This is a genomic window from Fischerella major NIES-592 (assembly GCF_001904645.1).
In the GTDB taxonomy this organism is placed as follows: Bacteria; Cyanobacteriota; Cyanobacteriia; order Cyanobacteriales; family Nostocaceae; genus Fischerella; species Fischerella thermalis.
The window spans coordinates 1-57,671 of record NZ_MRCA01000015.1 but is presented as its reverse complement, the minus strand read 5'-3'; the positions used below and the strand labels follow the sequence as shown (position 1 = coordinate 57,671).

Below are 57,671 nucleotides of genomic sequence, written 5' to 3'. Positions count from 1 at the left end.
TTGTAGTTAACACAATTGTTAATTACCAACGGATCATTGGCTACAATTGCCTGGGCTTCTGCCATAGAGGCAGCTTCAAACACCATCATCCCGCCTCCCATATTTGCCCAGTAGCCAGTTTTAGCGTTGTGTCCTTTAGCGATCAAATCTTTTACGTAAGCTTTGTGAGCGGGTATATATTGGTCAAAGACCGATTTATCAACTTTACCTTCCTCAATCTTGACGAAAATCGGCATGTACTTGTCACTTCCCATTACAAAAACTAGGGGGGTAAGGGTGTAAGGGTGCGGGGTGTAGGGAAAAACTGTTTTTGAGTAGCACTCTTAGTAGCCATGAAATCAACATTCTGGGCATTATGCGGTCTGAAAAATCTGTTTGGCTGTCAAATTTAACTCTGGAAATGTTGGTGATTGAATACGGTCATCACCTCGAAACTTCCTAACTAGATACTCACCTTCATCTAAACAACAAATTAAGATTGTTGGTTGTTTTGGTTTCCCAATGAATTCCCTACCACCTAAACCAGCGTAATCAACAATCCAGTATTCAGCAATTCCCATTTCTTCATAATCAGCGTATTTTTTGTAATAATCATCACGCCAGTTGCTACTAACAACTTCAACAACTAGAGGAATTGATGCGCCCTGAGTAATAATTGATTCTTTTTTCCAGATTGGTTCATTTGTGAGATTAGTTTGGTTTACTATTAGCACATCTGGCGAATAACCTGATTCATTTGGAAGTGGTTTGACAAATGCTGTTTTTGGTATGAAATAGGGAAGATTTAATCGGTCTAATTCTACACTTAGTTTTCTGACCAAAAATCCTGTAACCTCCTCATGTTCGCCAACCGGTAATGGCATTTCAACAATCACTCCATTGTGTAGTTCATAGCGTCTTTGTGGGTTTTCTGGATACCAGGCTGCAAATTCTTCAACAGTTATTGTTTTTGGTAGTGCTTGAGTCATTTTTCACCTCAGACTTTTTGAATTTGACCTTTGGAGAAGGGAGGTTGAAAGGTTCATCGAAGTAACGTTATATTGTTGACTGACACTCTATTAAGTATAAATAGAGTAATTATCTGATAACTGATAACAGATAAACTCCGTTGCAAAAATCACAAAATCTTTTTTTTATTGCCCTGCTCCCACCACTGGAAATTCAGGATTATGCTAACCAAATCAAGCAGCACTTTGCCCTCCATTATGCTAGTCGTCACGCCCAAAAATCTCCGCCTCACATTACCTTACAACCACCTTTTGAATGGTCTGATCAAAACCTACCAGTATTAGAAGTATGTTTGCAGGAATTTGCCAGCAGCCAAAATCCCATACCAATTACCTTGAGTGGATATGGTGCTTTTGTTCCCCGCGTCATCTATATTAATGTGGTGAGAAGTCCAGAACTGTTGGCTTTGCAAGCAAATTTAATGACACACCTAGTCAATCAACTGGGAATTGTTGATAAAGTATCTCAAACTCGACCATTTGCGCCTCACATGACGGTGGCATTTAAAGATTTAACACGGCAGAATTTTAGAGCTGCTTGGTCTGAGTTTGAAAAGCGTGAGTTATATTTTGAATTTACAGCAAATAATTTGACGTTACTGCGACACGACGGTAAGCAGTGGAATGTGAAAGCAGAGTTTCCATTTGTGATTGGCGATCGCTAGTTGAAACGCAAAGGGACGCAAAGTTAGCGCAGAGGTACGCAGAGTTTTTCTGGTGGGAATTCGCGAGGAATTAATGAAATGTTTTACTTACCAAACTTCTGTTAAATCTAAGATAAATCCTGGTAGTACATTTTCACCTGATACATTACTGGGATGATCTAATACTTCTATCTCTTTTTCTTGTCTGTAGATTTCAACTTTGCTGTTTTTTCGGTCAATCAACCATCCTAATTTGGCTCCGTTTTCCATATATTCTTTCATCTTGTCGCGCAAAGTTTCTATACTGTCGGAAGGCGATCGCAATTCAACGACAAAATCTGGACATATGGGTGCAAAACTTTCTTGTTCTTCTTTTGTCAGTTTTTCCCAGCGTTCTAATTTTATCCAAGCAGCATCAGGAGAGCGATCGGCCCCGTTTGGTAAATGAAATCCTGTAGAGGAGTCAAATACCACTCCTAGTTTAGTCTGACGGTTCCATAACCAAACTTGCCCTACAATATCTGTGTTTCGTTTTCCAGTATCGCTTCCTGTAGGGGGCATAAGTATTAATTCTCCTGTGGCTGTTCTTTCTAGTCTGAGTTCATGGTTAACGGCGGCGAGTTCCTTGAACTGTTCATGAGTGATTTTAAAGGCTTGGGGAATGGCAATAGTAAGGTTAACCATAGGGAAAGCCTCACGCTTCAAGTGATATATAGTAATCCTATTTTATTTGTGAAAGTTGGGTTTATATACACCTTATTCGATAAGTCCGGCTTCTAAGCTTTCACAAATGAGTCATCTTTAAACTGCGATCGCACTCACTTCCACAAAACAGCGATCGCTATTTTGCTTTGCTTAAATACTAGCGATTGCGTTACATCTCACGTCTATATTCTTCTAACAATTGCGGAATATAATCATACCCATCCACACCAATTACAGAAATAATTTTGGGGCGATTTTGCTGCAATGCGTTTTGAAAAGCTTCTACCCCAAGTTGACCTTGTAATATTGTTAGTAATCTTGCTACTTTTCGCCATTCCTGGGAAGCTATCTGGTTTAACAAATACATTCCTAAGCAACCTGTGTAAATTGCTCTGGCAAAGTTAGCTGAGTTATAATTCGCTTCACCTAAATTAGCTAAATTCAATCCTTGGAGATATAAATCACCGGATATTTGCGCTGTTTTAAAGCCTTCTTCTAAATTTTTAATGGCGTTTTGGGAATCGCCAATTACCAAATAAGCAACACCTAAACTACTTAAACACAAAGCTTTACTTTGGACATCACCTAATTGTTCTGATAGTTTTAAACCTTGTTGCAAATAATTAATTGGCATTTCATAGGTTTCTGGTTCTATTTGCTCTTGTTGTTGAGCCTGCATGACTTCGCTGTAACCCAAGTTTACCAAGGCATAGGCTTCTCCTATCCTATCTCCTGTTTGCCGACTCATGATTAATGCTCTTTGACTGTAATCTATTGCCTCTGCATACTTTTGCTCTTGCACACAAGTACGGCTAAGATGATTGAGATTAGCTATTTCACAGGGGCGATCGGCTGCATGACGAGCAATCTCCAAAGCCTGTTGATGAAAGTTGATGGAACTGTCGTATTGTCCCAACGCTCGTTGGGAATAGCCTAAAATTGTTAATATCCGGGCTTTTTCTTGGGTTCCTTCGACTCTTCGCAATGGTTCATCCAGGTAATTTAGGGTATCACGCAAGTAACTACCAGAAAAGGAAGCGAAGATGCCACCATACAAGGGAAAATACTGAGCTTGACTAAATAAACGTAAAATTTGTAACATCACCTGCAAAGCTGCATTACTGTAGGTGATATCTTGACTAAAACCAATTGCCAGCTGACTCCAAATAACTGCAAAGGTCAAATATGTAGAAATAGAAAGCTTGGAACCAGCTTTAACATTGTAAGGTTGTTGGTCAAACCAGTGAACTAATCCCCGTTGCAGGTATTGTAAGATGAGTGTAATTTCCACCCAGTCTCTCAGGCTGACTTGACGCTGCTGCCTAGCAAATTCAATCGCAGATTGTTCTTTTGCCAAGGCGCGAAACAGTGCATGGGGTAACTCACTCTGTACTTGTTTTGCCCAAGTTGCCCAAGGGCCACTTTCTTCTGGTATACCACCAAACCCCAAAGCTTCACGGTTTTGCTCGTACATCCAGCTAACTAAATGGTCTTGTAGTCGCTGCCAAGATGCAACACCACGGGTAATACCCTCGGAAATTTGCTGTAAATCAGAATCTGCTTGGGCAAACTGTTGTAAAGCTTTTGATAATTGCTGAAGCTGTTGTAAATTAAGGCGATATTTGCTGTTTGGATCAGTGACGCGTAAAAAGGTAGCTAGTCGTTCCTCGGATGAGGCTGTGGTAATTTCTTTAACTGCGGTAGCAGTGGCTTCTGTGGCTTTGTTTTGTTCCTGCACCCGTTGCCATTGACTTTGGATTGTTTTTATGGATCTCAGACTACGGGTAGCTTTAGCTTTTTTGAGTTCGTCTTTTTCGTTGTCTACTTGCTGCTGAATACTATTAAAGCGATCGCTCAATGCCAATTCAAAAATTTCCCCCGTTCCAGCCGTGACACCATGGAGCAACATTTGATACACTTGCTCCACAGAACTGATCTTGCCCTTGAGGGTAGTTTCAATAATTTCATCGACTAAAGCCAGGTAGCGATCGCGAACAGACACAGACTCAGACACCTTCCAAACCAAGACACACTACGTCAATTCTAATTGTTGTCTTAACCTGGATGCAGAACGAAAAAGGGTTAACAACACGAAACACATCGTTAAAATGTTAAAATATTAAGAAATATTAAACAATCCTACCAGTACACTCATGCAATGCGTTGTGAATCGCCGCGCTCAGTTTTCGGCCAGTCATCGCTATTGGTTGCCAGAACTGAGTAAAGCTGAGAATTTAAAAAAATTTGGTGCTTGCTCTCGCTTTCCGGGACATGGACACAACTATATCTTATTTGTCTCCCTGATTGGGGAACTAGATAAATATGGCATGGTGTTAAACTTGTCTGATGTCAAACACGTAATTAAGCAAGAAGTAACTAGCCAACTAGACTTTTCCTATCTCAACGATGTGTGGGCAGAATTTCAACAAACTCTACCTACCACAGAAAATATTGCAAGGGTGATTTGGCAACGGCTAGCACCCCATTTACCTCTAGTCCGTGTGCAGCTATTTGAAAATCCTGAACTTTGGGCAGACTATATGGGAAACGGAATGGAAGCTTATCTCAGTGTTAGTACTCACTTTAGCGCCGCTCATAGGCTAGCGCATCCAGATCTGAGTGATCAAGATAACTTCGAGATTTATGGTAAATGTGCCCGTCCTAATGGTCACGGACACAACTACCATTTAGAAGTGACAGTAAAAGGGGAAATAGATCCACGCACTGGCATGATTGTGGATTTAGGTGCATTGAATCAAGTCATAGAAAATTATGTGGTTGAGCCATTTGATCACACTTTCTTGAACAAAGATATCTCCTATTTTTCAGAAGTTGTGCCTACTGCTGAAAACATAGCACTTTACATTAGTAATTTATTGCGATCGCCTATTCAGAAATTGGGAGCAAAACTTTATAAAGTCAAACTAATTGAAAGTCCGAATAATTCTTGTGAAATTTACTGCACAGACACAGAATCCAACTCTGTTAATGTTGCAGCCAATCAGCCAGTTTTGGCACGTATTTAGCTTAATTTATGTTCATATTCAAGCCTTTAGTCTTTAAACAGCCCTTGCAAGGTGAGTAAAATCTAATTGTCTACTCCCGATTTCAAGCAAATCTTACTTTGTGTCTTTGTGTCTTGGTGGTGAAAAGAATTATTTTTGAAACACAAAGACACTAAGACACTAAGAAAACTTGTTTTTTGGATTGTATCACCAAAGGGCTAGTTCCTAAATACGCAAGCGCTAAAGCGCTTACTACGAACCTGATTTCGTAAGTAGCGATAAATTTTCCAGGCTATTAGTCCAAAAGTGAAATTGAGTAAGAGGCGACTAAATATAAACCAGAGAATCGTAGGCTCAAAAAGCTGTGCTGGAGTCGCAGAACTCAAATTTCTGAGCAACAGAAATAACCCAAAAATTGCATTACCACCCAATATAAGTGCAAACATCACCAAGCCCCTCTGCCAAAAACGGTGCTGTGGTGTATAACCACTAATTAAAGTAATGGGTGGAATTCTTTGTACTTTTCGCAGCAACTGTTCTAGTCGCCAAAACATCCACAACAAAAAGGGAAATAAACCATAGCTGAGGAAGGACAATGGTTGTGGATAACGCCAAGCGCTTGATAAAACATTAACTAGAGCATGACAAATCACAGAATTGAACCAAGCTTTAGCAACCCTGGGGTGATATCGAGGTAAAGATAATGCTAAGGCATAACCCCAAGGTGCAGAGAACATAGCGTGGACTGGTGTGCTGAGCGATCGCTCTAAAATTGATGCTGTATTATGGACAAAGTAAATCCAGTTTTCTTCGGCGGTGAATCCCAAAGCAAGGGCTATGGTAAAGAGAAAGACTGTGGTGGGGCGTAAGCGATATTGACGACGCTGAAAATACCAACTCAAAGCAACTACTACTATTAATTTACAACCTTCTTCTATTGGCCCTACCTCTAGTAACTGGCGCAAAGCAACACCCACAAGAGTAGTGCGAGTTTGTCGCCAGAATGGAAACGAGTTGACTTGTGTTTCTACAAGCCACTCTAAACTAAGGGCAACAAAACCAGATATTGCCCCAGCTACAAAAAATAACAGCAGTCGCAGCAGGGATGGGCTATTGGCAAAGCGCCAATAATAGTAAACCAGAAGCAACAGGGGAGGTACGACTGCCCACGGTACTAGAGATAAATCAACCACTCACCTGAGCAATAATAGTGCGATGACGAGGACTGTTGCGAGTGATGGTAGGAGTTTGGAAACCTGCTTCTACTATTGCTTGTTCAATATCCAAAGTGAAGTATTCATCTAAATACGGCTCAGTGCTTTTGAGCAGCGTCAGAATATAGGGAGGCATTTTTTTATAAGCTTCCGCTTGAGGATTCATATCCATGATTGCCAAATATCCACCGGGACGTAGTAAACGTCTTGCTTCAGCAAAAATCTGCCGAGTTGCTGACTGGGGTAATTCGTGACACACCAAGAAAATTGAGACTAAATCAAAAGAAGCGTCTGGTAAGTTGGTTGATTCAGCCGCTGCGTGAATCCAGTTGATGTGGCGTTGCTGCTGTTGGGAACGGTAGTTAGCAACAGCTAAAAAGTAGGGAGATAAGTCTACGCCAGTGATTTGGGCTTGGGGGTACAGTTCTTGTAGGGCAAAAGTACTCATACCCACACTACACCCTAAGTCGAGGATATCTTGCGGTGGGGTGGTAATTTGTTGTTTGAGGAGATCATGGTAACTCTGACGCAGCTGAGCATCACCTTTAGCTCCTGCACCAGCCCAGATAGTAGCGTGGACGGCGTAAGCAGCAACTTCTACTTCTAGGGCTGCATCCCAGCTGAGATTACCTTTGTCGTAGGCGTGAAATGAGGTGAGGTAGTAGTCTGGGTATTTGAGTTGGGGATTTTGTACTTTTGCTAGTTCGCTTTCCCAGTTGTGCGATCGCAGTGCCTGTACTTGTTTTCTCCAAGGCACTCCAATTTTCTCTGCCCGTTTTATCATCATTTGCCGGGCTTGATGTTTGGCAAGGTTGTACACTGGCTTGATTGCCAGTACTCCGTTTACCAAGCGCGTAGCAAGTCCTGGAGTGTTATTTACAGCCGTATTCATCAGTAATGTTGCTTAAGTTATCTGCTTTTTGTTGTAATCAGGAAGGAGCCTGTTTATTTGAAATGATAAACCCCAAGGTGAGTCAAACTCTTAATTGCAAAGAATTTTCTTATTCATGAAGTACAACAAGAAATATAAATCAGCCTTTATTTATAGCGATTTTAAATCGGATGCAATACATACCTCACCCCCAGCCCCTCTCCTTGCTAAGGAGAGGGGTGCCCGATAGGGCGGGGTGAGGTTCTGTAGTTGACGCAACTGAGAAGCACTACAGGCGTTGCACAATGTAGGGATGAAGTAATGTAGACGCGCAAGCGGCTTCCCGCAGGGTACCGCAAAGACGCAAAGTACGCGAAGAAATAAACTAGAAAGAAAATCATCCTGTAAATATGTGAAGCCTTTATTTAAATATTGGAAATATCTGATACGATAACCACCCCAACCCTATCTGTAAGATTTTCTCCCTGAATGTATTCCATCACCATGCACCATAGTTGCCCTTCCTGAAATACATCGTTAGCGATCGCACTGAGCTTGTTTACACTAAAAAATATTTGTGCAAGAGGTTTAATTCGTTAGCCGACATTTAAACTTCATCGCCGAGTATTTTAATTTCATTAGAGAGTCTTACAACCTCGTCGTTAAGTATTTAAAACTCGTCAACGAGTGTTTCCAATTGCGTCTTTGAGTATTTGAGCTTGATGAACGAGTCTGAGAATCTCACCTTTGAGTATTTGAGCTTCGTAAGCGAGGATGAGAAATTCATTAACGAGTCATTAATTCTCGTGAGTGAGTTTCCAAACTTCGTCGTTGAGTGTTAAAGCTTCATCAGTCAGTATCAAAACTTGCTCAACGAGTATTTAATTAGGACTTACGCATAATTTACGAACCCTTGGTGTTCTTGGCGTCTTGGCGGTTAGATAAATTAAGCTTTTTGGCTATTTTTGCGTAGTCCTGTTAATTTCAAAAACACCTAATCTGGAACTAGGGATAAACAATAAAAGTACAACCCATCTCAATTATTCACTCATATCATGTCCGACTAATTGCTTACGATATAAAGCTTGGGCATTGGGCATTGAGCGTGGGAAAATCGTCAGTATCTTAATTACCAATTACCAACAAGGACGGATAATATCAGTGTTCAAACGGAAATGATATCAAAGGCTTCACTGTCACCAGCTTCTCGCCTTCATCCACTGTCACCCTTGCTAAGCCAAACTGCTCAATTACCCAAGCATTCGTTGTCAAGTGGGTACTAACTTCTGCCACATGATACTCACTTTTTTCCGACGCCAAAGCAGCTGGTAACAATAATTGATCTGCAAGATGTTCATCCACAACTGCACCAGTTTGATGAAACTTCAGTAGTTCCTCACAAGCCATCTGAGCAACTTTTTCTGCTGGTAAACCCAAACGCCCCAAAGCACTAAACCCAGCCAAACTATTTTCATACTCCGCAGTCAAAAATAAACCTGTTCCAGGTGCAACGCCTTTTTCTCTTACAGGCTTGATTGCATGTTTAAATCCTGCTTCTGTTAATAAATTTTCGGCACGGCTAGCCATACGCTGAGGAATGTGAGAAGGTAATTCTGTGGCGATCGCTAACCCCCGTACCTGCTGCAAATCACCACGTTCTCCCAAATGTACCCCAGCAAGTTTTCTACCACCACTCACCAGTAACTCCACCACACCTCCGCCTTGGGGATACCAACCCCAAGAGTTTAACTTTACCTCTACTTCCACACCCATCTGTTTGAGTGTGGGCAGATACACTTGCTCAATGTACGTCATCGGTGGACTAAAGGGGACGTGCGTACCTCCTTTTAGTGTGACTTGCGAATCACCAGTTGCTAACGCCAGGGGTAACAAAATAGTCTGTAAAACCAAAGTGATAGCACCTGCGGAACCACCTTGGCGCGCTTGAGTGACGTCAAAGGTGTAATTTCCTGCTTTCACCGCCCCACCAGGAATAAATTCCAGCATCATCGAACCCAAAGTATCACCCCGTACTTCCGCATCACAAATTGTCGCAGTCGCACGAACTCCTGTTAAATGTTGCGCGGCTAACCCCGGATTTTTGCGTCCAGCGCGGATATTGTAAATGCTAATTGGATTACCTGTAATAGCGGCTAAACTTAGGGAGGTGCGAAGAACTTGTCCCCCACCTTCGCCGTAAGAACCATCTATGTGAATCATGATCAGGTGGTTAGTGGTTAGTTGTTAGTGGTTAGTTGTTCACTACTCCTCACACTTTCCCAATTTCTCTACTCTTACCAGGATTCATCAACCCATAGGGATCTACCATTTTCTTAAACTTCAACTGTTCTGGATCGATAACTTTTCTGCCACCATCTTCAATAATGTAGGTGTGGGGATTGGCAATAAATATCCCTTGTTCTTCGTGATGGCGGATGATTTCGTTCAGGCGTTCTTCGGTGGTGTAGCGTACAAGTTGTAAGGCGGCGGGAATTGCTGCACCGTTGACACGAATGAATTCCAAATGCATCATGACTTCATCCCCATAGTAACGATACATATACTCCACAAGTTCCAGGTTTTTGTCGGTGGGGAAGATACTTTGCAAATAGGTGATGGAACTATCAACGCTGCGGGCGTGGAGAGTGGTGTGATTCCAGGTGAATTCTAATAAATTCACACCTTTTCCGGGTTCTTGTACTTTTTGATAAGTAATCTTGCCACCATGTTGCTGCACTAATCCAGGCAATAACTCTAAGCTCGGTTCCGCAATTAATAATAAAGCGGCGTGAGTACCATCAGGAATGTATTGCCGCAACGGCGTAAAGTATTGGGGGATAGGGGATGCAAACACAGCAATTTCTTTTTTAATCATGCCATCAGCATCAGCGAGGGCTTGCCCAAATCTGGCTGCTGCCATAAATTCTGCAAAGGTAATAATTACTTCTGCCCAAGGATAAGCCGGACCAAGGGGGATTTCAACTTCAGTGATAATACCGTTAATACCCCAGGCATGATTGACTTTTTGTACATCGTCACCCCGTAGTTCAATAAAGCGCGGTTCATCTTCTAAGGTAACGACTTTCAGTGCTAAAAGATTACCGCGATCGCCTAAAAGTCCATATTGGATGGAACCAATTCCCCCACTACCACCAGCCACAAAACCGGCAATCGTGGCTGTGCGGTAGGTAGAGGGTACCATCCGCATTTCCCAACCAATTTCCCGTGCTTTTTTATCCAGTGCTGCTAATTTTACCCCTGCTTCAACCCGCGCTACTCCTGGTTTGATCCAGCAAATCTCCTGCATCCGCGTCATATCAAGGATGACGCCACCGTGTAGCGGTACGCATTGCCCATAATTTCCTGTTCCTGCACCCCGTACAGTTATAGGAACTCGGTATTTTACACAAGTAGCTGCTATTTTTAATACTTCTTGTTCGTTAGCTGGTCGTAAGACTATATCTCCAACTTTTCCCGCTAGTTTGGAAGCAAGAACCGGACTAAAACTATGATAATCCTGGGATAATTTTGCTACTTGAGAGGAATCTGTAATCACTTCGATTCCTGGTAGGGAATTAATTAGGGCTTCTATATCGTAGGGTTTTATATATGTTGTCATGGTTGCAATAAGGATACCAATGGCATAAAGTCAAAAGAATTATTTATAAATTTTATATATAGCAATCCTATCTGCAAAAGCGAAAATTGGGAAAGCTAGATCCCCGACTTGTTTGAGAAGTCGGGGATCTTGTTGTTTACGAATGATTTAGGAATGTTATGTATATTTATGTGTTTGCTAAAATAAATATATATTATCTAAAACACTACAGCACAAGAAAATAAGATATTACCATCTAAATTAATTAGCTTTTTATCAAGGTAGTAAAATTTTTTTACAGTAATTTCAAAGGGAACAAGGCACACCCCATGGATAAACTGGCTTTAAACATTTTTTCATGGCTACTGATTGTTATTGACACAAGTGAAGTTCCCACAGGTATCAATAACAAATAATCCATACTAAATATTATTTGCACCAATTAAGACTTTATATCAAGTCCAGTTAATTGCTTAGGAGATCGTGTTTTGTTGTTGGCAATTGGTTGGCAAGATTGTTTCAAATCTATTACCCTTCGGGTTCGCTACTTTGCCATCTCGGCATAAGCCAAGACGGCAAGTAGTCTCACCAATTACCAATTACCGACACCTAACACAAGTGTTTAAGCGGACATGATATTAAATATTATTTCTTGGTCTTGGGTTGCATTTCATACAAAATATTATTTTACTTTTGTGTTTTAGCTTAACCGAAATGTACATTCAAGAATTAATTTTTGATTTACCAGAGAGTAGGGTTGAATTTCTAAGGCACGATTAAAAGCTGCGATCGCTTTGGCGTACTCTCCTAAAGCTGCATAGCTTAAACCCATACCATGCAGTGCGCCAAAATGAACTGGGTTAATCTGAATAGCCATTAGACAATCAGCCAAAGATTTTTCATACTGACTAGTAGTGTAGTAAAGAAAAGCACGACGATTCCAAGCTTCAGCAAAGTCTGGTTGTTCATTAATTAACTCTGTCAAGACTGCTTCTGCTTTGGCAATTTGCCCCGAATCTAGTAACTTTTGACTGCGTTCAATCATTTCTAGTCCATAAATTCCCTTTTGCTGATACCAGATGCGCCAAAGTTTTTTTGTTGCCTGTTCGCGAACTGTTTCATCAGAATTTTTCAAGTCTTCAAGTAAGGAATTGACAAATAAAGAATCCATGAATTTGACGTGAGAGATAGTATCCTTGGATCAAATTTCGCACAAAATGTTCTCAAAATTAACTTCTTAATCGACTTTTAAAATTCACCTTATAAATTGCAAGTTAAAGCAATAAATGTTTTGTTTGTTGTAGCCTGTAATACGATCTAGTCTTTAATTCCGTATCAATGGATAACTATTTTACAGAACATGTGGTCATCAACTATTGACGTTTGCCTGTTAACTGGTGACTAATAAGAAATATCCCAAGACAAAATAAATGACTATGCCAAAACAAAACAGCGTTTCCAGGCATATAGTTCTAACTTCTCATCCTAGTCGCTTTGGTCCCAAACCAATTCCTATCAAGTGGGGAGCAAGCGATCCGATGGAACGGGGTCCGGTGATTGCCACTTTGACAAAGCAAGCACACCGTAATGTGATTGGCACTCATTCTGGCAGTTATGCGGTTTATCGTGCCTTAGCAGTGGCAAGTGGTGCATTACAGTCAGATCACAGGGCAGATCTCACCAATACTTCCCCTGTTGAGCATATCGGGCCGCATCTGAGTTGGTTTGACCCTGACAAAATTGTTTCCCTCGATCCTTTTGGGGCAATTGTGGGTGAAGTGTTTGCGCCTTACTACGAGCAAGGGTATGACATTCGCCCTACTATTGCCATCACCAAGGCTCACATCAACATGCCCGAATTATCAGAAGCTGTGGCAAAAGGGCGTTTGGCAATCGATGGCAAGATCATGAAACTAGGCGGCGATTTGGTTGTCACCAAAGCTGCGATTGAACCTGTTTGGTATTTACCAGGAATAGCCAAACGCTTTCAAATCAGTGAGGGTGAATTACGACGTGCTTTATTTGAACAAACTGGAGGCATGTTTCCGGAACTAGTCACACGGACTGATTTAGAGGTATTTTTACCACCAATTGGCGGTGTGACAGTTTATATTGTTGGGAATGTAGCAGCAATTACCGACCCCAATAAACCTTTAGCAGTACGGGTACATGATGAATGCAACGGTTCTGATGTCTTCGGCTCAGATATTTGCACCTGTCGCCCCTATCTGGTACATGGCATAGAAGTTTGTGTGCAAACCGCCCAGGAAGGTGGTGTTGGGATCATAGTTTACTGCCGCAAAGAAGGACGTGCTTTGGGAGAAGTAACAAAATTCTTGGTTTACAACGCCCGCAAACGGCAAGAAGGTGGCGATCGTGCTGATGCCTACTTTGCTCGTACCGAATGTGTCGCGGGTGTCCAGGACATGCGCTTTCAAGAATTAATGCCAGATGTTTTGCATTGGTTGGGAGTTACCCGCATTGATCGCATGGTGTCAATGAGCAACATGAAATACAACGCCATCACCGCAGCTGGAATCGAAATTGTGGAACGCATACCCCTTCCTGAAGAGTTGGTTCCCCAAGATGCCCGTGTCGAAATTGAAGCGAAAAAAGCTGCTGGTTATTACACTACAGGCAAGGTGTTGGAAGTCGATGATTTAGCGGAGGTTAAGGGTCGTTCTTTGACGGATTAATCAATGGTAATTGGTCATGATTAATGGGTAATGGGAAAACTATTACCAATTACCTATTACCCAATACCAAAATTTGGGGTGTATCGGCTGGAGGAAGTTAGGAACATGGAAATAACCGCCAAGGCGCAAAGAACGCCAAGGAGCGAAACTGAGGTGGTTGCTTATCTGCGATCGCCGATTGCGATTCGGGAGCGTTGTGAACAAATATTTACGATGGCTGTTGCAGGCAAGTCCCATCATTTTGCTTGCGATTTGGATCAATTGGGACAAGTGGCAGATTATGTGATTGCAGTCATGCGGCAGCAGTATCCCGATTTACAGATCCCGTTTCATAGCCGTTGGCGACATTTTGAAGCTGGAGGCGTACCACGTTTGGCTCTTTTGGATCAGAAGTTAGCCGAGATGACGCCAATCCAGAAAGCTGCTGCTAAGTTTGATTTAGCAATCATTAGTGTATTATTGGATGCTGGTGCTGGCGATCGCTGGCATTTTTATGAAAAAGAAACTCAAATGGGCTTTCAGCGTTCTGAAGGCTTGGCGGTAGCTAGTTACCATATGTTTTGTCAAGGGCTTTTTGCCAGCGATCCCCATCACCCTTTACAAGCAGATGCCCAAAAATTACAGCAGTTAACAGAAAAAGAATTGGCCGATGGATTTGGTGCAACCACAGAAAATCCGTTAGTGGGAATTGCAGGGCGATCGCAATTATTGCAAAAATTAGGTCACCTCCTGCTAGCTTCGCCCCAAATATTTGGAGAACAAAATCCCCGTCCTGGAAATCTGGTAAATTATCTTTTGAAGAAAGAAAAAAATAATCAGCTAGCAGCTGCAACTGTGTTAAGTGCTGTTTTAGAAGGACTAAGTGACATTTGGCCCGGACGCTTAGAAATTGCTGGATCAAACCTGGGAGATGTCTGGTTTCATCCAGTCGTCAGTGATGATGGTTTGGTTCCATTTCACAAACTATCTCAGTGGCTGAGTTATTCTCTGCTTGAACCTCTCCAAGAATTGGGTATAGAAATAATAAACTTAGATGCCCTGACTGGATTACCAGAATATCGCAATGGTGGCTTATGTCTAGACTTGGGATTGCTCAAGGCCAAACATCCAGATATTTTTTCTCGGACTCAGTCAGTAGCATCCGAAGTTATCGTTGAATGGCGCGCCTTGACTGTGATTCTTCTAGATCAAATCGCTGCTACAGTGCGAAAAAAGTTAGGCATGAGTAATGAAGAATTACCATTAGTGAAAATTTTGCAGGGAGGAACCTGGACAGCTGGGCGAAAAATAGCTGCCCAACTCCGGACAGGTGGTATCCCTCCCATACAGATAGAAAGTGATGGCACAGTATTTTAGCTAGTTGGTAGTTGGTGGTTAGTGGTTGGTGTTTTTATTTATTTACTTCTTACTCCTCACACTCCTCACACTCCCCCCACTGCCCCTAATCGCCAGAGGGAACCGGTGAGTTCCCCATTGCCCCCGATCCCCAATCCCCAATCCCCAATCCCCGATCACTAACATGGGAAATCAAGTAATACTAATTAAGCATCCATTAATTCAGCACAAACTGACGCTCATGCGTAAGGCTGAAACTAGTACGGCAAAGTTTCGCTTTCTCCTCAAAGAAATTAGTATGTTGTTGGCATATGAGGTAACGCGAGACTTACAGCTCAAATGTGAACTAATTCAAACACCCTTAGCACCGATGAATGCCCCTGTTCTGGCTTCAGACAAAAAGCTAGTAATTATTTCTATTCAACGGGCTGGACAGGGAATTTTGGACGGAATGCTAGAGCTGATACCATCAGCACGAGTGGGACATATTGGTTTATACCGCGATCCCAAAACTTTGATTCCTGTCGAGTATTATTTTAAAGTTCCCCACGACATCAACAAGCGAGATGTGGTGATAGTCGATCCCATGCTGGCAACTGGTAATTCTGCTGTCGCCGCCGTAGAAAGACTCAAATCAACTAATCCGCAATCAATCAAGTTTGTTTGCTTACTTGCTGCACCAGAAGGAATCGAACATTTCACTCAGATACACCCTGATGTACCTATATACACTGCGGCTATAGATGAAAAGTTGGATGAGCATGGCTACATCATTCCCGGATTAGGAGATGCTGGGGATAGATTATTTGGAACTAAGTGAGCTAGTAACTAGCAATTTTTGCCGTTTACTATTTTTACTAAGGCAGAAGGAAAAAAATCAGCACTAATCCTTCCTGCCTTATAATACCTACTTCGACAAGTTAATACGCATTTATCAACATCATTATGTATTCACTCTCTTTCCAAATACACGGGAGATTGCTGATTTAATATATTTATTTTTATACAAAAATACTGCATATATGCTTATTTTATGGTTCTTGTGATGAATATTTGGATACCATCGCAATCTATATATCACAAATGCTACGGTATTAAATGTTGTGCAATGTAAAACCACAGGGTGTTCACATTTACCAAAATTATTAATACTTCTTATGTATTTAAATATGAAAATCTTCCGAATGTTTTCCTGATTACAATTTCAGGAAAATTATTGACACTATAAAATCTCTCGCAAAACTTATACCATTTTGGATTTTGCGAAAAGTTTGTAGACCCTTTGCGGCTTTCCGTTAGGGTGCGCCAACTTCCAGCGTTAGCGTAAGCTCTGAAAGCGATCGCGAGGCTCAAAGCTTTTCAAGACAGATTTTGGATTGTGAAATATTTATTGAATAGCGTTTACGATTTCCATCTGTCATAATCATTTTTCAAACTGGTATCACTTTTGCAAGAGATTAATAAAAGTAAATATTTCAAGGGCAAGTTATCTGTCCTTTTGCTCCAGACTTGTGAAATAAATCTGAAGCAAAATAAATATTATCTACGCAAAATCTAGACAAAGATTTTGATATTTATTTTGGTGTTTGGGCTTTTCTAATATAGGAAATTAATATGTCTGCACCTACTATTGGACAATTAGAGAGAGAAATTTCCAATCGTATTCGTTCTCTGTATAATGTTGAACTTGGTTTACGTCCTACAAAAATTAATTGCCATTTTTTTCACGGAGAATTAGCAATTACCCTCGAAAATTCTGTAACTAAAGTTGAGCAAATTTTAATGAAATCTGGTTCTGATATTCTGGCTGAGCAAGTAAGAATCGATATAGACAGAATCATGGTTCCGCAGATTCAAGATTTGATTGAGGAAGTGATTGATAAACCTGTATTAGACTTAATTAGCCATACAAATTTAACAACTGGACGTACGGGAATAATTGTTTTTATCGAAAATTTACCTGAGGTTCGCAATCCTCAAGCTATTCCTAAAGCTCGTAAAAAAAAATGTCGCTGGTTGGAATAGCAGTGCATTTTAAAAATTACGAGCTTGCCAGCTTATTCATTGCCATTAGCCATTAGTCACATATTTAGTTAACTTAAATCTTGCACCTTACTCACCCTTACTCCGTGTCCGTATTGGAATAAATTCCAAGGCTAATAGCTAAAGTCAGCTAAAACTGACTCAAAGAACAATTTATTAAGCTTCAGCTTACTTCGGTTAAAAGCCCTTGAAATTTATTTCTTGGCGAGCTAACAAGCAGGTGCAAGATACTAGTTAAAAGAGTGTAATAGGCTAAGATGGCGACGAAGACAAAATTGTATTTGATGGAAATTAAAGGGTTTGGCAATGCAATCAACAGCTCCCGTCTGGAGAAGGGGATTGAAATCTTCTGCACTGCTTCCAGATGTTAGCCCAATAATTGGTATTTGATTGGTTTCTGGATTACGCTTGAGATAATAGATCACTTGGATACTGCTCAAGTCAGGCAGAACCATATCTAAAAATATTAAATCTGGTTTATGAGTTTGTGCCATGATTAAAGCTCTTACCCCTTGTTTGGCACACATGCATGAAAATTCTAGTTTCTTAAGATAACTATTGAGAATTTCTAATTCATGTAGATTTGGTTCTACAACCAAAATTAATGGCTTCCCATGCATAAACATTAAAAATCCTCACACATCTAGTCAGTATTTGGGAAAAATCTTCGGTAATGAGTGATTTTTCTCAACAGATGTACGAGGTTTCCTCCAGGCGGCTTATGCTACTATGTGCGGTCTGAAACGGATGAACTCGTGCGTGACTGACTAGGTTGGGTATCTGCGCTGCTATTCAGGATAGAACACCACAAGCTAGTGGCAACACCAAGCTGATATGTTGCTAGTAAATGTACGTATAGTCAAGAGCTTGTTGACAAATCTTTATCTTGGAAATCGGGAATTAGGGAAAAGGGAGTAATAAATAACTAATGTAGAGACGTGCCATGGCACGTCTGGTACAACCACTGACAATTGACTATTAGTTACGGTGCATATGCTTTTCTAACAGCATCTTGGCTCTTGGTTTGTAAATTAGATGAAACAACGACTCAGCGTAACGTAGTAACTCCTCGCGTTGTTCCTTGGAGATGTAGTTCCAGAAGCTGTAGATTTTTGCTAAAGATAGTAGGCGATTGGTATGGATTTTCCAAGTATAGTTGCTGTAGACACGCTCTTGGCTGCGCTGGGAAATTTCGTTCCAGTAGTTGGGGTTTTGGTCACACTTAGAAATGAATTTTAAAATGATCTCTGCCATTTCTGTGTGGTCGGTGGGGTTAATGTAGAATCCATTGATCTGATCTTGGATGATTTCCAAAGGGCCACCAAAGCGAGTCGCAAAGGTAGGTAGCCCACTAATCATTGCTTCTAGAATTGTTAAACCAAAAGCTTCAAATAAGGCTGGTTGGACAAAAATTCCTTGACGATCGCCTATCACCCGATAAACTTCACCAGAGTCATCCTTAGATAAACGCACGCCTAACCACCTAATTTTGCCGTGCAAATTGTACTGGTCGATGATTTGGTAAAGTTTCTCAATTTCGCTAATTTCTTCGTGATCAGTAGAATCTTCACTCTTGAGTTTACCTGCGATGAGGATGAGATTGCAGCGTTCTTGTAGTTCTTTGCTTTTACCAAAGCATTCTGCTAAACCAGTGAGATTTTTAATCCTGTCTAATCGCGCCATAGAAAATAGGGGGCGCTTGCTGGGATCTGCTAATTTACCAAAAACTTGGGTTGCATCTTCGAGGGTAAACAAGAGGTTTTCCAAACGTGAGCGATCGCTTAAATTTCGCTCCTCTATCCTAGAGTAAGGAAAATAGACATCTTCATTCACACCAGGGGGAACAATATTAAACTTGGGACTAAATAACTCAATGCCGCTCAGCACATGGTATAAATCCGGCATAGTAAAAGATTGATAAGACTCGTACTGACCAACACTATCTTGTGTGCCAACAATTTCTTGGTAAGTGCTGCTAACAATGAAATTTGCCCCATTCATAGCAATTAAATCTGCTGTGAATTGCAAAGAAAAGTGGTACTTATCCTCTAGGTCTTGCCAATAAAGATTACTGAAGAGATACTTAGATTTTTCTAGGGCGTGGGCAATAATACATTGGGTAACATTCATCCGTCGTGCTAGCAAAAATGCTACCAAATTGCCGTCAGAATAGTTGCCAACAATCAAATCAGGTTTACCTTGCAACTGTTCAAGTAACTCTTGTTCAGCATCAATGGCAAAGGTTTCTAAGTAAGGCCAAATTTCAAATCGAGAAATCCAATTTTGCGTCAGTTGGGGATTATATTCTCGAAAAGGTACGCGCAAAATCCAAGCATTATCAGTATCATAAATTTTCTCTAGCCTCTGATTACAGGTAGTATCCTCACTATTGGGGATCAAGCGTGTCAGGACAATTACTTTTGGTTCAATGTTAAGTACATCCAATCCTGATAGTTTGATGTTGTCTTGGATTTGTTTTTCTAGCCCTTTTACTTGGTCGAGAATATAAACTACCTGTCCACCTGTATCTGGTCTTCCTAGTACCCCTTCCTGTCCAAACCAACCGTGAGGAGAAACCAAAAGAATACGGAAAATCATCGGTATGCGAGAAATAAAATCTTCTAGTACTTGATGATCTGGTGAATCTATCAACTGATCCAACATTTCCAGAGTTTCCTGTACTCGATGGGCGGTGTTTCCCCAACCAGGTTCAAAACCAAGATTTTGTAATTCAGTGCAGAAATTTTTGTAAGCTGTATCAGCAGGATACTTTCCTAGTAAAATTAATGCCCGCTTCACACAGTTAGATAACTGCTGTTGTGTTTGGATACGTTCATTAATCAGCAGTTGAGCATCATTGTAGCGGTGCAGACGCAGAAAATTAAACAAAGCATCTTGCCACTGACGATCGTCATCAAACAGCTTGCTAGATAGGTAGCGATTGAGAAAAGCTACACCTTTGCCAATATTTTTAGGATCGCGGATTACAGGCGAATAGTCATAAAAGGGTTGAAAATCTATTTTCAGGACTTCACCCTCTTGGGGGTGATAGCGGTTAACTAAGCGATCGCGCAAATTTAATAGCTCTTGAATGCTAATCGGCTCTACCGTGAAATCTTCTAACAACCGATAAGCCTGTTGAGTGGCAATTTGAGGACGGACAACTAAACAAAGACTCTCGGTATCCAAAATTATTTCTTGAGTAAAATAAACCAATTTACTCAAATTAGAACTGTGGTAAAGATGGTCATAATTTTCCTGTTTTTGGCAGTAATCATGAAATGAATTTAAAATTTCATTGCGTAGCAAATACTTTTTTTCTAACTGACGCAACAAATTTACAAACTGCTCTAAATTATTTTTCTCATCACCTTTGAGAATCTCTTGGATTAAATCAAACATTTACGAACCTCCTCTTCACCTGGTCTGGAACTTAATGAGTTAATTTCGATTTTGGTAACAAAACTTGAGGTTAATAATGGAATACATTCCATCAGATTTAACCCCAATCTTGACTAACAGTAAAATTGTTTTTTCTAGCCTATGGGTAGCGTCTATTGTGTGGTGTGGTGCGCAGCTAAGCTGCCACATCAAAATAAACATTATTTACAGCAAAAACTAACCTTTTATGGGTAAAAAGGCTAAGCTTTTCCTTTGACTTTTGGCAGTAATGCTATATATCCCAAGTTAAATCCCTGCCTGAAAGTCATATCAACAGTAAGTTATTTTTTACTTCCTGTTTAGAAAATTGTCATCGAATCACCCAGGTTTTAACTGTAAATAAATAAGTAAGAAAAGAATGTTAAATGCACTCAAAAAAATAGAAAAAATTGTTTGTAGTAAAAAATTACTTTTTAGACGATTTTAAGGTTTTTTTAGCCTTCTACTACAAACTTTATTTGAATTTTACCAGCTAACTTAAGCTGATAATGAATTTTCAAACAACTAATGTTTTTAACCGAAATTTGTGACAATATTTTATTTGTCAACAAAATTTAACAATAACATTCGTATAGTCAACGGTTAATGGTTAGTAGTTAGTGGTTGATTGTTGATTGTTGATTGTTGATTGTTGATTGTTGTAGAGACGTGCCATGGCACGTCTCTACAATGGTTAGTAGTTGTTTACTACCCCTCACACTCCTCACACCCCACCCTTACGGGAAGCCCTCCGGGTACTCTTCGAGAAGCCGGGCTTCGCCCGTCTACGGGGGTTCGCAATCGTGACGGGAAGCGGAGCCAGTGCGGTGGACGGGTCTCCCGGCATAAAGCACCTGGCGTCCAAGACTGCGACCCCCTCACCGCTACCGCGTCTACACACTCCTCACACCCCTCACACCCTCCCTCATGATCAAAAAGGATTGGCAATAATGGAAAAGTGCAAACCGTTTTCCTGCCATGAATCCTTATCCTCAAAACCAATTGAGATTAAAGGAAGGCCCCAATCAAGGCGAGCGGTAAGATTGTCTTGGAGTTGTAAGCGTAGACCTAATCCTACAGATACTAAAGTATTGCTATCGAGTTCAACTTGAAAGTCCGATCTGCCGGAATCATTCCAACCATTGGCAAAATCCACAAAAGGAGCTATCTGCAAAAAGTTGTTGCGCCCTGAGAAGCGAATGATCGGTACTCGCACTTCCGCAGATAGAAAAATGCCGTTATCTGTCAATAAAGCATCCTGACGATAGCCCCGGACGCTATCTAAACCCCCAATACCAATTTGTTCAAAAGGAATGAGTGGTCTATCTGCTAGTTGTAGATCACCGCGTAGCAGCAACAAAGTGTCGCGAGCTAATAAGCGCACCCACTGAGCTTGTCCTCTCCAAGCGACAAAACGAGTATCAGGGAAGGTTTCGTTGATAGTGGCATCAAAAAGATCAAGTCCGACACTGAATTGAGAACGCATCGCAAATACCTGCTGGCTATCACGAGAAACCCACTCTTGAAAAAAGCGCACAGCAGTTACCCGTGTTCTTCCCTCTGCGTCTGTACCTGTCCCAGGAAAAGGAACTTCCCCATCCAAAAAGGTGGCTTTGCTGCGGCGGTGACTTGTTGTGATACCTAAAGCAAATTCTTGAGTCGGTTTTTGTAGTAGAGGCTGACGCAGCGTTAGTTCGTAGTAACTGGAGTTGGACTGAATATCAAGGACATCAAAGGGTCTTTCTATAACAGTGTTGTTAGAGAAACCGTAGCTCAGCGACAAAGTACGATTGCGGGGGTTGAGGGGCAGAGTATAATTTATATCAAAGGCATTACTACCATCGGTATTGGCGTATACGGCGCTAATGCTATCGCCCCATCCAGACAGATTAGCTTCGCTTATTTGTATTTGTCGACGAAAACTGCCGACAGCAGGCGATCGCCCATTATCCAAAATCAACTGTACGTTAAAACTATCGGCTTCCTTGACTTGTACTTCTAGTAAGCTTTGTTCAGGGCGAGTTCCTGCTGACAGTTCTGCTGATAAGTTTGCAATTAAGGGATTGAGTTGCAATAATTGCAATGCTTCTAATAAGCGATCGCGGTTTAGGGGTGGCTTTGTGGCAATGGCAAGGCGACTTTGCAAATATTTAGGGTTAAGTCTGTAGGTACCTGTTACTTTTATCTCTTCTAGTCCCCCCTCAACTACCCTAATTTCCACTACACCATTCTGCAATTTTTGTGGCGGGATATAAGCTCCAGATGTAATGTATCCTTGATCTACATAAAATTGAGTAATTTTTGAACGAAGCTGAAATAGTTCTGCAAAGGTAATTGGACGATTAGCGTAAGGTTCAGTAATTTTATCAAAGTCTTCAGGACTAAAAACAGTACTGCCTGTGACTTGAAATTTTTTCACAACGATAGTTTGAGGAACTTCACCGCTTGGGGTTGCTTCTGGAGTCGGAGTTGTCGTACCTGGAGGTTGCAGTAATTCTTCTGGAGGCGGTAGAGGTTGTGGTGGTGACGGTTCCGGTAATGGCTGAGTTGAGGGCGGCTTGTTATTCAAAGGAGGAATGTTTGACAGGGCTGGTGCTTGAACAATCCTTATTGCCTTGGATAAAAGGCTAAAGCTTGGGGTTTCAAAATCCAACTCCGCATCGGTAGATTTTGTTTTTTTAACCTCATCTTGAAAGGTGACAGATGTATTGAGGCTTGGAACTGCTTGCAGGTTGGATGTTTGCGTTTTTTTTATTTCTTCTGCTTTCAATGGTTCGATTGTCGTTGTAATCATTATTACAACCAGGCTCAACCAATGCCAGTATTCGCAGATATTCGTTTTGAAGTAAAGTTTACCGGACATGGTAAGAGCCAGATGACAACCTTGAGCAGAGTAATTAAACGTAGATACTTGGATAACTAGAAAACATTAATTTTTGACTAGCTGTTTTCCCTAGATATCGACGGTTAATCCTTGCCTTATAAAAATAAGAAAACATTTTGAGTGCCAAAACACAACTATTTATTTCAGTTTTGTATTTATGGTATTGTTTGCTTGATATTGATTTTATTGGGGTTGATTATTATTCTTTTCTGATTAACTTGGGTATTTGTATAAATAAATACTTTAATTTTAATAAAACTTTGGTGAAAACAATGATCGCCTGATTTTGATTCAACAAAACAGACAGGCGATCGCTAGAAAGAACTAATTTTCGGTAGCTATATACTAGTAGTTAGCTACCAAGATAGTGACAAACCAAAGCTTTTTAGTCTATTAAACCTGCTTCTCTGGCGCGAATTTGAGTTATTATTCTGATATTTTTACCTTGATTTTTTAATTCATGACAATCAATGCCTAAAGCTTCTTGAAGTTTATCCCAGTAGTGACGCACCATGCGTTCTGATACACGGATATTTTCAGCAATAGCTTTATCTTGTAACCCTTCTTGAAAAGCTAGATTTAATAGTCTTAAGCACTCTGGTTTGATGTCTAATTCCGAGTAGATAGACTGAATATCTTTAATATGAGTTAATCCTTGCAATGCCCAACTAACTCTCATGAGCATTTCTTGACTGGAGAGACTTTTATCAGCAATTGTAAAGCCTCCTTGGTGTGTATCGATTGCAGATTTGATCCGCACTAGTTTTTTTACGTGTTCACTTTGAACTACGATATTAAGCTTAGGATAGTTATCGAGTAATTCCCTGAGTAATTGTATACCCGTACAAACTCGTGCTGTTACTCCCTGTTTTTCTGGCAGAAAAATATCCATGATAACTAAATCAGGTTCTAGCAACGAAATTTGATTTAAAACATTTTCGGTAGTGTTAGCAGTAACTATTTTTGCATCTGGATATTGGGAGTATAGTAACCTAAGTACTCCACTCAAGCATATTTCATGACCATCAATTAAAAATATTTTCAGTGTAGCGTGTGTTAAATTTTTATTCATGCTGTATTACTCACATTTCAGTACTTTTCGGAATTGAATTCTTTTCTGCTACATCACCGCAGAAATTATGAAATCAGTAATTACTGGAGTATAAACAAGCAAAAAGTTTGATAGCTCTCATTAAGTCGAAAAACCAAAACAGCAAAAATTAAGCTCAGTTTTTGAGCAACAGGATGAACCTAGACTTTCAAAACACGTCTAGTTGCTGTCTGCGTACTAATACTTCTCTATTCCATGAGTATTTTACGGATTTTGTTACAAAGTGTAACATTTATATCTATTAAAGAATATTCAATATATTAAACCGAAAAATATGAAAGCGATTGCACCTCCTAGTCAAAAATTTAATATCTGTTACTAGGTAAAAATATTAAATCTACTGTTTCACCTACTACTAAACCCAAGCCAGCTAATAAAGTTAATAACAATAATGCATCTCGTTTGCTAAACCCAGCAAAACGTAGCTCTATTTCTGCTAGAACAGTAGTTGCTAGTGGCGTAATTATAAAAGTAAAAAATATCGGTAAAAATGCTACTAAAATCACCGACGAACCTAAAGCAAGGACAACAATTAAAACTTGAGAACCATAATTCAATAAGCGGTTCAACCAAGATATACTCCGCCCCACTAAAGTTAATACCAAAGCAACCACTAATACTCCTACGAGCCAAACAATATGATGAACAGATAAGTACCATCCTAAAAAAGCATAAGCCAGCCAATGTAAAACTAAAGGTGTCCAAGGAAACTGATTAAAAGTTTCAATATTCATAACCTAATTGTTCATATAAATTTACCTTTCTCATATAGGTGGGTAAAGTGTCGTTAGAAGATGAACAACAAATTAAATGTTATACATAATATTTATACTAATGCATATTCCATCAGAGAGATGCTGATTAAATATTTAAGCAATTTAGAAAAATTATTGTCTAAGTAACTTTTAAAATCGAGTATCAAAATAACCTAGTTTTTGTTGCTGAGATATCATTGTAACAAGTTTCGCAGTATATCTCTTTCTGTAAAGAATATCTAAGTAATTCAGTTGACTGATATTATTAATAGACACAATTATAAATTGACCAAAAATTGTGGCGGCTTGAATCGAATAGCTCGTTCGATAGCTGCCTGCGATCGCTGCTGAAATATATGTCGTCATTTATTCAAAAAAAAACGAATTCGCCCACAAGTACTGACACCTCTCCTATTCAAGAAACACATCATTACCAAATAGTCATTGTTGGTGGTGGTGCTGCCGGCATTACTGTAGCATCTCAGTTGTGTGCCAAAAATAGTAAACTCGACATTGCTATCCTGGAGCCTAAAGCTCAACACTATTATCAACCTGCTTGGACTTTGGTTGGAGGAGGTGAATACAGCATAAACGATACAGTCAAGCCACAAGCAAGTTGTATTCCCAAAGGTGTAACTTGGATTCAAGACTACGCTACCGAACTAAACCCTGACGAAAATGCCGTAATTACCCGTTCTGGTAAACAAATTTACTATGATTACTTGGTATTGTGTCCTGGTATTCAAATTGACTGGCATTTAATAGAAGGTTTGCAAGAAGCACTGGGTAAGGGAGGAGTGTGCAGTAATTATGCATTTGAATATGCTCCCTATACTTGGGAAGTGATCCGGAGTTTTCAGGGAGGAAATGCTTTGTTTACCTTCCCAGGGACACCAATTAAATGTGGTGGCGCTCCTCAAAAAATTATGTATATGGCTGATGATGCTTTTCAACGACAAGGCGTTAGCAAGAAAACAAACGTCATGTTTTGCTCTGCAGTGGGTGCAATTTTTCCTGTTCCTGCCTATGCAGAACGATTACTTAAGGTAGTTGATCGCCGCCATATTCAAGTTAAATTTAAACACAATCTCAAGGCAATTCGGGCAGCAGCCAAAGAAGCGGTATTTGATGTCACGACAGATGAAGGTACACAGCAAGTAACCATTCCCTATGACATGATCCATGTTACCCCGCCAATGAGCGCTCCAGATTTTATCAAAACTAGCAAACTGGCTGCAAGTACAGGTTGGGTAGATGTAGATAAACAGACATTGCAGCACAATCAATATCCTAATGTCTTTAGTTTAGGAGATGCGTCTTCCCTACCGACTTCTAAAACTGCTGCTGCTATTCGTCGCCAGGCTCCTGTTTTGGTTGAAAATCTTTTGGCATTGATCAACTCTACCTCAATGACAGGAAGCTACAACGGCTATACTTGCTGTCCATTAATTACTGGATATGGCAAAGTAATCATGGCAGAGTTTGACTACAATAACCAACCGATATCTACTTTCCCAATAGATCCCAGAGAGGAACGTTATAGTATGTGGTTGGTGAAGCGTCATGTTTTACCTTGGGTTTACTGGAATCGCATGTTAAAAGGTAAGCAGTTTGAAGGCGATGTGTTGAAGTTGAAGGGGTGGAAACAACCGACTAATGATCTGTCTCATTAGTTCTGATAGGTTGCAAGATCCCCGACTTTTTGAAAAAGTCGGGGAACTGACGATCATAAGTGTTTTTTAAACACAACTTAGTATAAGTCAAAATAAATTTCAATCTTCTTTAGCTATCAGGTGAAATGTCAAAATATTAAGTCAAAAACTGTTTAAAAACTAGCATAAAAACATTATTTATTATCTAATAAATTAATCTTGATATTGATGATAACTTTTCTATATAATCTTGTTAAGTTAATGAATAATCAGGTTGCATTTTCTTTAGAGAATTCTGTTTTGTACAGATATTTAATTGCACATCTGTACAGCAATTAGGAGATTTTTATTCAATTTTTATCTCCACATTCTCCTAGCAACCGCTACAGGGCAAGTTAAATGCATATCTTTACTTAAGAGGTAGCAAGATGCGTCGATTGTGGTTGATAAATTTAAGCATTGTAGTTACTTTTGTGGCTTTAGAAGTAATAGGTAAGAGTACTTTCAATCAGACAGCATTAGGTGTCAACAAAAATAACAAACCACTTTTAATTACACAAAATTATAGTCGTACGCGAATTATGCCTCTTGGCGACTCTATTACTGGAGGAGAGGGGGTTCAAAACAGCTATCGTCGCTTACTTTGGTTTTACTTACTCAATGCAGGTTATAGTATCGATTTTGTTGGCTCACTCCAAGTTAATTGTGGCAGACGTCCTTCTTTGCCTGATTTTGATTTAGACAATGAAGGTCATTGTGGTTGGCGGGCTGATCAGATACTTGCTAGGATTGACGAATGGGCAAGCAAAACTCGACCAGATGTAGTGCTAATTCATCTAGGCACAAATGATCTTGGCAGCGGAGAAACCCCAGAGAGTACAATCGAGGATATACGCGGAATCATTCAAAAGCTTCGATACTATAATCCATATGTAAAGATACTGTTGGCTGAAATTATTCCCTCCTGTGGTAGTCTGGAGCGCAAAGCATTATTTAATGCACAGATCCCAACTCTTGCCAACCAAACCAACACATATCAATCACCTGTTATGGTTGTGGATCAATATAGTGGTTTCAATCTCTCTGATACTTTCGATGGGTGTCATCCTAATGATACTGGTGAATGGAAAATAGCTAACCGTTGGTTAGAGGCTCTCAAAAAGGTGCTTTAGTTCACAAAAAGTCGGCGGGAAGTTACCGGAGTGTGGCTGGGATGGAAGTTATATAGCCCGCCAACTTGAATAATTGGTAATTGGTGATTGAGCTTTTTAATTATGTTTGACTCAAATATATAAATACCGTTTGAAATAAACCGACAATAAAACCTAAAATTCCACCTAAGGTAACAATTGCCTGTAATTCATTTTTGACAATTCCCTCAATAGCAGCTTCTAAATCAGCAGGTGATGTTGACTTAACACGGTCAATAATTACCTGATCAATTGATAAAATTGGAATTGCTTGAGCAACTATAGCTTCCAAATCTCTTTCCAAATATCGCTCTAAGATTAATGCTAATTCCAGACTTACAACTTCTAAAGAACTATTAACAACAGCAGAATTGCTCAGGCGATTAACTAATAATACAGCAATATTTTCCCAATTAACCGAGTCACTAAATCCTTGTAAAAATTCACTACCACGTGTTTGCAGGTATTGACGCACGCTATCGCGGGTAGTTTTTCTTAGTTGTCTGACTGTACCTACAGGTAAGTTTTGTAACATTATCTCTTGCAATAATTTTTTAATGCGATCGCGTACTTGTAATTCTTGAATCAACTCCTGCAAACGTTGATTGGTTGCTTCTTTTTCATCTAAACAGTAAGTCCGCAAGCGGGTTAAGCTATTACGTAAACCAAATAAATTTGCTACTACCCAATAAGTACCACTGGTTTTTTCTCGAAAGCTTTCATCTATAGTTTGAATTGTGCGATCGGTCAAAAAATTAATAATCGCTTGTCGGATGACATCCGGTGGTAAGACAACTTCTAATAACCAATCAGCCAGGCGAGAGGCTTGTTCTTCACTTAGTTGAAATTCTAGTAACACTTGATCAAAAATTTGATTAATCTGTGCTTCTAAAAAATCTTCCCGTCGTGCCAAAACCTTTAACAGACGAGGTAGCGATTCACCTAACAAATCCCGCAAAATATTTGCCACAATTTTGGCAGTTTTTTGCTCACGATCTGCTTTTACCTGATCAATTGCCATTTGCAGCAACCAGAAAATTGCTGATTGCACACGTTCTGTTTGTAGGAGTCGCCGCGCCAGATTCTGTAATTCTTCTGGTGTCAACAGCGACCTCATGATCGTATCAGAGATATTTTTGGCAAGACGTTCCTGGTTCCGGGGAATAAGTCCAGGAGTAAAGGGAATTCTCCGTCCACCTATGTAAATTGCTCGGTAAGGACGAAATAACATTTTGATGGCTATATCGTTGGTGAAATAGCCAATTACCCCACCCAAGATGGGGGGAGACACATACAGCCAAAGATGAGACCAATCCACAGGATTTCGTATTTGGTAATTGGTATTTGGTAATTGGTATTTGGTAATTAGTAATAGTCTTACCCATTACCCATTACCCATTACCCATTCTCCAATCTAATATCTAAAATTTGGTGACTACCAGCACTCCCATCATATCGTTCGCGATGGGGTAGTGTGTGGCAGTTGCAAAGCCAACTGCAAGAGCTGTGTCTACCTGCTTGTCTCCAGAGGGAAAGCGGTCTAAGCTGGGACTAATATAAGCATATTCTTCCTTTAAACCCATTTGCTCAGCCATTGGCACTACAAGATGATCTAGATACCATTGCTGAAAGCTGCGAGCAGTCGAATTTTTGGGACGATGAAAATCTAGAATTGCAGCTTTAGCGCCTTTTTTGAGGACACGGTGTACTTCTTTGAGGCTACGCTGAATATCTGTGACATTTCGTAAACCATAGCCCATCGTAGCAGCGTCAAATTTGTTGTCTTCAAAGGGTAAATTGAGTACGTCTGCTTCTATCCAGGTGATGGGGGGAGTTTGATACTGACTTTGAGAGCGTTCTTTGGCAATTTCTAACTGTGCAGACGAAAAATCTACTCCGTACACCTGTCCACTTTTACCCACACGCCTTGCTAACCGGAAAGCCAAATCACCACTACCGCAACACAAATCCAAACAAGTATCTCCGGCTTTGGCTTCACTCCATTTTACTGTCATTTCTTTCCATATCCGATGTTGTCCCAAGCTTAACCAATCATTGAGTTGGTCATAAATGGGAGCGATACGGTCAAAGATATTGCGAATTTCGTCAGACATTGGTCAAGGGTCAAACAATTTTAGATTTTAGATTTTAGATTTTGGATTGACCCTACTGATGAAATCTAGGGGCTTTTACCCTGGGAGAAATTATTTGGTCAAGGGTCAATAGTCAATGTTCAAGGGTCAAGGGTCAATAGTCAAGAGTTAGTGGTTGTTTGTTGATAGTTGTTTGTTGATGGTTGTTGGTTAGTGATTATGTAGTTGTTTAATACTGACTCCTCACACTCCTCATACCCCTCACACTTCCCCACCTCCCCTTTCCCCTATCCTGACTCTTGACAATTAAGCACTAGCGATTTGATGATAACGAGTACAACTGAGTACGGTGGCTACTAGCTGTGCTGATAGATGAATCAGTTTGAGTTCATCTTCTCGTAATGTGCAGGGTTTTTTCCACTGGAGAGACAACACCGCTAAAACTTTACCTGCATAGGTAATTGGGATAATTAAATGCGCTTCTACACCAGAGTCTGTATAGTGTGCTACACCAGCAAGTTTTTCGTCATTGGGGACATTAACTGAGACTTGCATTTGACCAGTGGCGATCGCTTCACTAGTCAATGGGTCAACAGCTAACCAGTTTTCTACAGAACCTTCACTGCTGTAACTGCCTTGAGTAGTCACCAGACTAAGATTTTCGACTAATTGTAAAATACAGCCATCGGCGCTAAAACTTTCACCAAAAGCTGTAGCAATGGGATTTAATATAGTTTCTAAACTAGATGCTTGTTGAGACACCTGCACTAAAACAGTCAACAGCGCCATTTGAGCATTAGCACGACGCAATTCTTCTGTGCGTTGCTTGAGTAAATCATAGGTTTCTGCCGCTCTTTGCACCACAGCTTTTAGTTCTGCTGGGTCCCAAGGTTTTGTGATATATTTATATACCTGACCAGCATTTATTGCTTCTACTAAATCTTCAATGTCAGTGAAACCTGTGAGAATAATCCTGACAGTGTTGGGAAACTGAGGTACTGTTTTACTCAGAAATTCAGTTCCCTTCATTTCTGGCATTCGCTGGTCGGAGATAATGACTGCTACTTCCCCTTCTGCTGCTAACACTTGCAAAGCGTTCATACCACTATCGGCTTTCAAGACTTGGAAATCTCGGCGGAAGGTACGATACAACAGATCCAGATTATCTGGCTCATCATCAACTACTAAGATTTTCTGCTTTTTTGGCTTTTCCAGAGTCATCAATTGACGACGTATTTTATCAAGTTCGGGAATGGAGTTATTCATAGATAATTCCTTTAACTGTTAATCACTTTGTTATATTCCATACAAAGCCTGATTGAGAATATAAAATCAGCATTTGTAACTGCTATTTGATGAAATTAATCATAAAGCAGCTTTCGGGAGGAAGCATTCTACTTTTGAAATCTACGTGTAATTACGTAATTATTCTTATCTATGTCTTATAATTTTTATTCATAATTCATACTTTTACTTACTGTTAGAGGTGTAAACAGGAACTAAGAGACTAGTATTCTGGCATACTAACTTTGCAATGTTTCTAGTAAGCAAAGACAGCACTTATTGAAGTACGCTTAGTACTTACTACAAAACTTGGAAACTTTGTGTGACAAACTACTAGTACCCTATATTTAGAGGGAATTGATAACAGTAACCTGTTAACACCATATTTCTTCTATAGAGAAACTACGACATCAGCCTTAAAATAGATACTTGGCATAAAAATTTTAAAATTACGTTGATCAACTTGCCGTGAAACTGCTGAAATATGCAAATCATCACTGATTTAATTTGTGTTCCAGTGGATGACAAGCATATTTACGAATAAGGATTTTTACGGTTTTTAATTTTTCATTTTTAATTGCTTATGACTGACCAACCACCCTACGCTCAAAATCTCAACAACAACGATCACAATGACATCGCTCAAGAATTGCTAATAAAACTGCGACAAAAACAAGGTTGCTGGGTGGAATGGGGACAAGCTTGTGCTTATCTACAAAAAGCAGGTTACAGTCCACAAGCGATTTTTGAAGCCACAGGTTTTGAGCCAGTGCAACAGAATCAGGTGATTGTCGGCGCACAAGTCTACAACTCTATAGAAAAAGCAGGAACCTCGCAAGATGTGATCTCTCATTATCAACAGCGCGGTAGCGATATCTTGTACGAGTTACGCTTGCTGACTCAAGAAGAACGAGCCGCCGCCGCTACGCTTACCTTTCAACACAAAATTGATGCTGACGAAGCACGGGAAATAGCTAGAGCAATCAAAGATTTCTCTCGTTTTCGTAATCCTCCAGAGGGCTTTTCTCACCATCCCGGAGATGCAGTTGCTTATCAATGTTGGAAACTTGCCCGTCAAAATTCAGATTTTCAAACGCGATCGCGTTTAATCGCCAAAGGCTTAAAGTTTGCCCATACGCAAACTGCTAGGCAGCAAATAGAACAGTTACTCACAGATTTTACAGTCGTACCCAAAAAAACAGCACCAATTCTACCCTATTACAGACCACAGTCAGCCGAAGAAACACCTCGTCTTGTACCAGTAGTAGGTGAGTTACCATTAACACCAAAAGACCTGCAAGCAGTTCCCCTAGTAGAAGAAATGGAACCTTTCCGCATCGTTAAGTTTGCTGGAGAACAAGCTTGGGTTCCCTTACCGGGTTGGCAAACAATATTAGGTGCAGAAGATCCTGTGGTGATTTTATGTAATAGCGATCGCCTTCCCAGCCAAACAAAAAGTAACCCAGAACCAGTCATGGTAGTTATTGATCGCGCGCAACGGGAATGGAACTCAGGTAGTTACTTTGTAGTAGACAACTCTGGAGAATTAGATTTTCAATGGTTTGAAACTGCACCGGAAGTACCTCTGTTGGGACGAGTAATTGTGATTGTTCTACCTAAGAAAATTTTGGATGAGGAACTGACAAAGGATTCTTGGCAAATAGATGAGTAGTTGTTGGGGAGCGGGGAAGCGGGGAGCAAAGAGTGTGAGGAGTGTGGGGAGTGTGAGGAGGTGGGGTGGTGGGGAGATGGGGTGATAGGGAGTAGAGGAAACTAACCACTAACAAATAACAAATGACCACCATCAACCACCAACCACCAACCAACAACCAAACTGATCCTCGCTTGCCCTTATCTTCTCTGAGAGAAAGTGCGATTTTAAAAATTCGCAATAGTCTGCGTCCCGGACAGCAACAAATGGCTGATTGGTACTCTGGACCATTGGCTGTCTCTGCGGTTCCTGGTGCTGGTAAATCTACGGGAATGGCGGCGGCGGCGGCGATTGCGATCGCTCGTCAATATCAGCGTTCAAATTCTTCGCGTTCGTCGGAACGCCGACAGTTGGTAGTTGTAACATTTACTCGTTCTGCTGTTGCTAATATCAAAGCGAAAATCCGCAAATACTTGCGTGACGATTTATCTTTACCTCAAACTGGTTTTGCTGTACATACTCTGCATGGTCTGGCTTTGAACATTGCCAGTCGTCATCCAAATTTGTCAGGCTTACAATTAGATAATGTCACATTAATTACACCAACCCAAAGTCACCGCTTCATCCGTACTGCTCTCGAACAATGGATTGCTAGCCATCCAGGACATTATTTTCGCTTACTAGAAGGTATACAATTTGACGGCGAAGAAACAGAAAGATTGCGTCGCCAGTCAGTATTGCGAACAGAAGTATTGCCAGACTTGGCAACAACCGTGATTCATGAGGCTAAAAGTTCGGGAATGTTGCCAGAAGATTTACGACGCTTCAGCGAACAAACTATAGATAATTATGAAATTTTAACTGTTGCTGCCGGATTGTACGAACAGTATCAAAATTTAATGCGATCGCGCGACTTTATTGACTACGACGACATGATTTTAGCTGCACTGCGAGTACTAGAAAATCCTAGCGCCCGTAGAATCGAACAAAACCAAGTGTTTGCGGTTTTTGAAGACGAAGCCCAAGACTCTAGTCCACTACAAACCAAACTACTACAAATTCTGGCCACCGACCCCAACAACCCCGACCAACCCAACTTGATTCGTGTCGGCGATCCCAACCAAGCGATTAACTCCACCTTTACCCCCGCAGACCCAATTTATTTCCGTGAGTTTTGCGAAGATTGCAACCCGAAAAACCGCTTGGCAACAATGGATCAAGCAGGACGCAGCACCAAAATCATCATTGATGCTGCCAATTTCGTCTTGCAGTGGGTCAATAGTGCCTATCAAGCCAAGAGTCAAAATTTCCCTACCCCCTTCCGTCCTCAAACCATTCGCCTTGTTGATCCAGATGATCCGCAAACCGATGCGAATCCTCAACCAGTCGGGCGGGGACTAGAACTGTATACTCCGCGTGATATTCATCACACAGTACAATTACTTTCACAAAGAGTAATTGAGTTGTTTGCTCAAGCGCCAAATTCTTTTAGTGCAGCAATATTAGTTAGAGAAAACCGTCAAGGTAGATGGTTGGCAGAGGCACTTGCACCTGTATGTAAAGAGCATCAAATTACACTTTATGATGTGGGAGAACGTGAACGCCATTCCCATGTACCGCAAGAAATTTTAGCATTACTGCAATTTTGCGATCGCCCCCATTCACCCGACTATTTGAAAGCAGCTTTAGAGGTATTTGTAGAACGGCAGTTAATTCCTACTCAAGACCTCAACGCCCCTGCTTCTGTACCTGAAGAATTCTTGTATCCAGGCCCCTTGTCTCCACCCCAACCGGAATCAGTACAAAAAGCCGCGCACTTGTGTCGGAGTTTACTACGCGCTCGGATGGAACTACCTCTGTATCAACTAATTTCCTTCCTGGCTTTAGCATTAAATTACGACCAAGCAGAACTAGCAACTGCTGACAAACTTGCAGAAAGGGTTAATTTGCAAATAGCTAGTCATGCTTCCATGACAAACATGCTGGGTATCCTGAGTGAAATTGTCAGTTCCGAAAGATTTGAACCCGTAGAAACAGAAGATTTAGAAGCTCGTTATACCCGTCGCGGTCAATTAACAATTATCACCATGCATAAAGCCAAAGGGCTGGACTGGGACTACGTATTTATTCCCTTTCTGCATGAAAATTTGATACCCGGTCGCTTCTGGGTTCCTCCCCAAAGCCAATTTTTAGGAGACTTTACCCTATCAGAAGTTGCGCGCGCCCAAATTCGTGCTGCACTTCACAATCAAGCGAGTTTACCAGATGTTACCCAAGCTTGGGAGCAAGCGAAATACCTGAAAACAGCTGAAGAGTATCGTTTGCTTTACGTCGCCATGACACGGGCAAAACGCTTGTTGTGGATGTCTGCTGCTCAAAAAGCGCCTTTTACTTGGAGTAAACCAGAGAATTTGCAAGCTTCAGCCCCTTGTCCAGTGTTCCCAGCCTTGAAGCGGCAATTTCCTGAGTGTGTAGTCTAGCTATCTGATTAACTAGTACAGTTACCAAGAGGCAATGTAAAGACGTTCCATGGCACGTCTCTACATAATTTAAATGTATCGTGATTATTGTTGGTGTAACTAGTGCCAACATTTCTTGAGTTAATCGCTCTTATCCGTGTTCATCCGTGTTCATCCGTGTTCGTTTTTTTCTCTACTAGACTTAACCGCAAGCCACTATATTTTGGAGAAATCGAACACCGATACACACCGATGCACACAGATAGATGCTGTGTTGGTGTCAATCTGTGTTCTATGAGTGTTTGTTTCTAAAAGCTAAAAGCTTGATTTTTGTTATAATCTCAGTCCACGCCAGATGTTAATTGGCAGCTAGAGTTTATACAATAATAGGAAAATCTTTAAATTTTAGTGCTTAAGTGTAATTGCTCATGACCACTTCACGCCGCCATTATCACATAACTACTTTCGGTTGCCAAATGAATAAAGCTGACTCAGAGCGTATGGCTGGCATTTTAGAAGACATGGGCTTTGAGTGGTCAGAAGATCCAAATCAGGCAGATGTAATACTCTATAACACCTGCACTATCCGGGATAATGCAGAGCAAAAAGTATATTCTTATCTAGGTAGGCAAGCAAAGCGCAAGCACGAACAACCGGATTTAACATTAATTGTTGCAGGCTGTGTTGCTCAACAGGAAGGAGAAGCCCTACTGCGCCGAGTACCAGAATTAGATTTAGTCATGGGGCCACAACATGCTAACCGTCTGCAAGATTTATTGCAACAGGTATTTGATGGCAACCAGGTTGTAGCCACAGAACCAATTCATATTATTGAGGATATTACCAAGCCACGCCGGGATAGTAAGGTTACGGCTTGGGTGAATGTGATTTACGGTTGCAACGAACGCTGCACTTATTGCGTAGTACCAAATGTCCGGGGTGTGGAACAGTCTCGGACACCAGAGGCGATTCGCGCTGAAATGGAGGAACTAGGGCGTCAGGGTTACAAGGAAGTTACACTCTTGGGTCAAAATATTGACGCCTACGGGCGGGATTTACCAGGAGTAACACCGGAAGGTCGTCACCAGCATACATTGACAGATTTGCTGTACTATGTGCATGATGTTCCGGGAGTGGAAAGAATTAGATTTGCTACTAGTCACCCCCGTTATTTTACTGAGCGCTTGATTCGCGCTTGTGCAGAATTGCCGAAGGTATGCGAACACTTCCACATTCCATTTCAATCTGGGGATAACGAAGTTTTAAAACGTATGGCACGGGGTTATACCCATGAAAAATATCGCCGGATTATCAAGACAATCCGTGAGTATATGCCAGATGCGGCGATTAGTGCTGATGCAATTGTTGGTTTCCCAACAGAAACAGAAGAACAGTTTGAGAATACACTCAAGTTAGTCGAGGATATTGGTTTTGACCAATTGAATACTGCTGCTTATTCTCCCCGCCCAGGAACACCCGCCGCAGTTTGGGAAAATCAACTGAGTGAAGAGGTGAAAAGCGATCGCCTCCAAAGATTAAACCATTTAGTGGCGACAATCGCAGCCGAGCGATCGCAACGTTATATGGGACGCTTAGAAGAAGTGCTAGTAGAAGACCAAAACCCTAAAGACAAAACCCAAGTCATGGGACGTACCCGCACTAACCGTCTGACTTTCTTTACTGGTGACATCAACGAACTCAAAGGTAAGTTAGTCAAGGTAAGAATCAGCGAAGTTCGCGCTTTTAGTTTGACGGGTGAACCAGTGGAGGTAAGGGAAGTGGTATCAGTTTGAATTGTCTGATTTTTCTGTGTCATTACTATTTCCCTGCAACCTCATGGAACCAAAAGCATAGCCAACAGCTACTTTGGCGATATCAAAATATGCAGGACGATTTTCTTTATCAAGGATTGCCAAGGACAGTGATCCTGTCACTAAAATGATTAATATTGGTGGAAGCACCCCTCCCCAAAGGGTGCTATTTTTTTTATTTGACATATTTTTCCTCTCCAAAGTGATGATGATTTAGTAATAAATGGTTCTCCCAAGAAGTGTTTTGAAACGCAGAGGGGCGCAGAGTCAACGCAGAGGGACGCGGAGTTTTGGGTTATGAATGGAACAAACAAGTCAAATCCTCTTCCCTTCTGCCTTCTTCAAATAACCTAACGTAATGATTCAAAGACGACGGTTGTTGCTACTAAACACAATAGAACAATTGCTGCTCGCCAAACCAGTCCTGTAAATAATGGCAAGATCATAATTAGAAGATGTTGTGCGCCGACACTCATTGACATTACATAAGCGATCGCAAAACCAACTAAAGTCAGCAAAAAGTATTTCAGGAATTTGGTGACGAACCTAAATAAAGCACTGTATTGATGTTTTTTCATAGCCATATAATTTCTCTCCTACATGACAAAATTTGGCTAAAAAATAAGACAGGGAAGTATACTAGTACTTCTTCCTGCCTCGTAAAAAATCACAATTTATCAGGGCGAGGTGATCACTTTTGAGCATTTCCTTGTTCAAGCTGCTAGTCATCGCAACTATGCAATCGCTTTGGAGAGTTAGATATTCAATTATTCAATTAGTCGTTATTCAGTTGTTCTTGATTCAATTGTGTTCTGATTCAGCTTTTCGCCCACTCTCCACCACTTTTTTAAATCTTCATCGCTGATGACATACCGATCGGTCATGTTTAATTTTCTCACTCTGGATTTCAATACGACCAAAACCAGTTTCTTGCCAACTGCCAATGAGAATTACTAGTAGCTGAACCAGTAATTTGTCAACTTCGTTAAGTTCGTTGCTCTCTTTGGGCATAGATTGAACCATTTACTAAGCTTTCGCTGTATTCTTAGTCAAAAGTGGTAAAGGTTATAACTATCCCAAAAGAGACAGATGTTCTACCTGTGTGACTAAGAATTAGACCGAATTACTCGCCTTTTGTGACTCTATGAAAAGTGACTGCGGAAACTATCTGTCGTATTTGGTGACAAGTATTGCACGGCTGATATCTGGATGTCAATAGCTTTTGAGATAAAATATGACTATTAGTAACTGCTATACAGCGAATAATAAGTATAAGTGACAGGTGTCACAGATGTTTTTACGATGTAAGCTAATAATCGGTCACTAAAAACGTATGTAAAGTTGGCAAAATGCCAAACAACATGAACCAACAACAGTTAGATGATGTTTTGAAACAGCTAACACCACGACGACAAGAGGTATTACGTTTAATCTTGGCAGGAGAATCTAATGAAGCGATCGCTGATGCCTTGAATATTAAACCTGTGACAGTGAGAAAATATTTAGAACGGCTCTATCAAACATTTGGTATTAGCAAACGAGTAGAGTTAGTGACTTTGTTTGCGATCCACAAACCAGATTTGATCGGGAATCATCCTTATGTTCAAAAATCACAGGAATTGTCTGTTGAGCAAGGCGACAATTCCCGGCCTGAAAGCAAACTAGATTTAGGAGATGCACCCGACACAATTATTTTCTATGGGCGTACAAATGAACTAAATACCCTAGAGCAATGGATTATTGGCGATCGCTGTCGTGTAGTTGCCCTTTTGGGTATGGGAGGATTAGGGAAAACAGCTCTTTCTGTGAAGCTGGTGCAGCAGTTACAGTCGGAATTTGACTACATTATCTGGCGTAGTTTGCGTGAGACTCCGAAGTTGGAAACAATATTGGATGACGTAATCAAGTTTTTCTCAGACCAGCAACTAGTTGATGTTAAAGGTAGTATCAGTGATAAAGTTTCACACTTACTTGATTACCTACGTTCTGCACGTTGCTTGTTGATATTAGATAACTTTGAATCGATTCTCGCTGATGGCGTCCATGCAGATGAATATCGAGAAGGATACGAAGATTACAGTATCTTAATACAGCGTATTGGACAATCATCTCATCAAAGTTGTCTGCTGTTGACTAGTCGCACCAAACCCAAGGAAATTGCTCTTCAGGGTGGGGAAAATTTACCGATCCGTTCCCTATTGTTGCAAGGTCTACAACAGCCAGAAGCCGTGAGAGTTTTGGCAGATAAAGGGCTTTCTGGTTCAGTAGATGAAATGCGCCAACTAGTAGAACTCTACAGTGGTAATCCCTTGGCACTCAAAATCTTATCTACGTTTATTAAAGATTTATTTAATGGCAATGTTTCCGAATTTATCGCCCAAGAAATCACCCAATTTGTGGGAATTGAAACTTTATTAGATAACCAGTTTGAGCGGTTAACAGAACTGGAACAAGAAATTATGTACTGGTTAGCAATTAACCGCGAACCAGTCTATGTCAAAGATTTATCTGAAGACATGGTCGAAAAATCCATGTTTTCACAAATCATTGAAAGTCTAGAGAATTTAAAAAGGCGATCGCTCATTGAAACCGTAGACGGCAAATTTACTCTACAAAATGTCGTCATGGAATACATGATTGCGCTATTAGTACGTCAAGTTAGCGAGGAAATTAACTCTGGAGATTGGCAAATATTTAATAGCTATCCCCTGATTAAAGCAACCGCTAAAGACTATGTCCGCCATTGTCAAACAGAATTAGTTCTTAAACCTGTAGCCAAAAACATCACGGATATTGAAAGCAAACTAGTTCATCCCCTGCGGCGTCGAGATCAGAAATTACACAGAAAAGGATATGCAGTCGGCAACATCTTAAACTTACTGCGTTACTTTGACTATAGTTTATCGGGGCTTGATTTATCTGGTTTGAAAGTTTGGCAAGCCTATCTGCGGGGTGCTGATTTACGCGGTGTCAAATTTATTGGTGCTGATTTAGATAAATCCCGCTTTACTGAAGCCTTTGGCACGGTTTTAGCAGTAGCATCTAGTTCTCGCAAATCTCTCATTGCGATGGGCGATACCAAAAGCAAAATTCGCCTCGGAAATGCAGATGGTCATCAATTTCTCACCCTCGAAGGCCATACAAATTGGGTTCGCTCAGTTTACTTTAGCTTTGATGGTGAAATTTTAGCCAGTGCCAGCGATGACAAAACTTTAATGCTGTGGAACACCACGACAGGTCAGCGTCTCAAAACTCTTACCGGACACAGAGAAAGAGTTTGGTCAGTAGCTTTTAGTCCTAATGGTAACACTTTAGCCAGTGCGAGTGAAGATCGAACAGTCCGACTGTGGGATATTCACACTGGCGAATGTACCAAAATCTTGGAAAGACACACAAGCTGGGTGCGGTCAGTCGCCTTTAGCCTTGATGGCAGTTTTTTAGCCAGTGGCAGCAGTGACAAAACTGTGATTTTATGGAATGCAAATACTGGCGAATATTTGACAACTCTCAAGGGACACACTGCTAGGGTACGCGCAGTCACCTTCAGTCCAGATAGCAAGACCTTAGCCAGTGGTAGTGATGATTATACAATCAGACTTTGGGATATCCCTAGTGGACAACACTTGAGAACTTTAGAGGGACATACAGGTTGGGTACGTTCAGTCGCCTTTAGTCCTGATGGTAGTATCTTAGCTAGTGCCAGCGAAGACCATCGGATCATTCTCTGGAATACTCGCACTGGTCAGCGTCAACAGACACTATCAGAACATACTGCAAGGGTTTGGTCAGTCACCTTTATTGATGAAAACGTATTGATCAGTAGTAGTGATGACAAAATTGTCAAGCTGTGGGATGTTCATACTGGTCAATGTCTGAAAACTTTGCAAGGACATACTGATTGGGCTTGGTCGATAGTTTTCCATCCTGAAGGTAATATCTTGTTCAGTGGTAATGACGATAAAAGCCTCAAGTTCTGGCACATTGAGACTGGCGAAGCCTACAAATTTCTATCGGGTCATACCAACCGGATACGCACAATTGCCATGAGTCAGGATGGTAGCACGATCGCCAGTGGTAGTGATGACCAAAGTATTAAGTTATGGGATGTGCAAACAGGTCAACTCCTGAAAACATTGGTGGATCACACCGATCGAGTACTCTGTGTTGCTTTTAGTCCCGATGGCGATCGCCTCGTCAGTGGTGGCGATGACAAAGTTTTACGAATTTGGGATATCAACACGGGAGAATACCGCCAAACTCAAGAAAGTCATAAAAATTGGGTCTGGTCAGTTACTTTTAGTCCAGATGGTAGTGCGATCGCCAGCGGTAGCGAAGACCGGACTGTGAAACTCTGGGATGCAAATAGTGGTGAGTGCTTCCAAACTTTGAGAGGACACAATGGTTGGGTGCGATCGGTTCGCTTTAGTCCTGATGGCAAGTTTTTAGCTAGTGGTAGCGAAGATGAAACCGTCAAAATTTGGGATGTAAACACTGGTGAGTGCTGGAAAACCCTGAAGGGACAAACTTGCTGGGTAAGGGCGGTAGCCTTTAGTAGCGATGGTCGTTTCCTCGCTGTTGGTGGTGAAAAACCGATTGTCGAGGTCTGGGATATTAATACTGGTCAAATCTTTACCACGTTCAGAGGACATCAGGAACGGATTTGGTCAGTAAACTTTAGTCCAAATTGTAACATTTTAGCTAGCAGCAGTGAAGATGGAACAATTAGACTTTGGAATGTGGAAACGGGCGAACTCCACGAATTATTAAGAGCGCCGAGACTTTACGAAGGCATGGATATTACAGGTGTAGTTAATCTCACCAAAGCCCAAATAAACACTCTCAAAACTCTAGGAGCAACTAAAAACGATGAGTAGAAAGTCTAGACCAGCCTTGATCGGTATTACAACTTATGGTCGTCAAGAAGCATTACCCTTTTCTTTACCTGCTGCTTACCTAGATGCAGTACGAGCAGCAGGCGGTACACCAATTCTATTACCTCCTGGAGAAACTGATCCGGCGATTCTTTTAGAACCTCTCGATGGTTTGATTATTCCCGGTGGTGGAGACATCAACCCCAAGTGTTACAACGGGTCGCACCATCCCAGCATTTATTCGGTAGATTGCGATCGCGATGCTTTTGAACTCAAATTAGCTGAGTTTGCCTTAAAAAATCATCTACCAGTATTAGGTATATGCCGAGGTTTACAGATATTAATAGTGTCTAGTGGTGGTAGTTTGATTCCCCATGTACCAGATGTGTACGGTACTTCCGTTTTACATCGTCTTGACCCCGAACCAGGTAAGCGCTTCCCTACCGAACATCAAGTCAAAATCCATAAAGATAGCCGCCTAGCAAATTTTATCCAACAAACTCACATATCTGTAGTTTCTTGGCATCATCAAGCAGTACACAAATTACCTTCTGGTTGGCGTGCTGTGGCTCATGCAGTGGAAGATGGGTTAATTGAAGCCGTAGAACACGAAGATCATCCTTGGGCGATCGGCGTACAATGGCATCCAGAGTTATCTCAAGATGATCCCTACCATCAACGTATTTTTCAAGGTTTTGTAGAAGCCACCCAAAATAAAACTAAAAAAGGTCTAATAGAAAGTATGAATTTCTGTTGATTATGATATAAAACTTTCTCTTTTTAAGATGCTTTTACTGACTATCTCTTAATAACTTTTCTAAACCAAACCAAAACCTATCTAGCCCAGTAGCCATCATCTTTGCACCTTCCATAGTTGGTGTTAGTAATTCTGGCGATCGCATCAAAATAAACTTGGTGAGTTCTCGCGCTTCCTGGGCATGTCTTTCTTCCACACCTTGGGAAAAACATTCCGCAAAATATGGTTCTTCTTTAATAAGAGGAAAAGAATGAGAAAGACTATTCATTAAAGCCCGCATCCAATCATCTGCAAACATTTCGATTACACACCAAGGCCCTAAAGACTTGGGGTATATATTCTGCACTAAAGAAACGAAATCAGCAGTCATGGGATCGAGTTTTTTTTGCAAATCATCTAAACTACCAAAATCTTCATCTGCAATCAACAATTCTGCCCCCATATTCCTAAAGGCCCGACTCAATTGATAATGATGGGTATCACTATCTTTGAGACTATCATCATCACTAATAATTCTCAGCTTCCGCACCCGTAAAGCTGGACTATCAAGGTGTGGAACAAAATAAACCATCACCCTAGTAGCATGGCAAGCTGCTTGATATCTTATATATAAATTTCCTAACAAATTGGGAGAACAGAGTTTTTCTGGTGAGAATTTTGCTAGACAAGCAAAAAAAGAATGTTTGGATGGTAAATGCATTTGATAAATTTCATCTAAGAAACGAGAAAATTTCATTCCTATATCCTGATTTTGCATAACTTGTTTTAATTTTAATTTAATACTTCTCATAAAATCCATATGATAACTAATAAGAATTTTTGGTAGTGGAAATTTATAATTATTTAAGAAAATTCTCTGATAATTTTTAAAGTCTAGTTGGGAAACAATATTTTTGTTAAACATACCGATCATATAAAGTAAAAAGCACCAAGATGCAGAGTACACAGAGGCAGAGGAATTTGAGAGTTTTTGCGTAGCTTTAGAAAGCAAAATATATTTCAATTAATTATTTGTCAATTTTATTTCCTTTCTGACTCTGCGCTCTTTTTACCTGGTGCGGTTTAATATCCTCTCAATTTCTATATCAAATAGTAGTTAAGCTTGTGTTACGCTATCTGCATTTGAAGTGTGGAGGTATCTGCAAATGACAAAGTTGCGGGTAGGGTTGTTGTTTGGTGGTTGTTCCGGCGAACATGAGGTATCGATCACCTCAGCAAGGGCGATCGCAAAAGCATTGAGTTCAGGACAAAATACCAGTAAATATGAAATTTTGCCTTTTTACATTCAAAAAGATGGACACTGGTTGGCAGGAGATACACCGCAACAAGTCTTAGCTTCAGGAAAACCACTGTCATTGCCTAACTCTGAAACTGCAAGTTCCCAATCTCTCAGTCGTTGGGAATTTCCTCCACAAGTTGGGGAAGTCGATGTTTGGTTTCCCATTCTGCATGGCCCTAACGGGGAAGATGGTACAGTGCAGGGTTTACTAACTTTAATGCAAGTGCCCTTTGTGGGTTCTGGAGTGTTAGGTTCAGCACTGGGAATGGATAAAATAGCCATGAAAATGGTTTTTGCCCAAGCTGGATTACCACAAGTTAAATACAAAGCAGTGAACCGTTCCCAAATTTGGTCAAATCCTTGTGTTTTTCCCAAACTTTGTGATGACATTGAATTAACTTTGGGTTATCCCTGTTTCATCAAACCTGCAAATTTAGGTTCATCGGTGGGAATTGCCAAGGTGCGATCGCGTCAAGAATTAGAAGCAGCATTGGATAATGCAGCCAGTTATGATCGCCGCATCATTGTAGAAGCAGCAGTCGTTGCCAGAGAATTAGAATGTGCTGTTTTAGGAAACGATCAACCCAAAGCTTCAGTGGTAGGTGAAATTACCTATAAAAGTGAATTTTACGATTATGAAACTAAATATACAGAAGGTAAAGCAGATTTAGTCATTCCCGCAGCAGTGCCAAATGCAGTTACTCAGCAAATCCAGGAAATGGCCTTACAAGCTTTTGCGGCTGTTGATGCTGCCGGGTTGGCGAGAGTAGACTTTTTCTATGTAGAAGCAACAGGCGAAGTATTGATTAACGAGATTAACACCCTACCCGGCTTTACAGCCACAAGTATGTATCCCCTACTTTGGCAACACAGTGGTGTTTCTTTCCCAGAACTGGTTGATCAATTAATTCAACTAGCTGTTGCAAGGTACTCTTCTGTGGAAGTAGCAGCATCAGATTAGTGATTTTCTTGGTAATACTTAAGTAGTAAATAATACTAAAAAGTGAGAATAATTCGGTTTGGGTAGTCTTATTCTTTATAAAAAGGCTACTTCAATCCGAAATTCTGTTACGGATACGTGATCGCTGACTCCTCCAGTACAATTATTGACAAGAGGGGTATACATTTGAAAGTAGTCATGAAAAATACTCAAGATGTACAGCAGCCATTGGAGGCAAAAGCACCCGTAACTGAGGCTGTAAAAAGTGGATCTGAACTACAAACAAGCAAAAACTCTCTACTATATCTGTTAGTCCAACACCCTTGGTTACTATTTGTTGGAGCGTTACTGGCTTTGCTCAGTACTACTGCTATAGCAGTGTACAGTCTTGGTTACGTAGGAAGTGCAGAGCGTGAAGAACCAGAATTTGTACAACTAGAAGCAGAATCACCGATCAATACAACCCCTCAAACCACCAGAGCGTCCAATAATCCTATTTCCTTACAGATGATAGCAGCGATCGCTCTGAGTTGCGCCAGTGGATGCTTTGTCGTTTTTCTCTTGCTCAACCGTCCGAAACAGCAAAAAGTTCAAAAACATCTTCATCGCCCTCAATTACGCTGGAAACAATGCCGTCAAAAGCCCCAAGAACCACTTCCTACCAATAATTTAGCAGTGTTTGTACCACCAGTACCCGAATCTTCTCAGACACCTCCAGAAGCAAAAAAACCCATAGTTACTGTTTTGCCGCCAGAAGCAGAATTTAATAAAGATGGCAAAGACTCTTTAGCAAGTATGATGGATATTCGTAAACAGACTTCTTTGTCTGCATTGTTGCGTGAGTAAATTCTTAGAATAGTCTTTAAAAAGTAAAAAGAAATGTATAGAGTCCCCATAAACATATTTAGGGGATTTTATAGGGGAGTATTTTATCTTGCAGCAGCTTTTCACTTCGCCAAGAAATGAATTTTAAAAACTCATAGATAGGTAGGTTAGGTTTCACTGTGTTCAACCCAATAAATATAAGAAAAAGTAAACCTTAAATTTTAGTAGCGTGACACAGTTAAATTTGTGCATTAATAAAGCGCACCAGTCACAAAGAACACAAAGTCCTATGAAATATTAAAGAGGAAGTTTCAATCATTTTCCTCTATGGAAATTATGTGCATTTTCCATAAGATACTAGTGATTTGAACTAAATAATTGCCATTCTGCCAAAATCAAATCCTCAGATCAAAAAATTATATTTACCTACTACAAATACCAACCATTATAGATAGGGGCTATAGCTCATGAAGGGTCATACCACCCACTCTAGATATTAGCTAAAACTTACAAAATCTAGGTAATTATCTAAACGATATAAAATTAACAAATGTCTTTCTTAGCCTTTATATAGATAATCATAAACAGTGTTCAAGACGCTACAAAATTTTGGTAAAATTATAATTTTCTGTGAATAATAGGTATTTTTTTCAATTTTTTTTGATGAAAAATACTTGCCAATCTGGCAACTCAGCTCCGATTTATTCAGCTAAATTAAATCCAAGATAAACGACTTCAAGGGTGTTGTTATCAGGGTGTACCACAATAGAATATCTCTTATGTGGTATACCTCTACTGAATTATTTAAAGGCAATTTCAAAATATATCTAAATATGATATGTACAAAAATTGCCTATTGAAATAAAAATAGTTTACACAAAATTAAACATTATTATAGAGGGTATTGATGATGACTTATTAGCTGTTAAATGTTGATTTTTCCTAATAACAAGCAACAAAAAATAAATACGCAATTAAATTTGACATTTACCACACCAGGAAATTACATATGTATTGGCGTTGTTGTTCCACACTTAGCCCCCTAAACAAATAACAACGCTTGTGCATATTCCTGTTCTCTTCAGTGGTAAATGTTTGGGTGGGAGTCAAAAGCGACTGGTATGCTGACTCCCACTCTTTTTTTGGCGTTGCAGAGAAAGCGGGATGCTTTTGAATTGTTATAAACGAAAAAATCTAACTTCTTCGCGCACTTCGCGTCTTCGCGGTTCAAGAATCCATCCCAATTTTATGCAACGCCCTTTTTTTATAGGAAGGTGGGGAGATGGGGAGTGTGAGGGGTAGTAAGCCATCAACAACCAACCACTAATGTACAGACGCGATGTTCCTCGCGTCTCTACCCACCATCAACAACCATCAACAACCAACAACCAACAACTAACTAACAGAATTGTGTATCCTGCAAAAATTCTAAGATTGCTGCATTTAGGACTTTGGAAGCACCAGTGGAAGCATCATGACAGCAGTTAGGCAGAATTTCTAACCTAGAATTAGGCAGGTGTTGATGCAATTTTTCTCCATGAGTAGCAGGAAACCAACTATCTTGTTTTCCCCACAATACTAATGTCGGACAGTGGATAGAACTAAGATGATTTTGGATTTTGCTCAACAAATTGGGTTTATTTGCTTTTAGGTTCTCAATTTCCCGTACTGCTATCTGTACCTCTTCGGCTACTTTGGTGAGAGTACCCCTGAGTTCTGTGTATGGATAAGTTATCCAGTAAACATCTTCCTGTGTTAAAACAGATGGATCAAATAGCACCCGACGCCGTTCTATTGCCATTACTTCTCTTACCAATGGAGCTAGTAAATTTGCTAAGGCTAATGTATCTATTGCTTGTATCACTTCTAACGGAATTTGAGCAAGCAGTGACATGCCCCAATGGGGAAGACTTTCGGCAAAAATTGGTACATTTACTACTACTAACCGTGCTATTAGTTGGGGATATTCTTGAGCTAGAGCCAGAGCAATTAATCCACCTAAAGATTCTGCCACAATTGCCACAGGCTCATCAGTTAGTGATTGAATAATTCGCTCGAATTCTATAACTTGATGACCACTGTGTTCTCTGCGTAACAATGGTTTTTCGGAAAATCCATACCCTTTGGCATCAAAACAAATTACGCGAAAATGTTTGGATAAAGGCTGAATACTGTGACGCCAATTATAACTCCAGCTACCCATGCCATGTAAAAAAAATATAGGTCTACCAGTACCTATTTCTCCATAAGCGATTTGTACAGGATAACCATGAGCATCAGAAATTGTAATACTTTGTCGTCCTTTAGGAAAAGTAACTTGCCACCAATCTTTCATTCTTTTTGTGAAAACTCATTTAACTACCAGTTAAGGCTCCCCACAGCAGTCTCATTATTATCACAGGCAATGCTACTAATACAATGGCAACAAATAGTAATCCAATTAAAACTGCGAATACAAACCACTTATTGGCACTTTGATTTTGACTAGGAAACCTTAAATATTCTTCTAGCAGTCTGACATTACGCTCATTTGCTGTCCAAGCAAAGTCAAACAAATCTCCTAATACTGGTGCAGTACCCGCCAAACCATCAATGATGATATTAAACACCATTCTCCCTAAGGTTCTTGCTGGCACACCCAGGCGCGCTGCTTCTAGGATAATGTAAGCAGAAAGCATGACACCTAAAAAATCACCACCAACGGGTATAAGTCCCAAAATTGGATCTAAACCAATGCCAACACGTGTTCCAGGAATAACAATGGCTTTATCTAGCAGGCGGCTAAGCTGACGTAGACGCTTGAGGGTAGGTGCTTTAGCTTCAGGATCAATAGTGGAAAAGCGACGAGATGGCTGAGACATGGAAGCGATCGCGTGTCTGTGATGAAATCCTAAACATTCTACTCCTATGCTGGGAGTTTGCAAGTATTTTTTGCTATAAGTAACAATATTTACAAAAAAATTTGGTAGTCGGTAGTTGGTAATTGGTAATTGGTATTTTTCTTCTCCATTACCCATTACCCATTACCTATTACCCATTACATTATTATGAGTCAAGAATTAACACAGCAGTGGTTAAATGAAATCCAAGCGTTGAAACAGCAAGTGGCACATTTGCAAAAAGAACGGGATGCTGCTTGGGAAAGTGCAGAAAAATGGCGAAAACTCTATAACACTGAAGCAGAACAACGCCGTACAGATGCTCAACTCTCCAAACAGGCGATCGCATCATTGCAAGTACAAATTCAACGTTTACAAGGTATTGAAGTAGCACAACTCAATGATGGTGCAGCGACAGCAGCTATTCAGCAAGAAATAGCCCAAATTCAATCAATAGAGGAATTAAAAGCTAAACTAGTTGCTACCATCAAAGAACGCGATCGCTTACAACAGGCATTGAAAAATGAACAAGATGAACATGCCCAAACTCGTAAAAGCCTAACTACCGCCTTGGGCGATGCTATTGATAGTCTAACGCGCCAGCGCACACAAACAGGGAAAGAAACAGAGAAGATTTAACTGTTTCGGCGTAAGTTTTCCAATAAAACTCTGATTTCTAGATAGAGGCAATTGCTGAATTGCCTCTACAGCGTGTAGTTTGGCAAGTCCTAAAAAAAGAATTGCATAAATACAAACAAGGAATTGAAAATCCCACCTCTTAATTTTAAAAATGGGAGTTAACCCAGTTCTTCCCCAGATGGCGAAAGTTCACCTGCACTGGCACTTTTGAGCGAAGCAGGTAAGGATTGAGAATTGCCAGCGTATGGCTGAGCTAGTTTAGAACGCAACTGACGCATGAGGCTACCCATTTCCAAGGCTGACATAGCATAGTCCCAGCCATGATTACTTTTGATACCAGCCCGTTCTAAAGCTTGTTGCATGGTATCAGTCGTCAAGATGCCAAAAACTACTGGTACACCAGTTTGAAAGGAAGCAGCAGCAATACCTTTTGCCACCTCAGAGGAAACATAATCAAAATGAGGTGTTTGTCCTCGGATGACAGCACCCATACAAATGATGGCGTCGTAGCGTCCAGAAAGAGCAAGTTGGCGCGCTACTACTGGAACTTCAAAACTCCCTGGAACCCAAACATAATCTACTTGAGAACCATGAGGATCAACATCGACACCGTGGCGTTTCAAGCAATCTTGACACCCCTCTAGTAGCTTTGTGGTAACTAGATCATTGAATCGTCCAATTACCAATGCAAACCGCAAAGGTTCTGTCTGCGTAAAAGTTCCCTCGAAAACTGCCATGACCGCCTCTAAATCAACTATACTCTTGCCACTATATACATTTCTTCTGTTAAGACAACAGGAGCAAAGAAGATGGGGGGATGGGGAACTCACCGACTCGTGGAGGGGATTAGGGAGAGTGGGGAGGTGGGAGGAGTGGAGATGTTCTGTTTGTCTTCCTTTTCCCCTGTGTCCCCCATGTCCTCCTTGTCTCCCTTGTCCTCTGTTTCCTCCTGTTCTCCTTTTCCCCCGTATCCTTTGATTGCTCCTGTTGCCCCTGTTGTTTTTATGCTATTAACTAGTTGTGTGTGGCGGCAGTTGCTTAAACTACGAAAAAGCTCAAGAGTGCAACTAAAATTACTAAGCCAATCCAAGCACCAGAACCAAGCCACAGCAATTTTTTCGACTCATTCCAGTTTTGCGGAGTGGCATAAGCAACAGGAACGCCAATCACCATCGCAAAAGACACAAGTACCAGAGCTAGCAAAGCAATTTGGAATATAATACTCATTTTCCCTTCTCCCAAGACAGCGAAGATTCTTAAAGATAGAATATTTACAGGGTTAAACCAATGTTCTTCCTTATTGTTAAGCTAGCAGAAATTGCAACATTTTAGTCATTTGTCCTTTGTCATTTGTCATTAGTTCAATGACTAACAGAGCATCCCAATTTTTCCAAAACACAAAACGAAGTAGCTCAGATTAAGGCTCTGTGTTCCTTTGCGTTAGCCTCTGCGTTTAAATATGCTCCCATGACCAATGATTAATGACCAAATCACTAATGACTAATGACTAAACTATGGATTTAATTCTTTGTCATACAACAGCTGATTTTGATGCCTTGGGGGCGGCGATAGGGCTGACACGTTTGCTCCCAGGTAGCAAGTTAGTGTTAACTGGCGGCGCTCACCCACCAGTGCGTGATTTTTTGGCATTATATCGGGATGAATATCAGTTGATTGAACGGCGTTCTGTTAATGGGAAAAAAATTCGTTCTCTGACTGTAGTAGATACTCAATATCGCGATCGCCTGGGTAAAGCAGCAGAATGGTTAGATTTACCCCATATTGAAGAAATCATAGTTTATGACCATCACCTCGAGCAACATGGTGATATCCCCGCAACAAAATTACACATTGCCCCTGTAGGTGCTACCACAACTCTGATAGTGGAAGAATTGCAAAAACAGCAAATTTCCCTATCGACAGCAGAAGCAACGGCTATGGCGCTGGGTATCCATGTTGATACAGGTTCGCTGACCTATGACCACACTACACCACGAGATGCCCTCGCCTTAGCTTGGTTGATGCAGCAAGGAGCAAATTTATCAGTTGTTGCTGAGTATGTAGAACCTGGCTTATCTCCCCAATTACAGCAGCTATTATCAGAAGCACTTGACAATTTGCAATATTTATGTATAAGAGGTTGTACTATCGCTTGGGTAACACTGGTAACAGATGGTTATGTACCAGGTTTATCGAGTCTAGCCTCCGAATTAATGGAGTTGACAGAAATAGATGCTTTATTGTTAGCGAACAAATATTCTGTCGGCGAGGATGACTCACGCTTAACAGTAATTGGGCGATCGCGAATTCCTGATGTCAACCTCAACCAAATCTTTCAACCATTTGGTGGCGGTGGACATTCGCAAGCAACATCACTAAATCTGCGGGGTGTAAATTGTCAAGAAATACTCAATCAGCTATTGGAAGGATTAAAAGCGCAAATACCCCATCCACCTATAGCACGAGATTTGATGTCATCCCCGGTTCGTACGATTCGCCCGGATACCACAATTGAGGAAGCACAGCGAATTTTATTACGCTACGGACACTCTGGTTTATCTGTAGTCGATGCCCAAGGCCAATTATTAGGTATTATCTCGCGTCGGGATATAGATATTGCTCTGCACCACGGTTTTAGTCATGCACCCGTCAAAGGTTACATGACGATCAACCTGAAAACAATTAGTCCTGATACTACCTTGCCAGAAATTGAGTCATTAATGGTGACTTATGATATCGGAAGATTGCCTGTATTAGAACACGGGCAATTAGTAGGTATAGTCACCCGCACTGATGTGTTGCGGGAGTTGCATCAGCAAAATGATAGCGAGAGAGGGAGAGAAAGGGAAGGGGGAAGACAAGGAGAAGAGGATGTTGAGATTCCGACATTGGGAGAATTGCGCGATCGCCTGAATCCCAAACTCTGGGAATTACTCACCAAAGCATCTGCTCAAGCTAAGCAACGGGGTTGGCATTTATATTTAGTGGGGGGAGCAGTACGCGACTTACTTCTGGCTAAAGAAGCATCTGGCAGCTTGTTAATTCAAGATATCGATTTAGTAGTCGATGGGTTTCACAAAGCCGCAGATGTCGGTGCTGGTGTAGAGTTAGCTAAGGCACTCCAGCAACTTTACCCAGCAGCACGGCTAGAGATTCACGGTGCTTTTCAAACTGCTGCTTTACTTTGGCACAAAGATCCAGAATTAGATTCTTTATGGGTAGATATTGCTACTGCTAGAACAGAGTTTTATCCTTATCCAGCGGCAAACCCCGAAGTCGAAGCTAGTTCTATTCGCCAAGATTTGTATCGGCGTGACTTTACCATTAATGCCTTAGCACTGAGACTTACGCCTCCTCGGGCTGGCAAACTTCTGGATTTTTTTGGTGGTTTGCTAGATTTACAAGCAAAGCAAATTCGTGTTTTACACGCCAACAGTTTTATTGAAGATCCCACCCGCATTTATCGGGGTGTACGCTTTGCCGTGCGTTTTGGATTTAAAATTGAACAGCAAACAGAAGAATATATCCGTTATGCGATCAACAGTGGTGTTTACGATCGCACTACCAAAGAAAATCATAAAACCCCTGCACTGCAAACCCGCCTGAAAGCAGAAATTAAACACATCCTGGAAGCAACCTATTGGCAAGCTGCTTTAGAGTTACTCGGAGATTTGGGGGCGTTACAGTGTATTCATCCGAGTCTGAAAACACTAGATGAAGAGTTATTGCGGCAATTACGTTTGCTAGAACGCTGTTTACGCAAATTTGATCCTGAACAAACTCTGCTGACTCACTGGCAGATGCGCCTAGAAGCCATGATCGCTTATCTCGCCCCAGCATATCGTGCAAAGGTGGCAAAGAATCTGCAATTACAAGAAGATAGCATTGAGCGCTTGCAAAAATTAGCTCAAGCACAAATTGAGATCACAAATGCTCTACCCACTTGTCAGCTTACTAGCCAAGTGGTGAAGTTATTAAGAGCCTACGATTTACCAATGCTGATTTTAGTGGCTTTACACAGTTCCCGCCCTATTAGAAAGCTCCTGTGGCATTATTTAACAGTTTGGGCGAATATTGAGCCTATTTTAAATGGTAATGATTTGAAGAAACTTGGTTACAAACCGGGGCCACAGTATCGGCAAATGCTCGATGAGCTACTGGCTGCAACCTTGGATGGAGAGATTCGCGATCGCACTCAAGCAGAGAAATTTTTGGCACAACACTATCCACAGTAGTTTATTGGGTTGAAGTTGGTTCCACTCGTTGTTAGCTTGCGATTCTCAACTGATGAGTAGCTGTTTGCTTGGTCTGTGCCATAAACTGAAAAAGCAGAAGTGCACTCGTCAAAATATACCCTCTGCCCTCTGCCACGCCACGTGCTACAACGGAGGGAACCTCCAAGGGCGCAGTGGCTCCTCTGCCTTCTGCCCTCCTTCAAAAATCGTAGCTATATATAACTTAAAGCAGCTTTGCGTTTGCTCTCAGTCTGATAGAATATCTAGGTTGTTTAATCTGATTCCGTCCGTCTTTGAGTCAGTCAATAGACCTTATCAACATCGATACATTAGCCCAAGAACTGGCGACCATCCAGCAAACTGGTTCTAAACGAATCGCCTTATTGGGTTCCCGTCATGTCCCGATTACACATCAAAATCTGATTGAGATGATGACTTACGCCCTGGTTTTGTCAGGCAACCAGATCATCACCTCTGGTGCAACGGGTACAAATTCAGCTGCGATCAAGGGAGCAATGCGGGCCGATCCCAAATTGTTAACTGTGATTCTGCCCCAAAGCTTGGAACGCCAACCCTATGAATCCCGCCTGCAACTCGAACAAGTTATGCATTTGGTGGAAAATCCTAGTAACGATCATTTGTCCCTCGCAGAGGCTAGTTACCTGTGCAATAAGGAGATTGTCTCCCGTTGCCAGCAATTAATTTGCTTTGCGTTTCATGACAGTGGTACTCTGTTGCAAACTTGTCAAGAAGCAGAAGAAAATAGAAAATTGGTGACGCTGTTTTACTTCGATTAGTCATTAGTTCTCATGCCAGCGGTACATTCCCTCCAAAACTTATTAGGAGTGAGTTTTGTCAACTGTAAGACTAGTGACTCTTAAGTAATGGCTAAGCGTAAACATGATGGACACATTGTAAGTCAGGAAAACTGTCTTGCAAGTGTCCTTGGGTTGGTTTAGCTGTTAACAAGATAAGCAGCTAATTTAAATTTTGGATTTTGGACTGGGAATTTAATTTTTTACAAATAAATATTATAAATTTTATTTATGTTGATGCAATTATTGCCGTCTCCTGTTTCTGCAATTTTTCTGTATGCGATCGCTGCTGCGGCTGTGCTGATTTATCTACCCTTTATATTGGTAAGCTATGCCCGTGCGCGTGTAGGCTATGATCTATATGCTCCCCGTGCTATGTTTGATAAACTGCCACCCTATGCTCAAAGGGCAACCTGGGCCCATCAGAACTCTTTTGAAACATTTATGATATTTGTTGCCGCAGCATTAATGGCATACATCACAGATGTAAATTCTCCTACAGCAGTAAGAGCAGCCATTGCCTTTTTAGTAGCACGATTTTTGTACTCAGTTTTTTATATTTTAAATATTCCCATTTTGCGATCTCTCATGTTTGCTATCGGTTGCCTGAGTACTGCTACGATTTTTGTACTAAGTATAACCAAAGCTACAAGTTAGTTATTTTTTTGTTGTTTGTTGTTTGGAAAAATCATTAACAACGAACAAGTAACTAGCAGCTACCAATTCTTAAAAACCAACCATCTACTACTTTTTTCCTATGGCTTCTACATATTCCTTTGATATTGTGAGTGATTTTGACAGACAAGAATTAGTTAATGCTGTCGATCAAACTGCGCGAGATATTAAAAGCCGTTACGACCTCAAAGATACTCAAACTACAATAGAGTTGGGTGAACAAAGCATTATTGTTAACACTGATAGCGAATTCACCTTAGAATCCGTACACAATATCTTGCGAGAAAAAGCCGCCAAGCGCAACCTTTCTCAAAAAATCTTTGACTTTGGTAAAATTGAATCAGCTAGTGGCAACCGTGTTCGTCAAGAAATCAAATTGAAAAAAGGCATTAGTCAAGAAATTGCCAAGCAAATTTCTAAGTTAATTCGTGACGAATTTAAGAAGGTGCAAGCCTCGATTCAAGGTGATGCTGTGCGTGTCAGTGCAAAAAGTAAAGACGAGTTGCAAAGTGTCATTCAACGTATAAAACAAGAGGACTTTCCTGTAGCTTTGCAATTCATAAATTACCGTTAAATTCGGTGAGTTGTGATTTGTTAGGTGCTACTTGTGAGTTGTTAGTTGTTAGTTATTAGTTGTTAGATAAACAATCAACAACCAACAACCAACCAAATATTTATCTACGAGAACCGATAGTTGCTTGAAAAGCAGGGCGTTCAGACAGCCGTTTCATATAGGTGAATACAGCGGGGTAGGAACTCAAGTCTATCTTTAACATAATGGGAATAAAAGATAAAACTGACCCTACAGCAATATCAGCAACAGTAAATTTTCCACCTACCAAAAATAGTTGACGTTGGAGAATTTCGTTGAGGGGAGTCATCAGACGAGGCATTTCTCGCTCACGATTGGTTTCTACAAATATGCCTGTAGCCAAGGTGGAATTAGCAAACAAAACCCACTGAGTTATTTTTGCTCTTTCTTCTGGCGAGTGCTGGAATTTACCATACTTTTCATCCAGATAAAGTAAAATTGCTCCTGATTCCCAAAGTTGCAAGTAACCATCAACAATTGCTGGCACTTTCCCCATTGGGTTAATTGCTAAGTATGCTGGTTGACGATGTTCTCCAGCTTGCATGTCTAGCTTGACAAATTCGTAGGGGATTCCCAATTCTTCGAGATACCATTGCACAATTGAGGCACGACTACGAGCGGCACCGTAAAGTTTCAGCATAGATGTATTGTTGGTTGTTGGTTTTTTGTTAGTGGTTAATAGTTAGCGGTTAGTGGTTGGTTGTTGGTGGTTGTTTGGTGCTTGTTAGTTGTTAGTGGCTAATGACTTACTACTCCCTATCACTCCATCTCCCCATTCCCCCTAATCCCCACCAGGGGTCGGTGAGTTCCCCACCTCCACTAAAGAACCTTATGAGTGTGGGAATGCTGTTTGACGTTGTCTTCTTTGGTGACAACTCGAGTTGCGTTCAGTACACGTTTGCGTTCGGTGGAATATTGAAAATCTGTATAGGTAGTGCCAATAGGGACTAAGGATTTTGCCTTTTCCTTGCGCTTGTAGGTGCGTGCAGCTGCAAAAGTGCGTTGCACAAATTCATCACTAAACTGAGCTGTCTCCGGAAAAAGGGATGGCTTTTGCAGTCTATCACCTTCTACAACAGTTCCTAAAGTTGTGGCACAAGCAAATTTGTAGGAAGTAGGAATTCCTTTGACAAGTGCTTCTAAAGCAGCCGAGGGAATAGGTTCTATAACTTCGACTTGATGAACTTCTCCGTCTTCTTTGATGAAGCAGGTAGCTAAACCGATGACTACGTAATCTTCGCTTGTGAGATCAGGTGCATTGGGGTAAGAAACTGCTGTTGCCATAAGAATTTGTTTTCAAAACTATAAGTTCAACCAAATACAGTCTGAATGGTTTGTTGGCATTCACTCTAGTACTTTATCCCTTTTACCAATTCTTTGAACAACAATTTAACAGCTTTGGCAGCGACCTCAAGGGGCGACAAGCAAGTTAAAGTGCTTGCTGTATCAGCTTCATAGCCCTTAAACCTCGCTAATAATATGCCTACTTGTTGCAAATGGAACCGACTAGTTCATTCTCAATAAGCACCTAATTTTCAGGGGTTTGTCTCTCCTAAACCTTTAGCTAGTAGCTAGCTTGGTTTAGAGGCGGTTTAGAGGCGATTATCGCCCCTTGAACAAAAAAATAACAAAAGCCCCGTCTGTTGTTTAGCAAGCAGAGGGGGCTTTTTGATGATTAAAACCTGGCATCGAGCTATTTTTGCAGGAGGTGTCCCTCCAACTATCGTCGCCGCAGC

The 57,671-nt window shown here is 40.9% G+C and carries 47 protein-coding genes (1 of these 47 running past the window's edge); 20 read left to right on the top strand and 27 right to left on the bottom strand.

Going from position 1 to position 57,671, the window contains the following annotated elements:
* Both NIES592_RS20330 and NIES592_RS20325 read right to left on the bottom strand, forming a co-directional pair.
* Positions 1–236 carry the 5' portion of a YciI family protein gene (locus NIES592_RS20330; protein WP_062249936.1) on the bottom strand. 31 nt of this gene lie to the left of the window's left edge, so 236 of the gene's 267 nt are visible here — the first part of the coding sequence; its start codon is at positions 234–236; its stop codon lies beyond the left edge, outside the window.
* A gap of 117 nt (positions 237–353) precedes the next feature.
* The gene (locus NIES592_RS20325; RefSeq protein WP_062249935.1) at positions 354–968 is read right to left on the bottom strand and encodes a Uma2 family endonuclease; all 615 of its coding nucleotides are present in this window, start codon (positions 966–968) and stop codon (positions 354–356) included.
* A 140-nt stretch (positions 969–1,108) separates the two neighbouring features.
* On the opposite strand from NIES592_RS20325, the gene NIES592_RS20320 reads away from it, so the two are divergent.
* On the top strand, positions 1,109–1,672 hold the full coding sequence (locus NIES592_RS20320; RefSeq protein WP_062249931.1) for a 2'-5' RNA ligase family protein: 564 nt from the start codon (positions 1,109–1,111) through the stop codon (positions 1,670–1,672).
* Between the two features lie 87 nt (positions 1,673–1,759).
* Here the strand turns inward: NIES592_RS20320 and NIES592_RS20315 are convergent, their stop codons facing one another.
* Positions 1,760–2,335 carry a Uma2 family endonuclease gene (locus NIES592_RS20315; RefSeq protein ID WP_062249929.1) on the bottom strand — a complete coding sequence of 192 codons (576 nt, stop codon included), beginning with the start codon at positions 2,333–2,335 and terminating at the stop codon, positions 1,760–1,762.
* 190 nt (positions 2,336–2,525) lie between these two features.
* Entirely contained in the window at positions 2,526–4,370 is a 1,845-nt protein-coding gene (locus NIES592_RS20310) for a tetratricopeptide repeat protein (RefSeq protein WP_073556727.1), read from the bottom strand.
* Between the two features lie 139 nt (positions 4,371–4,509).
* On the opposite strand from NIES592_RS20310, the gene NIES592_RS20305 reads away from it, so the two are divergent.
* Positions 4,510–5,382 carry a 6-carboxytetrahydropterin synthase gene (locus NIES592_RS20305; RefSeq protein WP_062249926.1) on the top strand — a complete coding sequence of 291 codons (873 nt, stop codon included), beginning with the start codon at positions 4,510–4,512 and terminating at the stop codon, positions 5,380–5,382.
* A 197-nt stretch (positions 5,383–5,579) separates the two neighbouring features.
* On the opposite strand, the gene NIES592_RS20300 is transcribed toward NIES592_RS20305, so the two are convergent.
* The 5 genes from NIES592_RS20300 to NIES592_RS20275 form a co-directional block, all read right to left on the bottom strand.
* Positions 5,580–6,554: a PrsW family intramembrane metalloprotease gene (locus NIES592_RS20300; protein WP_073556726.1), complete on the bottom strand. Its 975-nt coding sequence runs from the start codon at positions 6,552–6,554 to the stop codon at positions 5,580–5,582.
* Positions 6,547–7,467 (bottom strand): class I SAM-dependent methyltransferase, encoded by a 921-nt coding sequence (locus NIES592_RS20295; RefSeq protein WP_073556725.1) that lies wholly within the window; start codon positions 7,465–7,467, stop codon positions 6,547–6,549. Before NIES592_RS20295 ends, NIES592_RS20300 begins: the two co-directional genes overlap by 8 nt.
* Positions 7,468–8,604: 1,137 nt before the next feature.
* Positions 8,605–9,666, bottom strand: a complete 1,062-nt coding sequence (gene rtcA, locus NIES592_RS20285) for an RNA 3'-terminal phosphate cyclase (RefSeq protein ID WP_178379595.1) — start codon at positions 9,664–9,666, stop codon at positions 8,605–8,607.
* A gap of 49 nt (positions 9,667–9,715) precedes the next feature.
* Positions 9,716–11,065, bottom strand: a complete 1,350-nt coding sequence (locus NIES592_RS20280; RefSeq protein ID WP_073556723.1) for an FAD-binding oxidoreductase — start codon at positions 11,063–11,065, stop codon at positions 9,716–9,718.
* A gap of 679 nt (positions 11,066–11,744) precedes the next feature.
* Entirely contained in the window at positions 11,745–12,215 is a 471-nt protein-coding gene (locus tag NIES592_RS20275; RefSeq protein ID WP_062249912.1) for a tetratricopeptide repeat protein, read from the bottom strand.
* Between the two features lie 265 nt (positions 12,216–12,480).
* Here NIES592_RS20275 and NIES592_RS20270 point away from each other — a divergent pair, with 265 nt between their 5' ends.
* The 4 genes from NIES592_RS20270 to NIES592_RS20255 all read left to right on the top strand — a co-directional run bounded on the left by NIES592_RS20270 (position 12,481) and on the right by NIES592_RS20255 (position 17,100).
* Positions 12,481–13,740, top strand: a complete 1,260-nt coding sequence (locus NIES592_RS20270) for a GTP cyclohydrolase II (protein ID WP_073556753.1) — start codon at positions 12,481–12,483, stop codon at positions 13,738–13,740.
* 105 nt (positions 13,741–13,845) lie between these two features.
* Complete coding sequence (locus NIES592_RS20265; protein ID WP_256678186.1) at positions 13,846–15,096, top strand: URC4/urg3 family protein; 1,251 nt, start codon at positions 13,846–13,848, stop codon at positions 15,094–15,096.
* Between the two features lie 163 nt (positions 15,097–15,259).
* Positions 15,260–15,895 carry a uracil phosphoribosyltransferase gene (upp, locus tag NIES592_RS20260; protein ID WP_009459980.1) on the top strand — a complete coding sequence of 212 codons (636 nt, stop codon included), beginning with the start codon at positions 15,260–15,262 and terminating at the stop codon, positions 15,893–15,895.
* Between the two features lie 794 nt (positions 15,896–16,689).
* Complete coding sequence (locus tag NIES592_RS20255; RefSeq protein ID WP_062249905.1) at positions 16,690–17,100, top strand: DUF2294 domain-containing protein; 411 nt, start codon at positions 16,690–16,692, stop codon at positions 17,098–17,100.
* A 248-nt stretch (positions 17,101–17,348) separates the two neighbouring features.
* On the opposite strand, the gene NIES592_RS20250 is transcribed toward NIES592_RS20255, so the two are convergent.
* The 5 genes from NIES592_RS20250 to NIES592_RS20230 all read right to left on the bottom strand — a co-directional run bounded on the left by NIES592_RS20250 (position 17,349) and on the right by NIES592_RS20230 (position 25,267).
* Positions 17,349–17,738, bottom strand: a complete 390-nt coding sequence (locus NIES592_RS20250) for a response regulator (protein ID WP_256678185.1) — start codon at positions 17,736–17,738, stop codon at positions 17,349–17,351.
* Positions 17,739–18,096: 358 nt separating this feature from the next.
* Positions 18,097–20,520, bottom strand: coding sequence for a sucrose synthase (locus NIES592_RS20245; RefSeq protein ID WP_073556720.1), 2,424 nt, complete (start codon positions 20,518–20,520; stop codon positions 18,097–18,099).
* A gap of 949 nt (positions 20,521–21,469) precedes the next feature.
* Positions 21,470–23,401: a ShlB/FhaC/HecB family hemolysin secretion/activation protein gene (locus NIES592_RS20240; protein WP_073556719.1), complete on the bottom strand. Its 1,932-nt coding sequence runs from the start codon at positions 23,399–23,401 to the stop codon at positions 21,470–21,472.
* 406 nt (positions 23,402–23,807) lie between these two features.
* Positions 23,808–24,494, bottom strand: a complete 687-nt coding sequence (locus NIES592_RS20235) for a response regulator (protein WP_009459989.1) — start codon at positions 24,492–24,494, stop codon at positions 23,808–23,810.
* Positions 24,495–24,838: 344 nt separating this feature from the next.
* Positions 24,839–25,267 (bottom strand): hypothetical protein, encoded by a 429-nt coding sequence (locus tag NIES592_RS20230; RefSeq protein WP_009459991.1) that lies wholly within the window; start codon positions 25,265–25,267, stop codon positions 24,839–24,841.
* A gap of 377 nt (positions 25,268–25,644) precedes the next feature.
* Here NIES592_RS20230 and NIES592_RS20225 point away from each other — a divergent pair, with 377 nt between their 5' ends.
* Both NIES592_RS20225 and NIES592_RS20220 read left to right on the top strand, forming a co-directional pair.
* A complete protein-coding gene (locus NIES592_RS20225; protein ID WP_073556718.1) occupies positions 25,645–26,961 on the top strand; it encodes an NAD(P)/FAD-dependent oxidoreductase in 1,317 nt (438 codons plus the stop codon).
* Between the two features lie 452 nt (positions 26,962–27,413).
* Positions 27,414–28,112, top strand: coding sequence for an SGNH/GDSL hydrolase family protein (locus NIES592_RS20220; RefSeq protein ID WP_256678184.1), 699 nt, complete (start codon positions 27,414–27,416; stop codon positions 28,110–28,112).
* Positions 28,113–28,212: 100 nt separating this feature from the next.
* Here the strand turns inward: NIES592_RS20220 and NIES592_RS20215 are convergent, their stop codons facing one another.
* The 3 genes from NIES592_RS20215 to NIES592_RS20205 form a co-directional block, all read right to left on the bottom strand.
* Positions 28,213–29,448: a DUF445 domain-containing protein gene (locus NIES592_RS20215; protein WP_009459994.1), complete on the bottom strand. Its 1,236-nt coding sequence runs from the start codon at positions 29,446–29,448 to the stop codon at positions 28,213–28,215.
* Positions 29,449–29,551: 103 nt separating this feature from the next.
* Entirely contained in the window at positions 29,552–30,244 is a 693-nt protein-coding gene (gene ubiE / locus NIES592_RS20210; protein WP_073556716.1) for a bifunctional demethylmenaquinone methyltransferase/2-methoxy-6-polyprenyl-1,4-benzoquinol methylase UbiE, read from the bottom strand.
* A 285-nt stretch (positions 30,245–30,529) separates the two neighbouring features.
* A complete protein-coding gene (locus NIES592_RS20205; protein ID WP_073556715.1) occupies positions 30,530–31,489 on the bottom strand; it encodes a response regulator in 960 nt (319 codons plus the stop codon).
* Positions 31,490–32,090: 601 nt separating this feature from the next.
* Here NIES592_RS20205 and NIES592_RS20200 point away from each other — a divergent pair.
* The 3 genes from NIES592_RS20200 to miaB all read left to right on the top strand — a co-directional run bounded on the left by NIES592_RS20200 (position 32,091) and on the right by miaB (position 37,410).
* A complete protein-coding gene (locus NIES592_RS20200; RefSeq protein WP_062249885.1) occupies positions 32,091–33,179 on the top strand; it encodes a RuBisCO accumulation factor 1 in 1,089 nt (362 codons plus the stop codon).
* Between the two features lie 122 nt (positions 33,180–33,301).
* Positions 33,302–35,638, top strand: a complete 2,337-nt coding sequence (locus NIES592_RS20195; RefSeq protein ID WP_073556714.1) for an ATP-dependent helicase — start codon at positions 33,302–33,304, stop codon at positions 35,636–35,638.
* A 407-nt stretch (positions 35,639–36,045) separates the two neighbouring features.
* The gene (miaB, locus tag NIES592_RS20190) at positions 36,046–37,410 is read left to right on the top strand and encodes a tRNA (N6-isopentenyl adenosine(37)-C2)-methylthiotransferase MiaB (RefSeq protein WP_073556713.1); all 1,365 of its coding nucleotides are present in this window, start codon (positions 36,046–36,048) and stop codon (positions 37,408–37,410) included.
* Here miaB and NIES592_RS20185 read toward each other — a convergent pair.
* From NIES592_RS20185 to NIES592_RS20175, 3 genes are all read right to left on the bottom strand, one after another.
* A complete protein-coding gene (locus NIES592_RS20185) occupies positions 37,402–37,614 on the bottom strand; it encodes a hypothetical protein (RefSeq protein ID WP_016868421.1) in 213 nt (70 codons plus the stop codon). The two genes, miaB and NIES592_RS20185, sit on opposite strands and share 9 nt — an antisense overlap.
* A gap of 164 nt (positions 37,615–37,778) precedes the next feature.
* Positions 37,779–38,012, bottom strand: a complete 234-nt coding sequence (locus NIES592_RS20180) for a hypothetical protein (RefSeq protein ID WP_009460001.1) — start codon at positions 38,010–38,012, stop codon at positions 37,779–37,781.
* 271 nt (positions 38,013–38,283) lie between these two features.
* Positions 38,284–38,451 (bottom strand): hypothetical protein, encoded by a 168-nt coding sequence (locus NIES592_RS20175; protein WP_256678183.1) that lies wholly within the window; start codon positions 38,449–38,451, stop codon positions 38,284–38,286.
* Between the two features lie 338 nt (positions 38,452–38,789).
* Between NIES592_RS20175 and NIES592_RS20170 the strand changes: the two genes are divergently transcribed.
* Positions 38,790–42,302 carry an NACHT and WD40 repeat domain-containing protein gene (locus tag NIES592_RS20170; RefSeq protein WP_073556712.1) on the top strand — a complete coding sequence of 1,171 codons (3,513 nt, stop codon included), beginning with the start codon at positions 38,790–38,792 and terminating at the stop codon, positions 42,300–42,302.
* Entirely contained in the window at positions 42,295–43,056 is a 762-nt protein-coding gene (locus tag NIES592_RS20165) for a gamma-glutamyl-gamma-aminobutyrate hydrolase family protein (RefSeq protein ID WP_073556711.1), read from the top strand. The genes NIES592_RS20170 and NIES592_RS20165 overlap by 8 nt, the downstream gene beginning before the upstream one ends.
* Before the next feature lie 34 nt (positions 43,057–43,090).
* Here NIES592_RS20165 and NIES592_RS20160 read toward each other — a convergent pair whose 3' ends face one another.
* Positions 43,091–43,792 carry a hypothetical protein gene (locus tag NIES592_RS20160; RefSeq protein ID WP_256678182.1) on the bottom strand — a complete coding sequence of 234 codons (702 nt, stop codon included), beginning with the start codon at positions 43,790–43,792 and terminating at the stop codon, positions 43,091–43,093.
* 409 nt (positions 43,793–44,201) lie between these two features.
* Here NIES592_RS20160 and NIES592_RS20155 point away from each other — a divergent pair, with 409 nt between their 5' ends.
* Both NIES592_RS20155 and NIES592_RS20150 read left to right on the top strand, forming a co-directional pair.
* A complete protein-coding gene (locus NIES592_RS20155; RefSeq protein WP_073556710.1) occupies positions 44,202–45,296 on the top strand; it encodes a D-alanine--D-alanine ligase family protein in 1,095 nt (364 codons plus the stop codon).
* 177 nt (positions 45,297–45,473) lie between these two features.
* Entirely contained in the window at positions 45,474–46,121 is a 648-nt protein-coding gene (locus tag NIES592_RS20150; RefSeq protein ID WP_073556709.1) for a hypothetical protein, read from the top strand.
* A 1,378-nt stretch (positions 46,122–47,499) separates the two neighbouring features.
* Here the strand turns inward: NIES592_RS20150 and NIES592_RS20145 are convergent.
* On the bottom strand, positions 47,500–48,435 hold the full coding sequence (locus NIES592_RS20145) for an alpha/beta fold hydrolase (RefSeq protein ID WP_073556708.1): 936 nt from the start codon (positions 48,433–48,435) through the stop codon (positions 47,500–47,502).
* A 19-nt stretch (positions 48,436–48,454) separates the two neighbouring features.
* Positions 48,455–48,961: a DUF4112 domain-containing protein gene (locus NIES592_RS20140; RefSeq protein WP_073556751.1), complete on the bottom strand. Its 507-nt coding sequence runs from the start codon at positions 48,959–48,961 to the stop codon at positions 48,455–48,457.
* Between the two features lie 186 nt (positions 48,962–49,147).
* Between NIES592_RS20140 and NIES592_RS20135 the strand changes: the two genes are divergently transcribed.
* Entirely contained in the window at positions 49,148–49,618 is a 471-nt protein-coding gene (locus tag NIES592_RS20135; protein WP_062249868.1) for a hypothetical protein, read from the top strand.
* A 158-nt stretch (positions 49,619–49,776) separates the two neighbouring features.
* On the opposite strand, the gene ribH is transcribed toward NIES592_RS20135, so the two are convergent.
* Positions 49,777–50,355, bottom strand: a complete 579-nt coding sequence (gene ribH / locus NIES592_RS20130) for a 6,7-dimethyl-8-ribityllumazine synthase (RefSeq protein ID WP_009460012.1) — start codon at positions 50,353–50,355, stop codon at positions 49,777–49,779.
* A gap of 301 nt (positions 50,356–50,656) precedes the next feature.
* Positions 50,657–50,845, bottom strand: a complete 189-nt coding sequence (psbZ, locus tag NIES592_RS20125; protein WP_016871356.1) for a photosystem II reaction center protein PsbZ — start codon at positions 50,843–50,845, stop codon at positions 50,657–50,659.
* 287 nt (positions 50,846–51,132) lie between these two features.
* On the opposite strand from psbZ, the gene NIES592_RS20120 reads away from it, so the two are divergent.
* The 4 genes from NIES592_RS20120 (at position 51,133) to NIES592_RS20105 (ending at position 55,917) form a co-directional block, all read left to right on the top strand.
* A complete protein-coding gene (locus NIES592_RS20120; protein WP_073556707.1) occupies positions 51,133–53,853 on the top strand; it encodes a CBS domain-containing protein in 2,721 nt (906 codons plus the stop codon).
* A 293-nt stretch (positions 53,854–54,146) separates the two neighbouring features.
* On the top strand, positions 54,147–54,650 hold the full coding sequence (locus NIES592_RS20115; RefSeq protein ID WP_009460015.1) for a hypothetical protein: 504 nt from the start codon (positions 54,147–54,149) through the stop codon (positions 54,648–54,650).
* A gap of 249 nt (positions 54,651–54,899) precedes the next feature.
* On the top strand, positions 54,900–55,325 hold the full coding sequence (locus tag NIES592_RS20110; RefSeq protein ID WP_062249864.1) for an MAPEG family protein: 426 nt from the start codon (positions 54,900–54,902) through the stop codon (positions 55,323–55,325).
* Between the two features lie 100 nt (positions 55,326–55,425).
* Complete coding sequence (locus NIES592_RS20105; RefSeq protein ID WP_062249862.1) at positions 55,426–55,917, top strand: YajQ family cyclic di-GMP-binding protein; 492 nt, start codon at positions 55,426–55,428, stop codon at positions 55,915–55,917.
* Positions 55,918–56,017: 100 nt separating this feature from the next.
* Here NIES592_RS20105 and NIES592_RS20100 read toward each other — a convergent pair whose 3' ends face one another.
* Both NIES592_RS20100 and NIES592_RS20095 read right to left on the bottom strand, forming a co-directional pair.
* Positions 56,018–56,575 carry a glutathione S-transferase family protein gene (locus NIES592_RS20100; RefSeq protein ID WP_073556706.1) on the bottom strand — a complete coding sequence of 186 codons (558 nt, stop codon included), beginning with the start codon at positions 56,573–56,575 and terminating at the stop codon, positions 56,018–56,020.
* 179 nt (positions 56,576–56,754) lie between these two features.
* Complete coding sequence (locus tag NIES592_RS20095) at positions 56,755–57,219, bottom strand: hypothetical protein (protein WP_073556705.1); 465 nt, start codon at positions 57,217–57,219, stop codon at positions 56,755–56,757.
* Positions 57,220–57,671: the final 452 nt, after the last annotated feature.

What these genes read in the sequence shown, in the direction of transcription:
- NIES592_RS20325 (WP_062249935.1), bottom strand. Translation starts at nt 968, where the DNA reads ATGACTCAAGCACTACCAAAAACAATAACTGTTGAAGAATTTGCAGCC.
- NIES592_RS20315 (WP_062249929.1), bottom strand. Translation starts at nt 2,335, where the DNA reads ATGGTTAACCTTACTATTGCCATTCCCCAAGCCTTTAAAATCACTCAT.
- NIES592_RS20305 (WP_062249926.1), top strand. Translation starts at nt 4,510, where the DNA reads ATGCAATGCGTTGTGAATCGCCGCGCTCAGTTTTCGGCCAGTCATCGC.
- NIES592_RS20295 (WP_073556725.1), bottom strand. Translation starts at nt 7,467, where the DNA reads ATGAATACGGCTGTAAATAACACTCCAGGACTTGCTACGCGCTTGGTA.
- rtcA (WP_178379595.1), bottom strand. Translation starts at nt 9,666, where the DNA reads ATGATTCACATAGATGGTTCTTACGGCGAAGGTGGGGGACAAGTTCTT.
- NIES592_RS20280 (WP_073556723.1), bottom strand. Translation starts at nt 11,065, where the DNA reads ATGACAACATATATAAAACCCTACGATATAGAAGCCCTAATTAATTCC.
- NIES592_RS20275 (WP_062249912.1), bottom strand. Translation starts at nt 12,215, where the DNA reads ATGGATTCTTTATTTGTCAATTCCTTACTTGAAGACTTGAAAAATTCT.
- NIES592_RS20270 (WP_073556753.1), top strand. Translation starts at nt 12,481, where the DNA reads ATGCCAAAACAAAACAGCGTTTCCAGGCATATAGTTCTAACTTCTCAT.
- NIES592_RS20265 (WP_256678186.1), top strand. Translation starts at nt 13,846, where the DNA reads ATGGAAATAACCGCCAAGGCGCAAAGAACGCCAAGGAGCGAAACTGAG.
- upp (WP_009459980.1), top strand. Translation starts at nt 15,260, where the DNA reads ATGGGAAATCAAGTAATACTAATTAAGCATCCATTAATTCAGCACAAA.
- NIES592_RS20255 (WP_062249905.1), top strand. Translation starts at nt 16,690, where the DNA reads ATGTCTGCACCTACTATTGGACAATTAGAGAGAGAAATTTCCAATCGT.
- NIES592_RS20250 (WP_256678185.1), bottom strand. Translation starts at nt 17,738, where the DNA reads ATGCATGGGAAGCCATTAATTTTGGTTGTAGAACCAAATCTACATGAA.
- NIES592_RS20245 (WP_073556720.1), bottom strand. Translation starts at nt 20,520, where the DNA reads ATGTTTGATTTAATCCAAGAGATTCTCAAAGGTGATGAGAAAAATAAT.
- NIES592_RS20240 (WP_073556719.1), bottom strand. Translation starts at nt 23,401, where the DNA reads ATGTCCGGTAAACTTTACTTCAAAACGAATATCTGCGAATACTGGCAT.
- NIES592_RS20235 (WP_009459989.1), bottom strand. Translation starts at nt 24,494, where the DNA reads ATGAATAAAAATTTAACACACGCTACACTGAAAATATTTTTAATTGAT.
- NIES592_RS20230 (WP_009459991.1), bottom strand. Translation starts at nt 25,267, where the DNA reads ATGAATATTGAAACTTTTAATCAGTTTCCTTGGACACCTTTAGTTTTA.
- NIES592_RS20225 (WP_073556718.1), top strand. Translation starts at nt 25,645, where the DNA reads ATGTCGTCATTTATTCAAAAAAAAACGAATTCGCCCACAAGTACTGAC.
- ubiE (WP_073556716.1), bottom strand. Translation starts at nt 30,244, where the DNA reads ATGTCTGACGAAATTCGCAATATCTTTGACCGTATCGCTCCCATTTAT.
- NIES592_RS20205 (WP_073556715.1), bottom strand. Translation starts at nt 31,489, where the DNA reads ATGAATAACTCCATTCCCGAACTTGATAAAATACGTCGTCAATTGATG.
- NIES592_RS20200 (WP_062249885.1), top strand. Translation starts at nt 32,091, where the DNA reads ATGACTGACCAACCACCCTACGCTCAAAATCTCAACAACAACGATCAC.
- NIES592_RS20195 (WP_073556714.1), top strand. Translation starts at nt 33,302, where the DNA reads ATGACCACCATCAACCACCAACCACCAACCAACAACCAAACTGATCCT.
- miaB (WP_073556713.1), top strand. Translation starts at nt 36,046, where the DNA reads ATGACCACTTCACGCCGCCATTATCACATAACTACTTTCGGTTGCCAA.
- NIES592_RS20185 (WP_016868421.1), bottom strand. Translation starts at nt 37,614, where the DNA reads ATGTCAAATAAAAAAAATAGCACCCTTTGGGGAGGGGTGCTTCCACCA.
- NIES592_RS20180 (WP_009460001.1), bottom strand. Translation starts at nt 38,012, where the DNA reads ATGGCTATGAAAAAACATCAATACAGTGCTTTATTTAGGTTCGTCACC.
- NIES592_RS20175 (WP_256678183.1), bottom strand. Translation starts at nt 38,451, where the DNA reads ATGGTTCAATCTATGCCCAAAGAGAGCAACGAACTTAACGAAGTTGAC.
- NIES592_RS20170 (WP_073556712.1), top strand. Translation starts at nt 38,790, where the DNA reads ATGAACCAACAACAGTTAGATGATGTTTTGAAACAGCTAACACCACGA.
- NIES592_RS20165 (WP_073556711.1), top strand. Translation starts at nt 42,295, where the DNA reads ATGAGTAGAAAGTCTAGACCAGCCTTGATCGGTATTACAACTTATGGT.
- NIES592_RS20160 (WP_256678182.1), bottom strand. Translation starts at nt 43,792, where the DNA reads ATGAAATTTTCTCGTTTCTTAGATGAAATTTATCAAATGCATTTACCA.
- NIES592_RS20155 (WP_073556710.1), top strand. Translation starts at nt 44,202, where the DNA reads ATGACAAAGTTGCGGGTAGGGTTGTTGTTTGGTGGTTGTTCCGGCGAA.
- NIES592_RS20150 (WP_073556709.1), top strand. Translation starts at nt 45,474, where the DNA reads ATGAAAAATACTCAAGATGTACAGCAGCCATTGGAGGCAAAAGCACCC.
- NIES592_RS20145 (WP_073556708.1), bottom strand. Translation starts at nt 48,435, where the DNA reads ATGAAAGATTGGTGGCAAGTTACTTTTCCTAAAGGACGACAAAGTATT.
- NIES592_RS20140 (WP_073556751.1), bottom strand. Translation starts at nt 48,961, where the DNA reads ATGTCTCAGCCATCTCGTCGCTTTTCCACTATTGATCCTGAAGCTAAA.
- NIES592_RS20135 (WP_062249868.1), top strand. Translation starts at nt 49,148, where the DNA reads ATGAGTCAAGAATTAACACAGCAGTGGTTAAATGAAATCCAAGCGTTG.
- ribH (WP_009460012.1), bottom strand. Translation starts at nt 50,355, where the DNA reads ATGGCAGTTTTCGAGGGAACTTTTACGCAGACAGAACCTTTGCGGTTT.
- psbZ (WP_016871356.1), bottom strand. Translation starts at nt 50,845, where the DNA reads ATGAGTATTATATTCCAAATTGCTTTGCTAGCTCTGGTACTTGTGTCT.
- NIES592_RS20120 (WP_073556707.1), top strand. Translation starts at nt 51,133, where the DNA reads ATGGATTTAATTCTTTGTCATACAACAGCTGATTTTGATGCCTTGGGG.
- NIES592_RS20110 (WP_062249864.1), top strand. Translation starts at nt 54,900, where the DNA reads ATGTTGATGCAATTATTGCCGTCTCCTGTTTCTGCAATTTTTCTGTAT.
- NIES592_RS20105 (WP_062249862.1), top strand. Translation starts at nt 55,426, where the DNA reads ATGGCTTCTACATATTCCTTTGATATTGTGAGTGATTTTGACAGACAA.
- NIES592_RS20100 (WP_073556706.1), bottom strand. Translation starts at nt 56,575, where the DNA reads ATGCTGAAACTTTACGGTGCCGCTCGTAGTCGTGCCTCAATTGTGCAA.
- NIES592_RS20095 (WP_073556705.1), bottom strand. Translation starts at nt 57,219, where the DNA reads ATGGCAACAGCAGTTTCTTACCCCAATGCACCTGATCTCACAAGCGAA.